Here is a 57,671-nt window from a genome sequence, read left to right on the forward strand (position 1 = left end):
GATGAAAGCGTCATCGTGTCCTCCACCGGTGCAATCGCCCTTTCCAAGGTTCCGGAAAAGCTGATCGTCGTTGGTGGTGGCGTCATCGGCCTCGAGCTTGGTTCGGTCTGGTCGCGTCTTGGCGCGAAGGTCACCGTCGTTGAATATCTCGACACTATTCTCGGCGGCATGGACAGCGAAGTCTCCAAGCAGGCTCAGCGTCTGCTCGCCAAACAGGGTCTCGATTTCAAGCTCGGTGCCAAGGTGACGGCCGTTGAAAAGACCTCTGCCGGTGCCAAGGTCGTATTCGAGCCGGTCAAGGGCGGCGCTGCTGAAACGCTGGAAGCTGATGTCGTCCTGATTTCCACCGGCCGCAAGCCCTATACCGAAGGTCTCGGCCTCGCGGAAGCCGGCGTCGTGCTGGACAGTCGCGGTCGTGTCGAAATCGACGGCCACTTCAAGACCAATGTCGATGGCATCTATGCAATCGGTGACGTGGTGAAAGGCCCGATGCTGGCACACAAGGCGGAAGATGAGGGCGTTGCTCTTGCGGAAATTCTCGCCGGCCAGCACGGCCATGTGAATTATGACGTCATTCCGGCCGTGGTCTATACGCAGCCGGAAGTCGCTTCCGTCGGCAAGACCGAAGAAGAACTGAAGGCCGCTGGCGTCGCCTACAAGGTTGGCAAGTTCCCCTTCACCGCCAATGGCCGCGCCCGCGCCATGCAGGTGACGGATGGCTTCGTGAAAATCCTTGCCGACAAGGAAACCGACCGGGTTCTCGGCGGCCATATCGTTGGTTTCGGCGCTGGTGAGATGATCCACGAAATCACCGTGCTGATGGAATTCGGCGGTTCTTCGGAAGATCTCGGCCGCACCTGCCATGCGCATCCGACCATGTCGGAAGCCGTGAAGGAAGCGGCGCTGGCGACCTTCTTCAAGCCGATCCACATCTGATCGGTTTTTGGAGCCCGTTGCTCCATCATTAAATTCCAGTCATCTGCCAAACCCCGGCTTGCCATGCAGGCCGGGGTTTTCCATACTGCGCGCCGCAGCCTGTCTAACCTTTTGATAAAAGGCAATAAAATGGCGTTTCTCAGTCAAGTTTCCTTCACTATGCCGCAGCGTATCATTCATTGGTCGATGGCGCTTCTGATCTTCTTCAACCTGTTGTTTCCCGATGGCATGGAGCACGCCTACCGGCTGATGCGGCGGGGTGAGACGTTGACACCGGATCAGATTTCTTCGGCCAATATTCATGCCTATGTCGGCTTTGCCATTCTGTTGCTTGCGGTACTGCGTCTCTGTCTTCGCTTTTTCCAAGGCGTGCCGCCGCATCCGGCTGAAGAACCGCGTGTGTCGCAGATTGCCGCCAAGGTGGCTCATTTCACCTTCTATGTCCTGTTCTTCATTCTGCCGCTTTCCGGCATCGCTGCTTATTACTTCGGTATCGCAACGGCAGGAGAGTTGCATTCCGGTCCCTTCAAGGCTGTGATGTGGGTGCTGATTGCCGGCCATGTCGCCGCCGTTCTGGTTCACCAGCTCTACTGGCGTACCAATATTCTCAAGCGCATGACACACGGTTGAGCGGCGGTTTGTCACGTTTTCGGTTCGCCGGAAAAAGACGATGGTGGCCCTTGCCGCAACGGGCGGCTGGGGGACAGAGATGCGAAACAGCGAAGACATATTGCCGGGCGCCGATTGGTGTGATCGCTTTCAGGGCGAGATGATGAAGACGGGCATAACGTCGCTCGATGTGAGCAGACTGCTTCTCGATCATCCTCCGCCGTGGATCCGCAGCCTAATGGCGCTTCGAAACCGCGTGGTAGCGCTTTTCGGATTGAGAATGGTAGAAATCGCGGCTGGCACATCGACAGGCGGTTTTCCCGTCCTGTCATCCACGCCACAGCGGACTGTGCTCGGCTTCGATGACCGCCATCTGGATTTCCGGATCGTCGTCGATCTCGAAGAGAAAGAAAACCGCCAGCTGGTGAGTGTCACCACCATCGTCAGGCGCAAGAACCTGTTCGGGCGGCTTTATCTTCTTGTCGTGGGACCGTTTCACCGCCGCATCGTGCCGGCGACGATGCGGCCGTTCTGCGCCAATGTCCGGCCCGTCAGCATCGGGAATGAGCCGGTCAATCGACCCGCGTGAGGGTGAAGCCTTCCGCGCGCAGCAATTCGACAAGACCTTCCTCGCCCGGCAGATGCAGTGCGCCAACGGCCATGAAAACATTGCCCCTGGCAAGTTCTGGTGTGGCCCGCTCCGCCATGACATGGTTGCGGTCGGTGATGATGCGCTGTTCGAAGGCGGCGTAGCCCTGTTCGCTTTCTGCCGCTGCCTTCTTGGGGTTCAGGCTTTTCAGCATGGGCATGGTCATGCCGATATCGCCGGCGACGTAGAGATCGGTCATGGTTGTCATGATGTCATCCATCCGATCGCCCAGTTCGAGCGTTTCGATCAGCGCCTGAAGATGAAATTCCATCGGCAGCTCCGACATCGCCGTCAGCTGCTCCACCATGGTCTCCAGCCCGACAAGGTGTTTTCCGTCCGCAATGGCGTCTTCCGCCAGCTTCTTGTCGAGAAAGGAAAGGCCAGTGGCCTTACGGGCGAATTCACAGGCGGGAAGGGCGACGAAGCTCGAAAGCATCCACGGCTTCATGCGTGAAACGGCGTTCAACGGAATGCCGCGTTCCTTGAGGCCCTTTTCCAGACGCGTGACATTTTCCGGTGAGAGGATATCGGTGATCGATTTGCCATCCAGAAACATGGTGAGTTCAGGCTTGCTCAGCAGCGAGGCGGCGACCTTCTTGTCATCGACGATTTCGTCCGATTCCACGATGACAGTCGCGGCCTTTTCGAAGGCCGGGCTGGCAGCGGTTGGCATTTCCAGAACACGCGGATCGGTGACATGCATGGTGCCGAGAAGATAGGACGTGGGCGTTCCGGCCTTTTCGATGCGCCAGAAATTGCCCTTGCCGTTCGGGATAGCTGTCGCTTCCTGTTCGATCTTTGCGAAGGCTTGTGGATCAGTCTTGCGCATTTCCACGAGAATGTCGCTGCCGGTGCAGGCGATCTGCTGCTGCGCGGCTTCCGCTTCACTGAGCGACAGCAGGGTCATGAGCAGGATGGCGACGGCGGTGACGTGCAGGGCGGCCAGCAGCCAGAGCAGGGTGTCGCCGGTCTTACCCATCAGGGTGGCGGTGAAGTTTTGCGGTTTTATCAGGCTATTCATCGGTTCAATCCGGTTGTCGTTCGCTTATAGAACGGCGGCTTGGATGTCTGGTTAATGGTTATGGTTAACCATTTCGTGCTTCATGCGCGCGGATGGGCGTTGTCGTAGATTTCCAGCAGCCTCGCGGTGTCGACGCCGGTATAGACTTGTGTGGTGGACAGGCTCGCATGGCCCAGCAGTTCCTGAATGGTGCGAAGGTCGCCGCCGCCGGCGAGAAGGTGCGTGGCGAAGGAGTGGCGTAGCGCATGCGGTGTGGCGTTTTCCGGCAGGCCGAAAGCACCCCGCAGCTTCTGCATTTCCCGCTGGATGATGGCGGGTTGCAGCTTGCCGCCGCGCGCGCCGAGGAAGAGGGGTTCATCCGACGAGAGGGCATAGGGGCAAAGCTTCCTGTAGGTATCGACTGCTTCCGTCACCACTGCCAGCAGGGGCACAATCCGCGTCTTGTTGCCTTTGCCGGTAATGCGCAGGCTGCGGGCGCCGGACGGGAAATCGGCCGGGGTAAGACCAAGCGCCTCGGAAATGCGCAGACCGCAGCCATAAAGCAGTGAAAGGACCGTTGCGTTGCGGGCGGCGATCCATGGTTCGTCGTTCAGTTGCGCTTCACTCGTGGTGATTTTCAGCGCCTGCCGGTCGGTCAGCGGTTTCGGTAGCGATTTGGGCTGTTTTGGCGCGCGCATGGCAGTGGCACCGGCGGCATTCACCAGGCCTTTTTTCTGCAGGTACTGAAGCAGGGAGCGCAGGCCTGCCAGATGCCGTCCGAGCGAACGTGCGCCGGCGCCTTCCTTGCGCCGGTTGGCCAGAAAGGCGCGAAGATCGACCGGGCGCAAATCCGCTATATCGGTTACGGAGGCTGGTTTGCCGATATACCCGGTCAGGAAGGTCAGGAACTGACGGGTATCGCGCTCATAGGCCTCGACGGTATTGTCGGAAAGGCGGCGTTCACCGGCAAGTGCCGTCAGCCAGGCCTCGCGCTCGGCGAGGAGATCGGGTTGGGCAAATGTCAGGATTTCGGTCACGCGGCGCTCCATTCCATGGCTCTATGCTATACGCTTATGGTCAGCATTTGGTTAAGAGGTGGACTTTGCAAGGCGCGCCCACTACATCCGGGCGGTTTCCTTTTTCCTGTCGTCGGGGCATGGTCGCCACATCATGGCAAAAGATTCGTCCGATCTGTTTGGGGCTCTGTTCGACCCGCCGTCGCCCACGCGCACGGTGCCCGTTCTCGTGCCCATGCCGGCGCCCGGGCCATACAGCTACTCTGTGCCTGAGGATATGGTGGTGGAGACGGGTTCCGTCGTGCAGGTGCCGCTCGGTCCCCGGCAGGTCTTCGGCGTGGTCTGGGACGATGCGGGCGAGAAAGGTGTCGATCCGAAGAAGCTGCGGCCCATCACCAAGAGTTTCGAGTGCCCGCCGCTGAAGGCGGAAATGCGCCGCTTCGTGGATTGGGTTGCCGCCTATACGCTGTCTCCGCCCGGCCTCGTGGCGCGCATGGCGCTGCGCGCGCCCGCTGCCTTCGATCCCGAACCGATGATCGAGGGGCTGCGGCTGACGGAGGGGCGGCCGGAGCGCCTCACCCCCGCCCGTGAGCGGGTGATGGAGCTGGCGGCCGAAGGCCAAGGCTGGACGAAGAGCGGGCTCGCCCATGCCGCCGGCGTTTCGACAAGCGTCATCGACGGTCTCGTCAAGCAGGGCGTGTTCGAGACGGTGTTTCTGCCCGCGCCGCCTGTGGTGGCTGAACCCGATCCAGACTATGTCGAGCCGCGCCTGGAAGGCCCACAGAAACAGGCGGCTTCGGAGATACTGGAAGATGTGCGCAAGGGCGGATTTCATGTTTCGCTGATCGACGGTGTCACAGGTTCTGGCAAGACCGAGGTTTATTTCGAGGCGGTGGCCGAGACGCTCCGTCAGGGCAGGCAGGTTCTCATCCTGCTGCCCGAAATCGCGTTGACGGCGGCGTTTCTGGAGCGTTTTCAGGATCGTTTCGGCGCGAAACCGGCGGAATGGCATTCGGACTTGTCGCCGCGGATGCGCGAGAAGGTCTGGCGGCAGGCCGTCACTGGTGAAGTTAAGGTGGTGGCTGGGGCACGTTCGGCGCTTTTCCTGCCGTTCGACAATCTCGGTCTCATCGTTGTCGATGAAGAGCACGACCCGGCTTACAAGCAGGAAGATCGTGTCTTTTATAATGCCCGCGACATGGCGGTGGTAAGGGCGCGGATCGCAGAATTCCCGGTGGTATTGGTGTCTGCCACACCGTCGGTCGAAAGCCAGGTTAATGGTAGTTCCGGGCGTTATAACACCATTCACCTGCATACACGTTTCGGCGATGCAGCGATGCCGGACCTGCATCTTGTCGATATGCGCCGCCACCCGCCCGAGCGGGGAGGGTTTCTCTCACCCGTCCTGCTGCGCGGCATCGGCAAGACCATCGAAAAGGGCGAGCAGGCGCTGCTCTTCCTCAATCGCCGCGGTTATGCGCCGCTCACGCTCTGCCGCGTCTGCGGTCACCGTTTCCAGTGCCCGCAATGTTCCAGCTGGCTGGTGGAGCACCGGTTTCGCAATCAATTGCAGTGCCATCAGTGCGGCCATAATGAGCCAACGCCCGATCATTGCCCGGAATGCGGCACCTTGGATCATCTGGTGGCTTGCGGCCCCGGCGTGGAGCGCATTGCCGAGGAGGTGGAGAAACATTTCCCTGAGGCCCGCACCATCGTGCTCTCCTCCGATCTCATGGGCGTCAAGCGGTTGCGGCTGGAGCTGGAGGCGATTGTTAAAGGTGAGGCGGATATCGTCATCGGCACGCAGCTGGTCGCCAAGGGACATAATTTTCCGCTGCTGACGCTTGTCGGCATCGTCGATGCCGATCTCGGCCTTGCCAATGGCGATCCGCGCGCGGCGGAGCGAACCTTCCAGCTGCTTTCACAGGTGACGGGACGCGCCGGGCGAACCGGTTTGAAGAGCCATGGCTTGCTGCAAACCTATCAGCCGCAGCATCCGGTCATGCAGGCCATCGTTTCGGGTGATGCTTCGGCTTTCTATGAAAGAGAGATCGTGGAGCGGGAAAAGGCTGTCCTGCCCCCCTTCGGACGCCTTGCCTCCGTCATCGTTTCCGCCGATACGCGTGCAGAGGCCGAAACCCATGCACGGGGTTTAAGGGCGGCCGCGCCGCAAGTTACGGGCATCGTGCTGCTCGGCCCGGCGGAAGCGCCGCTGGCTCTCATCCGCGGACGCCACCGTTTCCGCCTCCTCGTGCACGGGCGTCGCAATTCCGACATGCAGTCTTTTCTGCGAACGCTTCTGACCAATGGCCCGAAAGAGCGCGGCAGCGTGCATGTGCAGCTCGATATCGACCCGCAAAGTTTCCTTTGAAACTCGCCGACGGGGCGTTTTCCCGTTGTCATGACCGTGTCATAACACAGCAGGCAATCAAAGATGATTTGGGGAACGAGATGGAGTTTTATTTTCCCGCCGAGTTCGGCGAGCAGCTGGCCTTCGGAGCGGCAGTAGTTTCGGCCATGATGGGCCTTTTTTTTATGTTTGCACCGGGTATTACGCTGCGTGCCTTCGGGCTGCAGCCAGCGGGTGAGCGCCGCGATGGTTATACGCTCGCGCGCTCGTCGCTTGCCGGGTTCTATCTCGGTCTCGGCGCCGCCGCCCTGCTTCTCGCGCAGCCCATGGTCTATCTCGCCTTTGGTGCGGCTTTCGGCCTCAGTGTCTTTGGCGGCATTCTCTCCATACTCTCCGATGGCGGCGCAACCATGCGGAATTTCATACTTCTGGTTGTGCACTTTCTGCTCGCTGCGCTGCCGTTGAGCTACGTCTTCGGGCTGGTCTGAGGCGGGCTTTTTGGCTTTTGTGCCGCAGATGCGCCGCATCCTGAGCGAAATCGGAAAATTTAAACGCATTCCCCCTTGCCCAAACGGCGCTTTCCGCTATTACGCGTGTTGCGAGTCCCGGCGTCCTATGCTAGACGGACCGCGAAATTGGGAAAAGGCAGGGGGGAATTCCGGTCTTTTTCGGGGAAATTGAAACGATTTCAAGAATTTGATGCGGTGGAGCCCCATCGCTGATGGTCTTGGACGATTAGCAGGGAAAAAGTGCCCGTGGCAGACACCTCCCATGGAACATCCGGTGTAGCGGAAAGGTATGCGTCGTCGCTTTTCGAGCTTGCTTTGGAAGCGGGTGCGGTCGAAGCGGTTCAGGTCGAACTGGACAAGTTTGGTGCGCTTCTCGACGAAAGCGACGATTTGAAGCGTCTGGTTGCGAGCCCGGTGTTCTCCGCCGAGGATCAGTTCAAGGCAATCGCCGCTATCTGCGAAAAGGCCGGTATCTCCGGTCTCGCTCTGAATTTCCTCAAGGTTGTTGCGAATAATCGCCGTCTCTTCGCTGTTCCCGGCATGATCCGCGCCTACCGCACCATCGCTGCCGCCCATCGCGGCGAAATCACCGCCGAGGTCACCTCGGCACATGCGCTCGACGAGGCGCAGGAAACTGAACTGAAAGCGGCGCTGAAGAGCGTTACCGGCAAGGATGTGACGATTTCCGTTACCGTCGACCCGTCGATCCTCGGTGGTCTGATCGTCAAGGTCGGCTCCCGCCAGATCGATACGTCTCTTCGCACCAAACTTTCCACCCTTAAGCTTGCACTGAAAGAGGTTGGCTGATGGATATCCGCGCCGCGGAAATTTCCGCAATTCTGAAAGATCAAATCAAAAATTTCGGCAACGAGGCGGAAGTCTCGGAAGTCGGCCAAGTGCTTTCCGTCGGTGACGGTATCGCTCGCGTTTACGGTCTCGACAATGTTCAGGCCGGCGAAATGGTCGAGTTTCCGGGCGGCATCCGCGGCATGGCGCTCAACCTCGAAGCCGACAATGTCGGCGTGGTTATCTTCGGTTCCGACCGTGACATCAAGGAAGGCGACACCGTAAAGCGGACTGGCGCTATCGTTGACGTTCCCGTTGGTCCGGAACTGCTCGGCCGCGTCGTTGACGCGCTCGGCAATCCGATCGACGGTAAGGGCCCGATCAATGCCGCCAAACGTTCGCGCGTTGACGTCAAGGCTCCCGGCATCATTCCGCGCAAGTCGGTTCATGAGCCGATGTCGACCGGCCTCAAGGCCATCGACGCACTCATCCCGGTTGGTCGCGGCCAGCGCGAGCTCGTCATCGGCGACCGCCAGACCGGCAAGACCGCCATCATTCTCGACACGATCCTGAACCAGAAGGCCATTCACGACAATGGTCCTGACGGCGACAAGCTTTATTGCGTCTACGTCGCTATTGGTCAGAAGCGTTCGACCGTTGCCCAGTTCGTCAAGGTTCTGGAAGAGCGCGGCGCGCTGCAGTACTCGATCATCGTCGCCGCCACCGCTTCCGATCCGGCTCCGATGCAGTATCTGGCACCGTTTGCCGGTTGCGCCATGGGCGAGTACTTCCGTGACAACGGCAAGCATGCTCTCATCGGTTACGACGACCTTTCCAAGCAGGCTGTTGCTTACCGTCAGATGTCGCTGCTGCTGCGCCGTCCTCCGGGCCGTGAAGCTTATCCGGGCGACGTTTTCTACCTCCACTCCCGTCTTCTTGAGCGCGCTGCGAAGCTCTCCGACGAAATGGGCGCTGGCTCGCTGACGGCTCTGCCGGTCATCGAAACCCAGGGTAACGACGTTTCGGCGTTCATTCCGACCAACGTGATCTCGATCACCGACGGCCAGATCTTCCTTGAAACCGACCTGTTCTATCAGGGTATCCGCCCGGCCGTTAACGTCGGTCTGTCGGTTTCGCGCGTTGGCTCTGCCGCCCAGATCAAGGCGATGAAGCAGGTTGCCGGTTCGATCAAGGGTGAACTCGCCCAGTATCGCGAAATGGCAGCCTTCGCCCAGTTCGGTTCGGACCTCGATGCTTCGACGCAGCGCCTGCTGAACCGCGGTGCACGCCTGACCGAACTTCTGAAGCAGCCGCAGTTCTCGCCGCTCAAGACGGAAGAACAGGTTGCGGTGATCTTTGCCGGCGTCAACGGTTACCTTGACAAGGTTGCAGTCGCGCAGGTCGGCAAGTTCGAGCAGGGTCTGCTCTCCTACCTCCGGTCGGAAGGCAAGGCGATCCTCGACACCATCCGCACGGAAAAGGCTATCAGCGACGATACCAAGGGCAAGCTCAAGGGCGCTCTTGATAACTTCGCCAAGTCTTTCTCTTAAATCAGGGCTCTTTTACTCGGACGGATAACGGATGCCTTCACTAAAGGATCTGAAAAACCGCATTGCCTCCGTAAAGGCGACGCAGAAGATTACCAAGGCGATGAAAATGGTCGCCGCGGCGAAGCTTCGGCGCGCCCAGGAAGCTGCGGAGGCCGCCCGGCCTTATTCTCAGCGCATGAGCGCCGTTCTTGCCAACATCGCGAATGCGGTCGAGGCGGACGTGGCTCCGGCGCTGATGACCGGCACCGGCAAGGACGATGTGCATCTGCTCGTCGTCTGCACGGCTGAGCGTGGTCTTTGCGGCGGTTTCAACTCGCAAATCGCCCGTTTTGCCCGCGATCACGCCCGCAAGCTGATTTCGGAAGGCAAGACGGTCAAGATCATCACGGTTGGCAAAAAGGGGTACGACGCCCTGCGTCGCGAATTTGCAGCCAACGTCATCGAGCGCATCGAACTGCGCGACGTGAAGAAGGTCGGTTTTGAAAATGCCGACCAGATCGCCAAGAAGGTGATCTCGCTCTTCAACGCCGGTGAGTTCGACGTCTGCACGCTGATCTATTCGGAATTCAAGTCCGTCATCAGCCAGATCCCGACCGGCCTGCAGCTCATTCCCGCCGCAACGCCTGTTGTGGAAGAGGATGCCGCGACGCAGAGCGCCGTCTATGAATATGAGCCGGATGCGGCTTCTATTCTGGAAGACCTTATTCCGCGCAACATTTCGGTTCAGGTTTTCCGGGCTCTGCTCGAAAACGTTGCCGGTGAAATGGGCGCCAAGATGAGCGCGATGGATAACGCAACGCGCAATGCCGGTGAGATGATCAACAAGCTGACGCTTTCCTACAACCGTCAGCGTCAGGCTCAGATCACCAAGGAACTCATTGAAATCATTTCGGGCGCGGAAGCGCTCTGAGGTAAGGAAAGAGGGTAAGGATAATGGCTAAGGCAGCTACCCCCAAGAAAACCGCAGCGGTGAACGGCGCGGGCAAGGTTACCCAGGTTATCGGCGCTGTTGTCGACGTGGCGTTCGAAGGCGAACTGCCTCCGATCCTGAACGCGCTCGAAACCGAGAACAACGGCAACCGCCTGGTTCTCGAAGTCGCGCAGCACCTCGGTGAAAACGTCGTTCGCACGATCGCCATGGACTCGACCGAAGGTCTTGTTCGCGGCCAGAGCGTTTCGAACACAGGCGCTCCGATCTCGGTTCCGGTTGGTCCGGAAACACTCGGCCGCATCATGAACGTTATCGGTGAGCCGGTTGACGAAGCTGGTCCGATCGTGACCGCTTCCAAGCGCGCTATCCACCAGGACGCCCCTGCTTACGTCGAGCAGTCGACCGAAGCACAGATCCTCGTCACCGGCATCAAGGTGGTCGACCTTCTGGCTCCTTACGCCAAGGGCGGTAAGATCGGCCTGTTCGGCGGCGCCGGCGTTGGCAAGACCGTTCTCATCATGGAACTTATCAACAACGTTGCTAAGGCACACGGCGGTTATTCCGTATTCGCCGGCGTTGGTGAGCGTACCCGTGAAGGTAACGACCTCTACCACGAAATGATTGAGTCCAACGTCAACAAGCTTGGCGGCGGCGAAGGTTCCAAGGCAGCTCTCGTTTACGGCCAGATGAACGAACCGCCGGGCGCCCGCGCTCGCGTCGCTCTGACCGGTCTGACGATCGCTGAGAACTTCCGTGATGAAGGTCAGGACGTTCTGTTCTTCGTGGACAACATCTTCCGCTTCACGCAGGCTGGTTCGGAAGTGTCGGCTCTTCTCGGTCGTATTCCTTCGGCCGTTGGTTATCAGCCGACGCTCGCAACCGACATGGGTCAGATGCAGGAACGCATCACCACCACGACCAAGGGTTCGATCACCTCGGTTCAGGCTATTTACGTCCCCGCCGACGACTTGACCGATCCGGCTCCGGCCACCTCGTTCGCCCACCTGGACGCAACGACGGTTCTGTCTCGTTCGATCGCTGAAAAGGGCATCTACCCGGCCGTTGACCCGCTCGACTCCACCTCGCGCATGCTGGACCCAATGATCGTCGGCGAAGAGCACTATGAAGTGGCCCGTAAGGTTCAGTCGACCCTGCAGCGCTACAAGTCTCTTCAGGACATCATCGCCATCCTCGGCATGGATGAACTGTCGGAAGAAGACAAGCTGACGGTTGCCCGCGCCCGCAAGATCGAACGCTTCCTGTCGCAGCCGTTCTTCGTTGCTGAAGTCTTCACCGGTTCTCCGGGCAAGCTGGTTGCTCTCGAAGACACGATCAAGGGCTTCAAGGGCCTCGTCAACGGCGAATACGACAATCTGCCGGAAGCTGCCTTCTACATGGTCGGTTCGATGGAAGAAGCCATCGAAAAGGCAAAGAAGCTGGCTGGCGAAGCTGCATAATAATGAATTGGCGGGCGCGTGGTTTAACCGCGCGCCTTCCAGCCAATGACGGCGAAACCGGAACGGCTTTGCCTTTGTTGTAACAGACAAGTCTGCGACGCCCGCGTAATTGAAAAGAAGTGAATAGCCATGGCTGACAGTTTCAAATTCGATCTCGTTTCCCCGGAGCGTCTGCTCGTTTCCGAAACGGTTACGGAAGTCGTCATTCCGGCTACGCTGGGTGAAATGACGGTTCTGGCCAATCATGCGCCGACAATGACCACGATCAAGCCGGGTCTGGTGACTGTGAAGTTTGCCTCTGGCGAAACGCACAAATACGTCGTCTTCGGTGGTTTTGCCGATATTCTGCCGACCGGCTGCACGCTTCTCGCCGAATCGGCCGTCTCGGCCGATGATATGTCTCCCGACACGCTGCAGAAGCGTATCGATGCGGCCAAGGCCGAAATCGAAGAGGGTAATCATCACCACGAGCATTTGACCAAGCTTGAAAAGCATCTTTACGAACTGACGAACCTGCATGAGGTTCTCGTCGCTGCTTGAAAGCACCGGGCGGGTTCGAAAGAATGACTGCCCACAAAAAACCTAAAGCAGAAAGCGGCCGTTTCGGTCGCTTTTTTGTTTTGGCCTGTTTCCTCACCATATCAGGCAAAGCATGGCTGGCCTTGCATAGAAAACGTCAGTTGGCCTGCTCAGAGCTTCGGCATGGCCTTGGCGGGATCGCATCAGTGCCGAAAATGGATAAGGCAGGGTAGCGCCTTCAACGGGTGCATCCGGGAAATCGATTCCGATTTTCCGGGCTTTCGGTTAGATGTGATACCGGGAAGAAATGCTGCTTTGGTATCTTGAGCGAGACGAGGCGGATTTTCGTCATGGAGGAGTGATCGCGTGTCGGCAAAGGCAAGTTACCGAAGGGTTGCAAGAACCGCTTTGCGCGAAGGTGCCATAGTGGAGGGCGAAAGGGCGGTGCCCGAGGAGGTGCCGGTTGCCTTTTCCTATGGCGGCAGCACCCATGCCGTGATGATGGCCAGCCCGGCCGACCTTGTCGATTTCGCGGTCGGTTTCAGTCTTACGGAAGGCATCATATCCACAAGGGCGGAAATCCGTTCCATCGAGGTGATCGAGGCGGGGCAGGGCTTCGATGTTCAGGTGGATTTGCAGGATGCCAATGCGGATGCGTTGAGGGCAAGAAGGCGGCATATGGCAGGCCCTGTCGGCTGCGGTCTTTGTGGTATCGAATCCATAGAGCAAGCGGTTCGTGTGGTACCGGAATTGAGCGACGTGGACGTCTCCGTTGACGGTGATGACATCGTCGCCGCGGTGAAAGCGCTGAATGAAGCGCAAAACCTCAATCGCGAAACGAGAGCAGTTCACGGCGCGGGTTTCTACAATCCTAAAAAAGGGCTGCTTGCTGTGCGCGAAGATGTCGGCCGCCACAATGCGCTCGACAAGCTCGCAGGTGCGGTCGTTAATGCGGACCAATCGCCCGATAGGGGTATTGTGGTGGTCACCAGCCGACTGTCGGTGGAAATGGTCCAGAAGACAGCCATCCTTGGCAGCCCGATTCTGGCGGCGATCTCCGCGCCCACTGCGCTTGCCATTGAAACGGCGCAGAGTTCGGGTATCACACTTGTGGCGCTGGTGCGGGGTGAAGATTTTGAAATCTTCACCCGGGCGGATCGTATCATTCTATAAAGATTGAGGCCGCCGTTTCCCGGCGACCCTTGGCTTCAGAGCGGGCCTAGAATTCCGCCCATTCGGCGGCTGCGTTTCCGTGAGACCTTGGCGCGGCGGCGTATCGCGGCTGCGGTGTCGGGAGCCGGGTGACAGGGGCGGGCTTTTTGTCGGCCGGGCGGGCGGTTAGTGCCGATGCCTCATGCGATATTCTGAACTGCCGCAGCAGTTCGTGCAGGATTTCCGCCTCATTTGCGAGTCCATGGCTGGCGGCAGTGGTTTCCTCCACCATGGCGGCGTTCTTCTGGGTAGCCTGATCCATGATGTTGACGGCCTGATTGATTTCCCTGAGGCCGCTTGACTGTTCGCGGGAAGCTTCAACGATGGCCGAGACATTGGTGTCGATCTCGCTCATTTGGGACTGGATATCCCTGAGCGCGCCGCCGGTTCTGCCCACCAGATCAACGCCATTGGCGACCTGTTCGCGTGACGTGTTGATGAGAGACTTGATTTCCTTGGCCGCAACGGCGGATCGCTGCGCGAGTTCGCGGACCTCCTGCGCCACGACGGCGAAGCCTTTGCCCGCTTCGCCCGCCCGGGCGGCTTCAACGCCTGCATTCAGAGCCAGAAGATTGGTCTGGAAAGCGATGTCGTCGATGACGCCGATGATGTTGGTGATTTCGCCCGAGGAACGCGAAATCGCGTCCATGGCAGAAATTGCCTGCTGGACGATTTCTCCGGAATGTTCGGCATGTTCTCTCGTCCGCAACACCAGCTTTCCGGCCTCGCCGGCGCGCTGGCTGGCATCGGTAACGGTGGTGGTGATTTCTTCTAGCGCGGCCGCCGTCTCTTCGAGTGAAGCGGCCTGCTGTTCCGTGCGCTGCGAAAGCTGATCGGCGGCGATGCGGATTTCCCCGGAGCCTGAGGCGATTGTCGAAGCATTATGGGCGATGGTCTGCATGGTGGCCTGCAGCTTGGCGACGACTTCGTTGAAATCCGCGCGCAGCTTTTCCATGCTGGGTACGAAGCTGCTGTCGAGGCGTTGCACAAGATCGCCTTCGGCCAGCGCCCGCAGAGCATCTGCAAGCACACTAATGGCGCTCATGCGCGGCGTGACATCGGTGGCGAATTTCACCACTTTCACCACCTTACCGGCTTCGTCCATCACCGGATTATAGGCAGCCTGTATCCATATTTCCTTGCCGTTCTTTCCATAGCGGACAAATTCATCCGAGATGAACTCCCCTGCTGCCAGCCGCTGCCAGAAATTACCGTAGGCGGGTGAGGCGGCATAGTCCGGATCGCAGAACATGCGGTGGTGCCTGCCCTCGATTTCCTTGAGGTCATAATTCACCGTTGCGCAGAAATTCGGGTTTGCGGTGATGATGGTGCCATCCGGAAAAAACTCGATTGTGGCCTGCGAACGGGAGAGCGCCTCCAGTTTGCCCGCGTCGTCCACGGCCCTGATCTTCTTGGCGGTGATGTCGGTGGCGATCTTCACGACCTTATAGGGTTTGCCCGAACGGAAAACCGGGTTGTAAGAGGCCTCGATCCAGATAACCGATCCGTCCTTGCGGACACGGCGATATTCCTTTGCCTGGAACTCGCCACGGGCGAGAGAGTCCCAGAATTCCTGATAAGCCCGCGACCCGGCAAGCTCGCTGTCGCAGAAGATGCGATGATGCTTGCCGACGATCTCGGTGAGATCATAACCCAGCGCCGCGCAGAAGTTTTTATTCGCGGTGAGGATGTTACCCTTGAGATCAAATTCTATGACCGCCTGCGATCTGGATATCGCGTCGAGCATATTTCTGTTATCTGCGCTTTTCCCTAACCCCAGCATTATACGTCCCCCAAAATCGGTCCACAACGCGGCGTGGCGCACAGGACATGCGGTCCACATCGAATCATGTTGAACAATGAACAGGTTTTGCCGCCGAAGGCAGCAAGGCAGGCACTTCCGTCTTTCCGCCTCGGTCAGGTATCGGGTTCGCCTTATATGCGTAATGGCGCGACACTGATCTAGGGTCCGTAATATTAGACATCCATAATATTAAAATGTTCTTATTTGATGAAACGAGGTAAAGAAGAAAAACAAAACCGCCGGGCGGGTGCTCCGGCGGCCTGGATTTATAGATAGTCTTCGTGCGGCGAGGCCAGACGAAAAAGCCTTATTAGGCCGCGAGATCTTCCGCTTCTGTTCCCTTGAACATTTTCGCAAGATTGAGGAAGCAGATCATGCCGTGTTCGTTGGCGATGATGCCTTCCGAATAGGACTTGTCGAAAGAGGCCGAGATCTCCGGAACCGGCTGAACCTGATTTGCCGGGATCGTCAAAATGTCGGAAACGCGGTCGACGAGCATGCCGATGACCATGTTGTGCACTTCCGCCACCACAATCGCGCTTCTTTCATTGGCGACGGTGCTCTTCATACCGAGCTTGTGAGCCAGATCGATGATCGGAATGACAGACCCGCGCAGGTTCATGACGCCGATGACGTCTTTCGGCGCATGGGGAATGGGCGTGGAAGGAGCCCAGCCGCGAATTTCGCGTATGGTCGTCGTCTTCACGCAGAATTCCTGATCATGCAGGCGGAATGCGATGATCTCGAGCGTCTCACCGCCAAAATTGGTAGAGTTAATCATTGCCATCAGAATTCTTCCCAATGCTCGCTGTGGAGGCCGGCGCAAGTGCACCGACACTTGCATATGCGGATTCGGCGTTCTGCCTGGTGCCTGAACAGCCGGAAACAATATTTCCGTCTTCAATGGATGATTCGTAGCATGAGATGGTTTCGCAAACCTAAATGCGAAGCGACCCTAGAATATTTTGCGCATTGTCCGGGCGTCAAATCGTTACGCCCTCTTAGTGGAAATGCTAATACTCCTTCTCGTAAAATATGCCGGCTGCGCCTTCGCCATTGCCGCCCGCTTCTCCGCGCAGCTTCACGCCCCGCCCGACATCGAGGTTGATGATGGCTTTTGCGCCGGATTCGCCGCTTTGCTGCAGCTCGAGATACGTTCTTTCGTTGAGATATTTACCGGCGGAAACGCGGGCCTGCCCTTCGGAATCGGTCGAAATATCGAGGTCGTCGACACCGAGATTGCTTCTGAGCTTGTCAAACAGCGAAGTGGAACGTCCGCCGGCCAACTGTGCGGCTGCATCGGCCAGCCTTGCGATCTGCAAAGCCGAGAGTTTCGACATGGACTGGCCGAAGATCAGTTGCGCCATAACTTCATCCTGCGGCAAGGCGGGCGCGGAGGAGAAAGCAAAGGCCGGATCATTGGCGTTGCCGGACACCGACACAGTGACCGTGGTCGAGCCCACCGTCGAGTCTGCCTTCATATCGAGAACCGGAACGAGGCCCCCGCCGAAGGTGATATTGCCGGTCGTGAAATCGAGGCGGCGGGTGAGGATTTCCAACCGGCCGCGACGCATTTCAAAGCCGCCCGAGATGACAGGAACGGCTGCCGTACCACGGATGGTCAGACTGCCGGTCAGTTCCGCATCAATACCGCGTCCGCGCACGAAGATACCGCTCGGTGCGTTCACCTGCAAATCGAGATTGATGGTGGACGAACTGCCGCTGCCGCCCTGATCGGCTCCGAGCGCCTTGGCCTGAGCGCGTACCTTCGGGGGGGCGTTCTTGTGCTTGACATCGATTTCCGTCAGCGAGGCCGGAAGTTTTTCCGGAATGGTGATGGCGCTTCTGTCCAGTGTCAGGTTGCCGCCCAGTACGGGGGAATTCAGCAGCGGGCCTTTCAGCGTCAGCGTGCCGCTTACCACCGTTGTCACCAGCGTGCCGTCATTATAACCGGCACGATTAAGAGTAATCGATATATCGCCGGGGAAACCTGAGCCACCGGCTATGCCGACGCTGCCGGTTCCCGAGATCGTGCCGCCGCCCGCCAGCTTGCCCGTTAGTCGCGAAATAACGGCGCGGTCGCGGTCGAAGGTGATGGTGGCGCCCAGATCGTTGATGGTCAGGTTCCGCCGCACGTCTGTCAGGCGCGTGCCATCGGTGGTAATGCTGCCGGTAACGACGGGTGCGGAAGCGCTACCGGAGATCTTCACGTCGATGGCGGCCGTGCCGTTGACGTCAAGACCCTGCGCTGCCGTCTGTGCTGCGACGGCGGAGAAGGGCAGCCTGCCGGAAAACGCCATGGAAAGCGGACGATTGCCGACGATGCCGAGCGAGCCGCCGCCGGAAAGCGACATGCCGCCCTGGCCGGATACATTGGTGTCGATCTGCAAGGTGCCGCCGGCGAAACGACCGTTCGCCTTGATGCCGAGCGCAGCGAGCCCCGCCGCGCGTGTCTGCGCGACCTCGGCATTGGTCCAGTTCAGATTGTATTCGACCGCGGGGTTCGATGCTTCTCCCTTGGCCGTCACCGTGCCGGAGATGCTGCCTGCCGCATCCAGCCCGGCGGCGAAGGCATTTGCGAGACTGGCGGGCAGCGAACGGATATCGGCATTGATGTCGAGCGTCGACCCGGCGGTGCCGTTGACCTCGACGCGTCCTTCACCCGTGATGACGGTCAGATCGGAGATGCGGGCCGTGCCGTTCTGGATGGCGATGGTGCTCGGTTTTTCAAGGCGAACCGCAATGCCCTTGGGGGCGGCCGAAAAGGCGTCGACGCGCACCGTCATCGGCGATCCGCCGGTCTCGGCGCTGCCCTTCACCACCAGTGGCGCGTTGTCGTAACGGCCGTTGACGTCGAACTGCGTCGTGGTGCCGGAATGGCCGATGGTGGCATTCAGGCCTGATATAGCGGCGGTGCCGGCATTGACGCTATCGGCGCTGACCTTGCCATTGATGGCGAGAGCCTGAAGGTCATCGATGGAAATATCGGCGGCGAGCTTGGAGATCGTTGTTGTGCCCTGACGGATGCTGCCGCCATTGGCCTTGATCGTTGCGGCGATCCGGCCATTGGCGTTGCTCAGGGCGATATCGCCAGCAATATCGCCGTCCGCCTGCTGCGCGGCGAGGGCGGCGAGAAGGGCAAGGTCGGGGAAATTGAAGGAGAGATTGCCCGATGGCAGGAATTGCTGCGAGAATTGCAGCTGTCCGTTCAAGATATTCCGTCCCACTGCCACGTGCAGCTCGGGGATAGCCGTGCCGTTTTCGGTCTGCACCACATCGGCATTGGCGTCGATCTTCTGTCGGTCGAGACTGCCGCTGGCGGTGAGCTTTGCCTGAGGCGCGGCGGGATCGGCCTTGCCCGTTGCATTGACCTTCAGCGATTCGAGTGTTCGTCCGGCAAGAATTGCGCTTTCGGAACTCAGAGTGACGTTGAAATCCGGTGCTGCCAGCGCGCCGCTGGCCTCGATTGCAAAATCGGCGACGCCCTTCGCCTGTGGCGTTAGTTTTTCAAGAGCGGGAAATTTACCCGTCAGGCTGGCGCTCAATGTATCGTTTTCGAGGCCGACATTGCCGGTTGCTTCGATCGTTCCCGACTTGACGACGAGGTTTTCAAGGCTGGTGCGTCCGCCGATGGTCACGTCGACATCGCCCTGGAGGGCGATGGTGGTGTCGAACTTTTCCGCGAGAACCGGTGGAAGGGTGGCGGGCAGCGCGAAGAGCTGCACGCTGGAGGTCAGGCGATTGCTGGTGAGATCGAAACTGCCGTTCAGCGTTCCGCCGACACTGGCGCTTTCCAGCGTCGCGCCATCAAAGCCTATGGCGGAAGAGGTGAGGCCGAGCGGCGCCTTGACGGTGAGGGGCGCCCGCACCAGCCGGTCGATATCGGGGCTGACGAAGGAGGATTGCGCCACGGACAGGACCGTCGCGATCGTGCCGCTGCGGTTGGCGATGTTGAGATCGGCGCTCTCGGCCGTCAGCTTGACGTCATCGAGCCTGCCTTGCGGCAGGGAAAGGCTGCGCAACGATACCGTCGTGTTGAGATGCGCGGCGTCTGCGCCACCTTTGAGGGAAAGATCGAGGCCGTTGATGAGGGCCTGAACCTCGCCATTCTCCAGCGGCCAGCGAAAATCCACGGGGCCGGCGGTGCCGATGAGATTGGCGGCGAGATCGTTCTGACCGTTCGGATCGACCGTGCCTGACGCCGTCAACAGCAGGGTGCCGGTCTCCAGCGTGCTGCTGCCGATTTCGATGCGGCCCTGCGGGGAAAGCGCGGCGTTTGCGTCGAGCTTTGTCTCGCCGGCAAAAAGCTGGCGGAAGGCCGGAGGCAGAAGCAGATCGGGCTGACCACCGCCTGCAATTTCGATACGGCGGGTGCCATCATCAGCAAGAAGATGGCGGCCGGTGACGTTGACGACTTGGTTGCCGGCGACATTGCCGCGCAGCGTTCCTGTCCAGTTGGAAAGCGGGCCTTCGCCGTTGAGGTCTATCGCCACCGCAGGTGTTCCGGGAAGCGAAAGCAGCGTGGCGAGAAGACCGCCTTCGGGCTCCTTCATCTCCGCTTTCAGCTTCAGGACGTTTTCATTCGGAAGGAAGGCGATGTCGGCATTCACCTCCGCATCCGGCGCATTGAGCCGATGGGCGGTGAGCGATAGCCGCATATCGTCGTGCGCAGCCGTCAAACTGCCTTCCGCGTTCAGGTCGAAGGGACGGCCGAGAAGCGGCGTGCCAAGGCTGATATCGGGAAGACTGAAATTGTCTACGGCGATTTCGATCGGCAACGAGGAGTTACCGGAGCTTTTGGTCGATGTCTGCTCCGCCGCAAGCGGTTTGCGCTCGACATCGATCGATCCGGCCGAGACGCGGTCGGCATGGAAGGTGCCGGCAAGCAGCGAAAGCGGCGACCAGTCGACGGCGATCTGGTTCACGCGCGCATAGGGTCCCTGCCGGTCTGAAAGAGTGACATTGTCGAGCCGCAGGCGGCCGGTCAAAAGGCCGCTCGGGGGAGAAATATTGATTACCTGATCGGGTGTGGAAACGAGCGATGAAATCTGCTTTGCGGCAATTCTCGCGCCCATCGGCGTGAAACCGACGAACAGAACCGCAAGCAACACCAGCACCACGCCGCATAAAGCAGCGTAGCCCAGCCATTTCAGCAATCGAATCAACGTTTTCATAAAGGATAATCTACACTCTGTTGTAAGGGTGTTCGACTGCGGCGTTTAAAAAGACTGACCGATGCCAGCATAAATGCCGAAACTGTTGCCGCCGTCATATTTGTCGAGCGGCATGGCGACATCAAGACGCAGAGGCCCGAAGGGCGTCGCGTAACGCAGGCCAATACCGGCGCCAGCCCGGATATCGGAAAAATCAGGGGTCACCTCATCCGAAACCACGCCGGCGTCGATGAATGGCACGATGCCGATGGTATCGGTGACCGTGATGCGGGCCTCAACGGAGCCGACCACATAGGAACGGCCGCCGGTCGCGTCGCCAGCGGCATTATACGGCGATATTTCCTGATAGCTGTAGCCGCGCACCGATCCGCCGCCACCGGCGTAAAAGCGCCTTGTGGTGGGAATGTCCTGCAGATCGCTACCGCCGACGAGCACGCCGCCGGAAAGCTTTCCGGCCATGATCAGCCGGTCTTCGGCGCCAATCCCCTTGTAGCCCGAGATGGAGCCTTCGAACGAGGAAAAGAAGGTGCCGTTCAGCGCTTCATAGCTAGGCTTGGCGGCCAGCGAGGCACGGAAGCCTTCGGTGGGGTTGAGCTTGTCGTCGCGTGTATCACGAACGAATTCCAGCGGGATCGAGGTAGTGAGGTATTCGTTTTTGCCGAATGCGTCTTCCGTATCGGCCCATTGCACCTCAAGGCCGGCTGCGGCTGTATCGGTATCGTTGAGCTCGTAGGCGAAACCGGCTGTGCCCGTCACTGTCTTGGCGTCGTATGTATCGGGGTGTTCGGTCTTGGCAATCAGGCTGGTCTTGAAGGTGGTTCGCGGATTGAACATGCCGGGCTTGGTGAAAGTAATGCCCGCCGAATAATCCATGCCATCGACGCTCGATGCTTCGGCGATGCGCGAAACCGAACCTTCGATACGCAGCGATTCCGCCTGTCCGAACAGGTTCCGGTGGCCCCAATAACCCTGAAGGCCGATGCCTTCCGTGGTTGAGTATTGTGCGCCGACGCCGAAATAGCGGTGCTTTCCTTCAGAAACCTCGATGGTCAGCGGAATGGTGCCGTCGCGCGCCAGTGTTCCCGCTTCCTTGATCGTCAGGCTGGAAAAGACGCCGAGCTGCCGCAGCCGGTCGGCGGCCTTGCGCAGTTTTTCCGGCGAATAGGGTTCGCCGCCATTGAGGCGCGAATAACGGCGGATGAAATCGCCGTCGACGGTTTTTTCACCCGTGACGGTGACCGTGCCGAGGGGTGCCACGGGACCGCCTTCAGCCGCCATGGTAATGTCCACCGTGTTCGTCGCGTGGTTGGCGACGGCCTCGCGTTTCGTCAGCTTCGCAAGCGGACGGCCTTCGGCCTTCAGGTCATCGATCAGCTTGTTGCCGGCGCGGATGATGGCGAGAGAACCGGCGTCACCCCCGGCTATCAGGCCGTATTCCTCAAGGTTACGGCCGGTCACATCGCCTTCCAGCCGTACATTTCCAAGTTTGAAAACCGGGCCGGGCGAAACCGTGATCACCACGGGTACGGGAGCGGAATGATCGAACACAGGATTGGGCGGCAGGCTATCCACATCCTTGCCGGCGACGGTAACATTGACGATGCCGCCATAACGGGCGTTTTCATAAAGCGCCGCGATCAGCCTGTCCCTGTCGTCTCTTGCCTTTATCAGAAGTCCGAGATCGCCGGAGGTGGGCTTGTCCTTGTCAGCCAGGAGGAGCGAGCTGTTTTCCAGGCTGTTTTTCAGGGATTTATCGGCGTCCGCGGCATCAAGCGTGACGGTGAATTTGACAGGGTTTATAACCTCCACTTCCGGTTCTTCCGAACCCCAGAGGCGCATGCCAAACAGTTTGAAGGCAAATGCATCACGGGTAAACGCCGGATACAGGGCGAACGTCACGGCGACCGCAAGCGCGGTGCCAGCTTTCCGATACGCAATACCTGTCTTCGGGTTAGTTCGTGTTCTTCGCATAAGCTACTTTATGGTTGAGCCTTTATTGTCGCCCTAACCCGTTTCCTGTCCGTTAACAGTGCAATTTAATCATAAATAAACTGCTTTGAGGACCCTTGCGCTTGTGTTTTGCCTGCCATAACGCAAAAAGCCCCGGGTGACCGGGGCTTCTGTGCAACGGTATTTCGCGAAGCGATTAGCGGCAACGCGCCGTGTAACGCTGACCGTACTGGTCACGATAATAGCAATAGCCCGGTTCGGAAGCATTGCCGATGAGGGCGCCGCCCACGCCGCCGATTGCTGCGCCTACTGCCGCACCACGAACGTTGCCAGTCACGGCGCCGCCGATGACCGCACCGGAAACGGCACCGATGGAAGCACCCTTTTCGGTCTGCGTGCAGCTTGCGAGCGACAGGCCGACCAGCGCAAATATGATTGCCTTTTTCATGAAACTCTCTCCAACGTTACAATGAGCTCTTGTGGCTCGGTAGGCGTCCCATATTTATCTGCGGCGACTGCTACCTCCGACCGCCACAGATAACTAACAATTCGATGTCGTTTAGGGAAGCCTCCTCTTTGCAGGCATTCCTCCGAGCGTAAATCGATTGTGCCCCAAACAACGGCGCGGCGCAAAAAAGGTTCCAAAAATCCGCTTTTTTGATGTGAATCAATTTTGCGCTTTTCATAGGCGCCTATAAACGCTTTATTGGAATGGTTCAAAACAACGGCGAATTGACGCAGATGCGGTTAATGTGGCCCGCAAGGGTTGACGGTCCCGGCGACGAGGCAGAAAACGATCTGGTCAATTCTGGAGCATGGCATGGACTTCGAGGCATTTTTCACGACGGAACTGCAAAGCCTGCATTCCGAGGGACGCTATCGCGTTTTTGCAGATATCGAGCGCCAGCAGGGCAGTTTTCCCCGCGCCACACGGTACAACGCCAATGGCGAACGCAAGGACGTTACTGTCTGGTGCTCTAACGACTATCTCGGCATGGGCCAGAACCTCAAAGTCATCGAAGCCATGAAGGCCGCCATCGATCACTGTGGCGCGGGTGCGGGAGGCACCCGGAATATTTCTGGCACCAACCACTATCACGTCCTGCTGGAGCAGGAGCTTGCCGATCTCCACGGCAAGGAATCGGCGCTGATCTTCACGTCGGGTTATGTATCCAACTGGGCCACCCTCGGCACGCTCGGTCAGAAAATTCCAGGCCTGATCATTTTCTCGGATGCGCTCAACCATGCATCGATGATCGAAGGCATCCGTTACGGCCGCTGCGAGCGGGTGATCTGGAAGCACAACGATCTCGAAGATCTCGAAGCCAAGCTTAAGGCCGCCGATCCGAATGCGCCGAAGCTGATCGCCTTCGAATCCGTTTATTCGATGGATGGCGATATCGCGCCTATCAAGGAAATCTGCGATCTGGCAGACCGTTATGGCGCCATGACCTATCTCGATGAAGTTCACGCTGTCGGCATGTACGGCCCGCGCGGCGGCGGCATTGCCGAGCGCGAAGGCCTGATGGATCGCCTGACGATCATCGAGGGAACGCTCGGCAAGGCCTTTGGCGTAATGGGCGGTTATATTGCCGGATCCACGGCGGTCTGCGACTTCATCCGCTCCTTCGCCTCCGGCTTCATCTTCACGACGGCCCTGCCGCCGTCTCTTGCTGCCGGTGCCATTGCTTCGATCCAGCATCTGAAGGCGAGCCCCTTCGAGCGCGCCCGCCATCAGGACCGGGTGCGCAAGCTGCGTGGTCTTCTCGATGCACGCGGTATTCCGCATATGGACAACCCGAGTCACATCGTGCCTGTCATGGTTGGCGATGCCGCCAAGTGCAAATGGATTTCGGATATCCTGCTGGACAATCACGGCGTCTATGTTCAGCCGATCAATTACCCGACCGTGCCGCGCAAGACCGAACGTCTGCGCATTACCCCGACGCCGCTGCATAGCGATGCCGATATCGAGCATCTCGTCGGCGCGCTGCATCAGCTCTGGTCGCATTGTGCGCTGGCGCGTGCGGTGGCGTGAGGCCGCTGTTTAGATAAGAGTAGATCGGGGCCGCGTTTAAGCGGCCTTTTCTTTGGTGGCGATCAATTCGCGGGCGTGGCGACGGGCCTCCTTATCCGCTGCGAATACATCTTCAATCGTGGCGGCGGAGCGGCCGTCATGCATGCGGTCCATGACCGTTTCAACGATCTCGGCCATATCGAGAAAACCGATATTGCCCGCAACGAAGGCGTGAAAGGCGGCTTCTTCGGCGGCGTTCAGGGCGGCGCCCTGCAAACCGCCGCGTTCCAGCGCGGTGCGGGCCAGACGAATCGCCGGGAAACGGGCTTCATCCGGCGCTTCGAAATCGAGCCGCGCGAGTTTTGCGAAATCCAGCCGCTCAACGTTCAGATTGCCGCGTTTCGGATAGGTGAGGGCATAAGAAATAGCGGTGCGCATGTCTGGAGAGCCGAGCTGGGCGATATAGGAGCCGTCGGTGTAGCCCACCATTGAATGGATGATCGACTGCGGATGGACGATCACCTCCACCTGATCGGGCCTGAGATCGAACAGGTATTTCGCCTCGATCATTTCAAGCCCCTTGTTGAACATGGAGGCGCTGCCGATGGAGACCTTCAGCCCCATCGACCAGTTGGGATGGGCGCGGGCGATATCCGCCGTAACATTGGCCATCTCCTCGCGCGACCAGGTGCGGAACGGGCCGCCGGATGCGGTCAGCACGATGCGCTCCACGGCCTGCTTATGGTCGCCCGTCAGGCACTGGAAGATTGCGCTGTGCTCGCTGTCGACCGGGATCAGCCTGCCGCCGCCCTGCTTGACCGTGCGCAGGAAAACATCGCCAGCCGAAACCAGGCATTCCTTGTTGGCGAGCGCTATGTCTGCGCCACGTTGCGCGGCTGTAAGAGTAGGTGCAAGGCCGGGGGTTCCGGCAATCGCCGCCATCACCCAGCCGGCATCCGTCGACGCGGCCTCTTCGAGGCCGGATTTGCCCGCCGCAACCTCGATGCCGCTGCCGGCAAGGGCCGATTTCAGCGCTTCGTATTTGTCGTCTTCGGCGGTGACCGCCAGCCGCGCGCCGAATTCCCGCGCCTGTTCCGCCAGAAGCGCGACGTTGCCCGCGCCGGTCAAAGCCGTGATCTCGAACGCGTCGCGGCCACCCAGCTGGCGGACGACATCCAGCGTATTGGCGCCGATCGAACCGGTCGAACCCAATATTGTCAGCTTGCGTGGCATGTCACTGGCATTCGTCATTTTCAGTCCGTCGGTCGTTTCCGGTTCGCACCCCTTGGTGCACGTCGTTTTCCCGAAAACGCCATGCACTTTCAGGCAACATTCCTTAGCCTCTACCTGCGAAAACCGGCCATCACAAGGACAAAGCCCAGGCTATTGTTTTTGCGGAAGGCAAAGCCATATGCAAGAAAAACAATGAGAGGATATCGATGCGACGTTTTCTGGTTTCCAGCGGGTGGGTCTTTGCGGCAAGCCTTGTACTGGTTCTTGCCTTCATTCCTTTTGATCCGCGTCTTTCCGAAAGTGCGCAGGCCCTGCCGGGCGGAGTGGTTTCCTTTAACCGCGCGATTACCGATTTCGGAACCTTCCGCTGGATGCTCTATTCCACCGGCCTTCTGGCGATATTGGCCTATGTCGCCGCACGGGTTTTAAAGGCGCAGACCTACAATGGACGGCTGAGGACGGCATGGCGGCTTCTGGCTTATTTCTTCCTGACGATCGGAACGGCGAGCATTCTCGTCCATACGCTGAAATTCCTGATCGGGCGGGCAAGGCCGGAGCTTCTCCTTGAATTGGGCGCCTATAGCCTCACTCCATTTACCGGCGACAATCTCTATGAAAGTTTCCCCTCAGGCCATTCGACCGCCGCCGGTGTGTTTTTCGGCGCTTTCGCCATGTTGATGCCGCGCTTCCGCTGGGTGTTTCTCCTGCTTGCCCTTGTCATCGGTGTTTCGCGTGTCATCGTCGGCGCACATTATCCAAGCGATGTCGCCGCCGGGCTGTTGCTCGGCATGTGGACGGCCATGGCCTTCGCCTTTATCTTTGCCCGGTCCGAAATGCTGTTCCGATTCGATGCGCATGGCTGGCCGCAGCCGAAGAATGCAAACCTCCCGACGGCGGATACACGATAAGGACCTCAAGCAGGATGTAAGGGGAAGGTGATGGAGGAAGCGACAAACGCTCCGGAAAATGACGGCAAGTCCGTTCAGCATATCCGTACATCAGTCGCCGTGGCTGGCGGCGGGCCGGCGGGCTTGATGCTTGGCCTGCTGCTTGCGCGCAGCGGTATAGATGTTGTCGTCGTTGAGAAACATGGAGATTTTCTCCGCGATTTTCGCGGCGACACCATCCACCCTTCAACGCTTGAATTGATGGAGCAACTCGGTTTCATCGATGAGTTCCTGAGCCTGCCTCATACGCGCGCGCCAAGACTGAATGCGGTTATCGGCGGCGAGCGTATCACGATCGCGGATTTTTCCCGCCTGCCGGTCCGCCACCGCTTCATCGCCTTTATGCCGCAATGGGATTTTCTCAATTTCATCGTCGGCAAGGCGGGGCAATACGAAAATTTCCGATTGCTGATGAATGCGCCGGTGACCGGACTGATCGAGAGCGGCGAGCATGTCGGGGGTCTCACGGTCAGCACACCTGAAGGCATCATCGAGATCGAAGCCGATCTGGTGGTGGGGGCGGATGGGCGCAACTCCACCGTCCGTGAGGCGGCGGGGTTGGAAGTGCAGCGCTTCGGCATTCCGACGGAGGTGCTGTGGATGCGCCTTTCCAAACAGCCCGACGATCCGACGGAAACCATGGGGCATGCCGGCTCGCGGCAGGGTTTCGTCATGATCAACCGGGGTGATTACTGGCAATGCGGCTATGTGGTGCGAAAGGGATTTTTCGCCGACATAAAGCTGCAGGGAATTGAAGCCTTCAGGGACAGGGTCGCGGAAATCTGCCCTTTCCCACGCGAAAGGCTCGATGAGCTCAAGAGCTGGGACGATGTGCATCTCCTCACCGTCCGTATCGACCGGCTGAAGCGCTGGTGGAAACCGGGTCTGATCTGCATTGGTGACGCGGCCCATGCCATGTCCCCCGTCGGCGGTGTCGGCATTAATCTGGCTATTCAGGATGCGGTTGCGGCGGCCAATATATTGGTGCCGGCGCTCGTATCCGGCCGCGCCGTTACCGACGAGGATCTTGCCGCAATTGAAAAGCGGCGATCCTTCCCGACCAAGGCCACGCAATTTCTGCAGCGGATGATGCGTATCGGCCGCAAGAAGGGAAGGGCGGATGCGGAAAAACCGAAAGGACCGCCAGCTTTTGTGCTGGCCATCATGCGGTTTCCGCTCCTTTCCCATTTGACCGGCCGGCTGGTAGGGCTGGGTTTTCGCCGGGAAAAGATCGAGACGATGTGACGCCGCTCAGGCAGTGCCTTCGGCTTCTTTCTCATGTTTCAGCCCGATAACGGCGGATCCGATCAGCCCCGGCTCGATGCGGCAGATGGCGGGCACGACCAGAGGGCGGTCGAAGCGCCTCAGAATGCGGCTCCTTACCACCTCGTCCAGAGCGGCGAGAAGGGCCTTCGAATTCGAAAGCCCGCCGCCGACCGGCACTATGGTTGCGCCGGTAACGTTGATCACCATTGCCAGAGGCGAGGCGAGAATATCGATAAGGACATCGATGGTTCTTGCGGCCTTCGCATCGCCCGCCTGCCAGGCCGCAATGATGTCCTCGCTGGTCATCGCCTGCCGGTGAAGATGCGAATGCAGTTTTTCCATGCCACGGGCGCTGCCGATTGCGTCGACGCAGCCGGTAAGCCCGCAACCGCATTCGAAACGCGGCAGCGAAACCGGCGGATTTCCGGCCAATGTCGCGGCCACCGGCCCATGGCCCCATTCGCCGGCGAAACCGCCGTGGCTGTTGATGAGCTTGCCGTCGATCACCAGGCCGCCGCCGACACCCGTTCCGAGGATGACGCCGAAGACCACGCGATGACCCCGTCCGGAACCGATTTCCGATTCAGCGATCACGAAGCAATCCGCATCGTTCGATACGATGACGGGAAGGTTCAGCGCCTTTTCCAGCTCGTCCTTCAGGACCCTGCCATGGATGCTCTGAATATTGGCGACAGTGGCCTTGCCGGTATCGGGGTCGATGACGCCGGCAATCGACAGCGACACGCAGGCGGGTGTGCCGCCGCTATTGTCGATGATGGATTTCAGGCCGGCGGCGAAGTCTTCGAAACTGGTCTTGGGCGTCGGGATGCGCGGCACGGGCCGAATATCGTCGGGAGCGTAGGCAATCGCACCCTTGATGGTCGTTCCGCCTATATCGAAACAAACGATCATGATTCAGGCTCCGGAACGGGTGGCATCGTGGATTTTTTCTGCGCCGATCCATGTCGAATGCATCTGAAGGTCGGGTGTCAGCATGACGAAATCCGCATCGAATCCGGACAGGAGCTTACCCTTGCCGGAAGCGCCGACCGCCTCGGCGGGATAGGCAGACGCCATTCTCAAGGCCTCTTCCAGCGGTGTCGCCAGCTTTTCATGCATGAAACGGATGCAGGAAAGCATATCGATATCCGCCCCCGCCAGCGTGCCGTCGGCCAGCGTCAGCCGGCCGCCGTTGCGATAGACACGCCTGCCGTTCAGTTCGAAACCGTCATCATCCGTTCCGATAGTAGACATGGCGTCGGTGACGAGGAAAATGCGGCCGGGACCATTCTTGGCGCGAAGCGCAATGCCGATCGCTGCGGGATCGACATGGAAACCATCGGCGATCAGCCCGCAATCCAGCTTGCCGTTCGAAAGTGCCGCGCCCGCCAGTCCCGGCTCGCGATGGCCGAGCGGGCTCATAGCGTTGAAGAGATGTGTCACCATGGATGCGCCGGCCTCGGCATAGGCCGTCGCGACGCTGAGGCCCACATCGGTATGGCCGAGGCTGACGACGATGCCGGCTTTATGCAGCGCTGCGACCTGCGTCTCGGTTACGTTTTCCGGGGCGATGGTTGTCAGCACAAAAGGAAGCTTCGCCTTGCAGCCCGTCAGAACAGCAAGATCGGCCGTTTCCATCTTTCGGATCAGCGCCGGGTCATGGGTGCCCTTGCGTGCGACAGAAAGATGCGGCCCTTCGAAATGCAGGCCGAGAAAGCCGGGCACCCCTGCTTCGTGCGCGGCGATGCCTGCTTCGGCGGCTTTGGCTGTGATATCCGGTCTGTCTGTTATGAGGGTGACCATCAGCGCCGTAGTGCCGAATTGCGCATGGGCCGAGCAGATGCGGGCAATGCCTTCCACATCCGGCTCGTTGTTGAACATCACGCCGCCGCCGCCGTTGACCTGCAAGTCGATGAAGCCCGGCGCAATGAACAGTCCTTCCGCGTCGAAGATGTCGGCGTTTGCGGGCACGGATACGCGGTCGACGATGTCGGCAACGTGGCCATCATCGGTCACGAGCGCTTTGCCATCGTGCCACGCGACGCCATCGAAAATACTGGCGCCGACAAATGCCTTGCTGCTGCTCATTGGGTTTCCGTCACCTTTTTCAACGCCACCGGCGCATCCGGGTTGAAGCCGCGGGCACGCGACAATTGCTCGATGAAGCCGTAAAACGGTGCGATCAGCAACAGGGCGTCAGTCAGCGGATGATTGGTTTCCACGAAAGGCAGGGACTTCGCCGGGTTGCCCTTTGCGGAGGTGACAAAAACACTTGCGCCCTTGCCGGCGAGGCCGGCCGCGATATCCGTCACCGAGGTTTCGGCGCGGTCACGTGCGGCAAAGGCGATGACGGGAAATTTCGGTGCGACCAGCGAAACGGGGCCGTGCATGACTTCCGCCGACGAATAGGCCTCTGCGTGGAGCTCGCAGGTTTCCTTGCATTTCAACGCGGCTTCCGCTGCGATGGCGAGGGCGGGACCGCGGCCCAGCATATAGAGCGATTCCTCGCCCCTGACCGCTTCGCTGATCTGGCTCCAGTCGAGCGCGATGGCCTTGGCGAAATTCTGCGGCAGGGCGTTGACGGCTTTGGCGAGCAGGCTGTCTTCCGTCCATTCGGCAAGGATCGCGAGGCCGGCGACGATGGAGTTGACGAAGGATTTGGTTGCGGCCACCGCTTTTTCAGGGCCCGCCTGGATATTGATGGCGTGATTTGCCGCATCGCCGAGCGGGGAGGGCAGGGTATTGACAAGCGAAAAGGTGAGCGCGCCGCCCTTGCGGGCGCTTTCCGACAGAGCGACGATGTCAGGGCTTTTACCCGATTGCGAGACGGCGAAGGCCGCCGCCCGGTCCAGCCGCAGCTTCGTCTGGTAGATCGAGGCGAGCGAGGGGCCGAGCGACGCGACCGGTAGACCGGTCTGCAATTCGATCGCATATTTCAAAAAATGCGCGGCGTGGTCGGAGGAGCCGCGTGCAATGGTGACGATAACGGCCGGGTCACGGGCCTTCAGCCTGCCTCCGGCTTCGTGGAAGTCGGCATTGGCATTGTCCAGCAGGCGAGCGACTGCATCGGGAATCTCATCGATTTCCTGGCGCATCAGGGTTGTCATCGTTTCGTGTCCTTGATCAAGAGATTTGTCACTCGGGCCCCATCGTCAGTTCGGCGACGAGGTCATAGGCGTCGCTGCGGTACAGCGCGCGGGATATTTCCATGAGGCGCCCGCTTTCCAGATAGGCCATTCGCTGAACGGAAAGCGCTGCCGAGCCCGGCGGAACCCCAAGCAGCAATGTTTCCTCATCGGTGAGGTTACGGGCGGAGATGCGCTGAATGGCGCGCACCGGGCGAATGCCGTTTTTCTCAAGCTCCAGATAAAGCGAGTTTTCCACCAATTGCGGGTCAGGCAGAATATCGCCCGGCAGGCTTGTGACTTCGAGCGCGATAGGTTGGTCATTGGCAAGCCGCAGGCGCGTGAGCCGGGCCACCATGGCCGATTGGGAAAGGCCGAGCGTCATCATCTCGTCTCCGGTCGGGTGGAACAGGCCCCTGTCCAGCCAGCGGGTGCTTGCCGTCATGCCGCGCCGGCGCATGTCCTCGGTAAACGAGGTGAGCTTGGTCAGGGGCTGCTGCATGCGGGTGATGGGCTTGACGACGAAAGTACCCGAGCCGTGCCGGCGAACGAGAAGACCGTCGCGGACGAGATCGTCCACCGCCTTGCGCACCGTGACGCGGCTGACGCAGGCGCTTTCGGCGATATCCCGCTCCGGCGGCAAGGCGTCGCCGTGCTTCAGGCGGCCGCCATTGATGGCGTCTTCAATCGTCTGGCGCAGTTTCAGGTAAAGCGGGCCGCCGCCTGATTGCAGGTCGTCCAGATTAAGCGCTGCCCCGTTCATCCATAACCTCTGTCACGATCCATGTAGTCGGCGATATGGCCGGCTCTGGCTATATCATATGCCACGCAATCGGCAATACCAAAATAGAACCATTACTGGATTTGTACGATTAATCGGTGGTTTTTTCGATCTTTTGCCGAATAATGAGGCTTAATGCTTGATATTTTCGCATTAACCAAAAAAATTTTCCCGATAACGGAATTGCTCTGGACGATTGGCATTTTTTTGGTATTGTTTTTTGTGTCGGTGGTCGGCGGCGATCCGTTTCGCATCCGTCGCGCCGGAAAATCGGTTTCCGACTCGCGGCAGCGTTTGCGAAATCGAATTTAGCTTGACCGTTGTGAAAATTAATTTCATCGTGGCAAGAAATTATCGCAGATATCTGGACGACCAGCAGAGAAATGGTCGCGTTTGCGAAAATGAATTACGAATGAACAGGGAACAAAGTTCATGAAGGTGGGAATTATCGGACTCGGATTCCGTCTCGGTTATCTGGGCTACGTTTTTCATGAGATCGACAAGGATTTCGAGATCGTCGGTTATGTCGATCCCGCGCCGGCGGGCCTGCCGGGCCTGCAGGAAAAGGGCATTTCAGCCGGTAAGACTTACGATAGTCCCGAGGCGTTGATCGCAAACGAAAAATTCGATCTCTTGATGATCGGCTCGCCGAACCACATGCATCTGGAGCATATCCGTATCGGGCTTGAGGCCGGCTGCACCATCTTCTCGGAAAAACCCATCGTCGTCAGCATCGAGGAAAGCCTCGAGCTTGCCCGGTTACTCAACAAGCATGGTCACGAGCGGCTGCTCGTTGGTCTCGTTTTGCGTTATTCCCCGCTCTACCGCGATCTGCGCGCCGCACAGGCGGAAGGCAAGCTGGGCGATGTCGTTTCCATCGAGGCCTCGGAGCATATCCCGCCCTATCACGGCGCATTCTTCATGCGCGACTGGCGACGTTACGAAAATTACTCCGGCTCGTTCATGCTGGAAAAATGCTGCCACGACCTCGATCTCTATAATGGCGTGGTCGGTGCGCGGCCGCGTTTCGTGTCGAGCTTTGGCGGACGCAAGAGCTTCACGCCGGCAAACGCGCCGCAGAATGACGGCATCAACGATATGGAGGTCTACCATCGCAAGCCGAGCGGCTGGATGGGTTCCGACAAGGTTTTTGACAGCGACGGCGACATCATCGATTACCAGACGGCCATCGTCGAATATGAGAACGGCGCATCGCTTGCCTTCCATACCAATCTCAACGTTCCCGACGATTTCCGCCGTTTCTGCGTCATCGGCGCCAAGGGTATGGCAGAGGGCGATTTCGTGCGCGGCTTCCTGAACGTGCACAATGCCCGGACCAATGAAAAAACCGTGGCCAAGACCTATTCTGCGGCAACCGCGCTTTCACAGCATTATGGTGCGGACGAGCAGATGGCGGAGGACGTCATCGCCCATATCGTCAAGGGCGCGCCCTTGCCGGTTTCCGCGCTCGACGCGATTGAGGCCGGCATTCTGGCGCTTGCCATGGACGAAGCGCGCCATGGCCGCAAGGTGATCGATCTCAAGCCGGTATGGGAGGAGTACGATCTTGCACTGCACGGTCAGCTGAAATCCCCCGCCGCGAAATCGGCTTAAGGGGGCGGCGCGATGGATGCGAAACGCAGCGCGGTCGTCTTCGCCTGGCTTCTTCTTCTGCCGGCGCTTTTATACATCACGGTTATCGTTGCTTATCCGCTCGTCGATACCTTCATCCTGTCCTTTACCGATGCGTCGCTTAGAAAAACGACGAACTGGGTCGGTTTCATCAACTACGAGAAGATTTTCAACGCGACTTTTGCCGATGTCATCACGCGGACCTTCATCTGGACGTTCTTTTCCGTCTCGATAAAGATGATTATCGGCACATTGGGTGCGGTTTTGCTGAATTCGGCCGTGCCTGGCCGGGCGCTCTTCCGTCTCCTGACCATGCCGCCATGGATCGTGCCGATGGCTATCGGCATCTTCATGTGGGGCTGGATGTATAACGGCCAGTTCGGCATGATTTCCGGCGTGCTCCAGAACATCGGTCTGGTGGATGGGCCGGTCGCGTTCCTCGCTTACGGCAATACGGCCTTCTGGGCAACGATCATCACCGACGTCTGGATCGGTGTGCCAATGGTTACGCTCTATCTGCTGGCCGCCATTCAGGCCATCCCGCAGGATCTCTACGAGGCCGCGTGGACAGATGGGGCAAGCCGCCTCTACCGCTTCCGCCGCATCACGTTGCCACTCATGCTGCCTGCGATGATTACCATGTCGATGATCTCGCTGATTTCGACTTTCAATTCCTTCGATATCATCTGGATCCTGACGCAGGGCGGTCCGACTGGCCAGACCACGACCATGATCATCGACACGTACAAGACGGCGATCGGTTCTTACAAATACGGTGAAGGTGCTGCGCGCGCCGTGCTGATCTGCATCTTCCTGTCGATCTTTACCTATTTCTACTTCCGCATCACCAGCCGCATCTCGCAGGAGGCCAGCCGATGACTGACAAGAATGCGATGATCAACCGCTACAGGTGGTATGAAATCGTCGGGATTTATTGCGGCATCGCCGTATTCCTGACTTTCGTGCTGGCGCCCTTCGTGGAAGGATTTCTGGTTTCGCTGAAGCCGCTCAGTCTGCTTTTCTCATCGCCCTACACGTTCTGGCCGGAAAACGGTTCCTTCGAGGCCTACCGGACCATGTGGGTCAGCGTTCCCGGTTTTGCCCGCTACGTTTTCAACTCCTTCTTCATCTCCACCATTTCGACCATTATCGTCCTTATTCTGGTGGTGCCGGCCTCCTATGCTTTCGCCCGTTTCAAGTTTCGCGGACGAGGGCAATTGCTTGGCGCATTTCTCGCGATCAACATGTTCTCGGGCGCCGTGCTTCTGATCCCGCTTTTCCGGCTGATGCGCAACATGGGTGTGCTGAACACCTATCTGGCAATGATCATTCCCGGCGCGGCCTTCCTGATCCCCACCGCCATCTGGCTTTTGCGCACCTATATGCTGCGTATCCCGCGGGAACTGGAAGAAGCGGCCTATGTGGACGGTGCGAGCTATTTCTATACTTTCCGCCGGGTGATCCTGCCGCTGGCGATGCCGGGCATCGCAGTGGTCTCCATCACCACCTTCATCGGCGCCTATGCCCAGCAGTTCATCTTCGCGCTCACCTTCAATTCCAAGACCGAATATATGCCGCTGCCCATCGGCCTCTTCGCTTATTTCGGTCGTCAGGAAGTCATCTGGAATGAGTTGATGGCGGCCAGCTTCGTCGGCATTGCGCCGGCGATGGTCGTGATCTTCTTCATGCAACGATATCTCGTCAGCGGCCTTACCGCCGGCGCGGTGAAATAATCAACAACCGGAACGACCACCAAAACGGGAGACTACCTATGGCACTGAAACATTACGGATTGGCGCTCTGCGCTTTCGCATTTGCCGGTTCCACTGCCCTTACGACGGTGACGGCGCACGCCGCCGACAAGGAGATCAGCTGGATCTATTGCGGCGACAAGATGGACCCCATCCATGAGAAGTACATCAAGGAATGGGAAGGCAAAAACGAAGGCTGGAAGGTCGTGCCGGAAGTCGTCGGCTGGGCCCAGTGCCAGGATAAGGCGACCACGCTCGCCGCTGCCGGCACGCCGGTCGCCATGGCCTATGTCGGTTCGCGCACGCTGAAGCAGTTCGCGCAGAACGATCTCATCGTTCCGGTGCCGATGACGGAAGACGAAAAGAAAAGCTATTATCCCAACATCGTCGATACGGTCACTTTCGAAGACACGCAGTGGGGCGTGCCGGTCGCCTTCTCGACCAAGGCGCTCTACTGGAACAAGGACCTGTTCAAGCAGGCAGGTCTCGATCCTGAAACGCCGCCGAAGACCTGGGCCGAAGAAATCGCCTTTGCCAAGCAGATCAAGGAAAAGACCGGCGTTGCCGGTTACGGTCTGTCCGCCAAGACCTTTGACAACACCATGCACCAGTTCATGCACTGGGTTTATACCAATAATGGCAAGGTGATCGACGGCGACAAGATCACGGTCGACAGCCCGCAGGTTGTCGAGGCACTGAAAGCCTACAAGGACATCACGCCCTATTCCGTCGAAGGCCCGACGGCCTATGAGCAGAACGAAATTCGCGCCATCTTCCTCGACGGCAAGGTTGGCATGATCCAGGCAGGTTCTGGTGCGGCCACGCGCCTGCAGGAAACCAAGATCAACTGGGGCATCGCGACCTTGCCGCTCGGCCCGGAAGCCAAGGGTCCCGGCACGCTGCTCATCACGGACAGCCTTGCGATCTTCAAGGGAACGGGCGTGGAAGAAAAGGCGACCGAATTCGCCAAATTCATCACCTCGCCTGGTCCGCAGGGTGAATACGAATTGCAGGGCGGCGCCGGCCTCACCCCGCTGCGTCCGTCGCCGAAGGTCGATGAGTTCATCGCCAAGGATCCCTTCTGGAAGCCGCTGATCGACGGTATCGCCTATGGCGGTCCCGAGCCGCTCTTCACGGACTACAAGGGTTTCCAGGACACGATGATCGAGATGGTGCAGTCTGTCGTCACGGGCCAGGCAACACCGGAAGATGCCGCGAAGAAAGCGGCTTCGGCTCTCGAGCAGTATAAATAATCTTTCATGAGCACGGATGCGGGCGGGAGCCGTCCGCATCCGGCAAGTTTCGCCGAGGGAACGCCTGCGTCTTCCGGGATGCTCTTTCCCCTGTTTTTCAACGGTTCCGATCCGGTGTGGCTTTGCCCCTGTTTCGGAACATCTCTGAACGCGGCCTGATGTCGGCCGCTGACGGGAGAGGCAAGTCTTGGGTCAGCTTTATCTCAACAACGTCCGCAAGAACTATGGACACTTCGAAGTCATCAAGGGCGTTCAGCTCGACATCAGGGATGGCGAGTTCGTCGTTTTTGTCGGCCCCTCGGGATGCGGCAAATCCACATTGCTGCGCATGATCGCCGGTCTTGAGGATATTTCCGGCGGCGACGTCGTCATCAATGGCGTGAAGGTCAATGACTTGCCGCCGGTCAAGCGCGGCATCGCCATGGTGTTCCAGTCCTATGCGCTTTATCCGCACATGACGGTGTTTGAAAACATTGCTTTTCCGCTGCGCGTCGAAAAGATGGAAGAGGACAAGATCAGGCAGAAGGTCGAGGGTGTGGCCAAGATCCTCCAGCTCGACCAGCGTCTGCAGCAGCGCCCCGGCATGTTGTCCGGCGGTCAGCGCCAGCGCGTGGCGATCGGCCGCGCCATCGTTCGCGAGCCGAAAATATTCCTGTTCGACGAGCCGCTTTCCAACCTCGACGCTGCCCTTCGCGCCGACATGCGCATCGAACTTACCAATCTTCACCGGACGCTGAAGGCGACGATGATCTATGTCACCCACGACCAGGTGGAAGCCATGACCATGGCCGACCGCATCGTGGTGCTGAACGCCGGTAAAATTGCCCAAGTCGGCGCACCGCTCGAGCTTTATCACAAGCCGGCTAACCTGTTCGTGGCCGGCTTCATCGGCAACCCGAAAATGAATTTCCTGAAGGTCACCTGCAAATCCGTCAGCGCCGAGGGTGTGACTGTGGACTATGAGGGACAGACGGTCACCGTGCCGGTGGAACCCCGCGCCGGTCTTGAAGGCGCGCAGCTGACGCTCGGCATCCGCCCGGAACATACCGGTCTCGAACCGGCCGACCTCAATGTCACGGTCGCACCCAGCGTGATCGAGCGGCTCGGGGTCAATACCATTGCTTATGGTGTCGCGCCGACGGGTGAGAATTATTGCGCGTTGCTTTCCGGCTCCGCACCTGTGGTCGTGGATGAGCCCATCGTCACCGGTATCAAGGCTTCGGACTGCCATCTGTTTGATGAGAGCGGCGTTGCGCTGGAAAGGCGCGTCGATCTTTCAGTCCTCAAGCTGATCCAATAAGGCGCAGGAGCCGGGCCATGTTCTCTGTTTCCCCATGCCCGGCTGTTCCTGAGGCGATCCGTCTCCAGCAGCATTTTCCTGCTCATTCCAGACGAAAAAATAAAGCCGGGCTTTCGGCCCGGCATGCAAAGCTTGTCAAGATTTCTTCTGGATCACGGCATGGGGTTGGGCATGTAGCCGGTGAAACCGCTGATCTTCCAGCGTCCCTGATGCAGCCGGCAATAATAGAGCGTCTGCCATTTCATGACGTCGAAGCTGCCGTCGGCCTTGCGAAGCCCGCCGTCGAACTTCTTGCGCACCAGCGCGGTCTCACCTTCCACTTCGATTTCTTCCAGCGTGGTGGTCGCAAAGATAGCATCGCGCGGGTTCTCTGCGAATTGCTGGGTTTGAAAATCCTGCGCCTGCCGCAGCCACTCGTCCCGATAGGCGCCGAGCGAAGGGAAGGACAAGCGCCAATTGTCCGGGTTCGCATCCCGGTTGGCGTTGATGCCGAGAAAGCCGTCCTCGACGAAATCATCCGCGACCTTCGACCAGTCGGCGGCCAGAAAAGCGTCGATGTCACGCGTTACCAGCATCTCCCAGATGGAATGGCGGGCGATGTCTGTTTCGGGAAAAGGGTTTTTGAAGGGATCACGCATGGTTTCGGTCCGGTGTTGAAATTATTTTCAAGATTTGGAGATTTCTCTGGTGTTGATTGTTGGCATATGCTCATCTCTCAATCAACAAAGAAAATAATTTTCAAATTAAAGGTGTGCGTGGTGTCGTCAGCAAGACGAAACATCCTTGACTCATGGATCTATGCGGTTGACGGGCGCGCTTTCTTAGGGTGCATCGGAAACGGGGCCAAGCCTTAAGTTTTGGCGGAACGGAGACCGGTGAACATGGATATTTTTGCAAGAATACAGGAAGACAGGGGACAATTCTCGCAGTCTGAGCGACGGATTGCCGATATTCTGGTTTCGGACTTCGAATTCGCCGTCAATGCCTCGATCATCGAGCTGGCGGCGCGCGCGGAAGTGTCTCCGCCGACCGTGACGCGGTTCTGCCGCCGGCTGGGGTGCCAGAGCTTTTCGGATTTCAAGGTCAGCCTCGCCAAGACGGCCTATGTGGGTATCCGATATCTCACCTCCGAACCCTCCAGCACGGGACCCTCCGATGTTGCGGAAGAGGTGCTCGCCAAGGCGCAGGAAGCGCTTTTCCTGCTGCACAGGACGCTCGATCCGGCCCTTGCCGATGAAGCGGCGATCAGGATCGCCAATAGCGGCATGATCTATGCCTTCGGCGCTGGCGGCAATTCCTCGATGATCGCTTCGGAAATCCAGAACCGGCTGTTCCGCCTGGGGTTGCGCGTTTCGACCAGCGCCGATCACAGCATGCAGCTGATGATGACCGCCGCTGCGCGCAAGGAAGATGTCGTCATCGGCTCGTCCTTTTCTGGCCGTAACATGGAACTGGTGAAGTGTTTCAAGCTGGCGCGGGAAATGGGGGTCACCACCATTGCGCTCACCCAGAGCGACACGCCTGTTGCCGCGGCCGCCGACATGGTGGTGGCCGTCAATGTGCCCGAGGGGAACAATATCTTCCGCCCCACTTCATCGCGCTACGCCTATCTGGCCGCCGTCGATGTTCTGGCAACGCTTGCTGCCTATCATCAACGGCAACGATCGATGGTGACGTTACGTCACATCAAGCAGCAGTTGGTGGAGCATCGCGATCCGGACGACAAACAATTGCTCGGTGACTGAGGCGGGCTGACAAACAACATAGGCTGCTTTGCCTGAGATCCGTTCTGTGGCGGGTCGGAAAGCTTCAAGGGAGTTTCAGGAGATGAAGGACAGGAAAGACCAGCTCGCCGTCGTTACCGGCGCGGCAGGTGATATTGGCCGGGCGATTGCCGCGGCGCTCGCTGAAAGCCATGCAAAGGTCGTGTTGGTCGATATCGACCGCGGCGCCCTTTCGAGCGCGCTATCGGCGCTTTCCGATCCCCGCTTCGTTGCGAAAACCTGCGATGTCACCGACCCGCAGGACCTTGCAAGGCTGGCCGCCGAGGTTGCGGCGCTGGGCGATGTTGTAACCCTCGTCAACAATGCGGGCGCCGCAAGGGCGGTCAGCCTGCATGACACGACCGCCGATATATGGCGCAAGGACAATGCGCTCAATCTGGAAGCGCCGTTTCTCTGCTTCAGGGCTTTCGAAGAGGCGTTGAAGAAAACCCAGGGGGCGGTGGTTAATATCACCTCCGTCAATGGCATGGCGGTGTTCGGGCATCCTGCCTATAGCGCGGCAAAGGCCGGGCTGATCCATCTGACCAAGCTGATCGCCGTCGAATACGGCAAATTCGGCATTCGCGCCAACGCCGTGGCACCGGGCACCGTGCGCACGCAGGCGTGGGAAGCGCGGGCTGCAAGCAATCCTCAGGTCTTTGAGGAAGCAAAGCATTGGTATCCCCTGCAGCGCATCGTGAAACCTGAAGACGTGGCCAATGCCGTCGCCTTTCTGGCCGGCCCGCAGGCCGCCGCCATCAGCGGCGTGTGCCTGCCGGTCGATTGTGGTCTCACGGCAGGGCAGGCGCCGCTGGCCCGGACATTTTCGCAATCCGAACATTACTGACCGAAACCCGCTGACGGGTTCAATGCGCAATAAAGGGGAGCATCATGGCGCTCGCACAGTATCGTCTTGAAAATTCGTGGCATCCGCTCGCAGACTCCGCATCCGGCGGCTTCACCTTCACGCTGGTCAATCTTTCCCGCGAGCCGCTGAAGGATTTTCGCATCGTCTACACGTCGTTGACGCGGACGGTAGACAAACCTACGTGCGACAATGCCGTTTATCTGCGCCGCAATGCCAATTTCCATGAATTTGCACCGCCGCCGGGTTTTGTGCTGGAGTCCGGAAAATCCTGGTGCTTCACCGTCGATGGCCTGTTGCGGTCCGCCCGACATCGCACAGACGGCGCGAAATCTGCCTATATCAGTCTTGCCGATGGCACACATCGCGCCGTCGATGTCGGTGACCTGATGATGGATGGACGCCACAGCGAGCCGGCGCCGGTGCTGCTGCCGGAGGGCAAGCTCGATCTGCCCTTTTCGATCCAGCCATGGCCCGCTGAAATCGATGCAGAACCGGGTGAGGGTTTTCCCGTCGCGCTTTTCCCGGCGGAAGATGCGGGCGCAGAAGAAGTGCTTGCGGTGGAAACCGTGCTTTCGCTGTTCCGCCGGCTTTTTGCCGTCGGCCACGTGCCTTTCAGCCTCGCGCCGGTTCACGAGGGAAAACCGCTGCGTTTCAAGCGGCATAGCGGACTGGAAGCGGAAGGTTATCGCCTCAGCTTTTCCAAAGAAGCCGTTGTCGTAGAATATTCGGCCGCTGCCGGCCTGCAATATGGTCTGACGGTTCTGGCGCAGCTGCTGCATGGTGCGCGCATCGATCCGAAATTCCGTTTCCCGGCCTCCGGCACCATCAGCGATGCGCCGCGTTACAGTTGGCGTGGCTGCCACCTCGATGTTTCGCGGCAATTCTATCCGACAGGCGATGTCCTGCGGCTTATCGATATTCTCGCATGGCTGCGCATGAACCGCTTCCATTGGCACCTGACGGATGACGAGGCATGGCGGCTCGAAATCAAGGCCTATCCGCTGCTGACCACCGTCGGCGCCACGCGCGGCCCGGATGCGCCGCTCCTGCCGCAGCTCGGTAACGGGGCTGAGCCGGTGTCGGGCTATTACACGCAGGATGAGGTGCGCATGGTCGTCGCGCATGCGGCGGCATTGAACGTCGAAATCGTGCCGGAAGTCGATATTCCCGGCCACAGCACGGCGGCTCTCGTGGCCTATCCGGAGCTGACGGATGGGCAGGAAGCGCCGGACAGCTACCGCTCTGTGCAGGGATATCCGAACAATGCGCTCAACCCGGCCATCGAGTCGACCTATGAATTCCTCGGCAAGATATTCGACGAGATGGTGGAGCTGTTCCCATCGCGGCTGATCCATATTGGCGGCGATGAGGTTGCGGATGGGTCGTGGCTGACCTCGCCGCTTGCCAAGGCGCTGATGGAAAAGGAAGGGCTCGACGGCACCTTCGGCATTCAGTCCTATTTCATGAAGCGCATCCAGGGCATGCTGCATGAGCGCGGCCGCCAGCTTGCCGGCTGGGACGAAGTTTCCCATGGTGGTGGCGTCGATCCGGCCGGAACATTGCTGATGGCATGGCAGAAGCCGGAAGTCGGCCTTGAGCTTGCAAAGCAGGGCTACGACGTGGTGATGACCCCGGGTCAGGCCTATTATCTCGACATGGTGCAGGATGAAGCCTGGCAGGAGCCGGGGGCGAGCTGGGCCGGCACCGTTCCGCCTTCGCATACTTATGCCTATGAGGCTGTTGGCGAATTTCCCGAGGAGTTGAAGGAGCGGATGAAGGGCGTTCAGGCTTGCATCTGGTCCGAACATTTCCTCAATCGCGCCTATTTCAACCATCTGGTTTTCCCCCGTCTGCCAGCGATTGCCGAGGCGGCGTGGACGCCAAGGGCGCAAAAGGACTGGTTGCGTTTTGCGGCCATCGTCCCCTTGAGCCCGGTTTATTGAGGGGAAACCGACATGCGTATTGCCGTGGGTGGAATTCATACCGAATGCAGCACCTATTCGCCGGTGCTGATGGGCGAGCAGGATTTTCGCGTCTTTCGCGGCGCGGAACTGCTGGAGGCCGAGTATTTCAGTTTCCTCGGAGAAGGCGGGGCGGACGTGTTGCCGCTTCTGCATGCGCGGGCGGTGCCGGGTGGTCCGGTGTCACGCGTGGCCTATGACGCTTTCAAGCGGGAGTTCCTCGAACGCCTGAAGGCGTCGTTGCCGCTGGACGGGCTTTATCTCGCCATGCACGGTGCGATGAATGTCGAAGGCATGGACGATGCGGAAGGTGACTGGATTTCAAGCGCCCGCGCCGTCGTCGGGCCGGATGTCGTGGTCGCCGCGAGTTATGATCTGCATGGCAATGTCAGCCAGACGATTATCGATCAGTTGGATATCTTTGCCGGCTACCGAACCGCGCCGCATATCGATGTGCGCGAGACGATGGTGCGGGCATGGACGATGTTGCTCAAGGCTCTGAAGTCGGGAGAAAGACCCGGCGTGACCTGGGCGAAAATCCCTGTTCTGCTGCCGGGTGAAAAAACCTCCACGGAGGATGAACCCGCCAAAAGCCTCTATGCCGTGCTGCCTGATTACGATGCGCGGTCCGGCATATGGGATGCGAATTTCATGATCGGCTACGTCTGGGCGGACGAACCCCGGGCGACGGCCTGCGCCGTGGTGACGGGAACGGACAAAGCGGCCGCACAGGCGGTCGCGGCCGAGATTGCGCAATCCTACTGGAATGCCCGGCAGGATTTTCGTTTCGGGCCTGTGACGGAGCCGCTCGAGGCCATTCTGGATATCGCCGAAAACACGGCAACGCGGCCGATCATCTTGGCCGACTCCGGGGATAACCCGACCGGCGGCGGGGTTGGCGATCGCGCCGATGTTCTGGCTGCGCTGATTGCGCGCAACTGGCAGGGTGCGCTGCTGGGCGGCATCACCGACAGGCCGGCGGTCGAAGCCTGTTTTGCGGCCGGCGAAGGTGCGAGCCTTTCCCTGAAGATCGGCGGCAGTCTCGATCCGCAGAGCCAGTCCGTGACCGTCGCAGCCCGTGTTGTGAAATTGGACGACCCAGGTGCTGCTGACCAGCGTCAGGCAGTGGTCGCCATCGGCGGCGTCACGGTCATTCTGGCGGCGCGGCGCAGGCCTTATCACATGATCTCCGATTTCACCCGTCTCGGCTTTAATCCAAAGGAGGTGCGGTTACTGGTCGTCAAGTCCGGTTATCTTTCGCCGGAGCTTGCGCCTATCGCCAATCCCAACCTCATGGCGCTGACGGAAGGGGTCATCAATCAGGATATCGAAAATCTTCCCAATCGCCGCCGGGACGGCGATTTGTACCCATGGAAGCCGCATTTCGATTATACCCCTCAGCCCATCCTTTCGGCCCGCTGGCGATGACAGCGGTTCGGTAGCTTTACCCAGCGATCCGGCGGCGCCGGATCATCTCAGGCGAATATCCATGCCGTCGGCTCTTTCCATCGTCATCAACAATCCGTCGATCCGCATCGGGGCGCTCGCCATCCTGTTCTTCGGGTTTTCGAATGCGGCGACCGCCCCCTATCAGGCGGTCATCGGTATTCGCGAAATCGGGCTGAGCAACAGCGTCTATTCGCTGCTGATGCTATTTGCTGCCGTCATCAACGTCAGCGCCAGCGTGTTGATGGGTATTGTTGCAGACAGGCTGGGTGAATATCGCAAGCCAATGCTCTATATCGCGCTCTTCGGCGTCAGCGGTTATCTGCTGGTCTATCTGGCCGGCAACGCCACCGCCTTCGTCGCTGCAAAGCTGGTGCTTCTGCCGATTTTCGGAGCGATGAATTCGTTGATCTTCGCCCATGTGCGCGCAGACGCGCGCAATCTTTCGACGGGTGAGATGATCGCGGTGAATTCGATCATGCGGGCAACCATCTCGCTTTCCTGGGTGCTGGTGCCGGGCATTGTCGGTGTTTTTCTGGTGAATTCCGGCAATATGCTGATGGCGTTCCTGTTTTCGGGCATCTGCGCACTTGTCTGCTTTCTGCTCGTCGCCTTCTGCCTGCCGCGGGCCGCCACGCCTGCATCGGCAAATACCGAAGCGCGGTTCGGCCTGCGCGCGTCGCTTGCGGAAATCGGATCCCGGCGGGTGCTGCTCCGGATCATCGCCATCGCGCTCATCTGCTCGATGCTGCATCTCAACGATTCCGTGCGTTCGCTCATCATAACCGGACAGGCCAAGGGCACGGTGGCGGATATCGGCATTGTCGCGGGCATCGTCGCTGCGCTGGAAATCGTCTTCATTCTCCTGTGGGGCTGGATCGAGAAAAAGGTTCCGCAGACGCTGACACTTGCGGCGGGAGCGGGGCTCTATGCCATCTATCTCATTCTGCAGGGGCTTGCTTCAGCGCCGTGGCATATCTACGCCCAAACGGTCATCAGTGCGCTGGGCGCTGCCGCGATCATCAGCATTCCAATTACCTACCTGCAGGAGCTGATCGCGGACCGGCCGGGACTCGGAAGCTCGCTGATCGCCGTGAATATCTTCCTCGGTGCCGGTCTGGGTGCGTTGATTTTTGCCATTGGAACCCTGGTTTCCAGCTATTCGGGGACTTCCATATTGGGTGCGATGGTGGGGCTGGGCGGCGTTTATATGCTTTACGCGCTTGATGGAAAGGGCCGCCGCAGGTAACGGCCACCCAAATGAAAGAGGTTACGATGATTCTCGAAATTTGCGTGGACGATGTCGCCGGTCTGGAAGCGGCGGTCAGCGGCGGGGCCGATCGCATCGAACTTTGTGCGGCTCTTTCCGGCGGCGGTGTGACGCCCTCGGCGGGTTTCATGCAGCGTGCGGCGTCCTGCGGGTTGCCGGTGAGCGTCATGATCAGGCCGCGCGCCGGTGATTTTGTCTTCACCCGCGACGAAGCGGATGTGATGAAACGCGATATCGACGCGGCGCGTGCCGCCGGCCTTTCCGGCGTGGTGCTCGGCGCGTCGCATGGCGATGGTTCGCTCGATATCGGCTTGCTTGAAGAACTGCGTCGTCATGCCGACGGGCTGGATGTTACGCTGCACCGGGCTTTCGATGTCGTGCCTGACATGGAAGAGGCGCTGGAAGCCGCCATCGCATTGGGGTTCTCAAGAATTCTCACCTCAGGCGGGGCGCGTTCGGCGCTTGAAGGGATTGAGGCTCTGGCCCACCTGTCCGAGACGGCGGCAAGCCGCATCGTCATCATGCCCGGCGCCGGGGTGCGTCCGCAGAGCGTTCAGACATTGCTGGATCGCTTTCCGATAACGGAAATCCACGCATCCTGTTCCGCCGTTCCATCCTATGATCCGGACAGCAGGGTGGCGAAGCTCGGTTTCACCGGCGCAGGGCGCAAGATTACCGATGAGGCGGCGGTTCGCGAGTTGAAGACGATCCTCACCGCTCATCATAAAGGCGGCGCAGCGCTCTAGCTGTTCCGGCCGCGCCATCGAGATCGAGCGCGATCGTGCCGGGCGCCGGTAGGGAGAATGCCGTCTTGATGGCATCGGCCATCGCTTGCGCCGAAATATCCTTCTCCTCCAGCACATACGCCAGCCCCAGCCGCGCCAGCCGTTCGGCGCGGGCGCTCTGTTCGGTTTCGCCTCCGGCTGCGAAGGGGATCAGAAGCGAGCGGCATTTTGCCTGAAGAATATCGCAGACGGTGTTGTAGCCGGCCTGTGAAATCGAAAGCCGTGCGCCGGCGAGCAAACTTGCGAAATCCTTGCGGAAACGGAAGACGGACACATTGTCCGCCGCCTGCGCCGAGATTGCATCGAAATCCGCCTGCGGCATGTTGGGACCGGTCACGAGGCACCAGTTCTTGATGCCATCCAGTAGATGGGCAGCCTCGAGAGCAGCCCGGATGAGTTCGGCGCCAACGGCGCCTCCGCCTGCGGAAACCACGATATCGAATTTTTCCGCCGGTTCCGGCGGCGGAAGAGGAGCGACGAGGCCGGTATAGACGATGCGCTGCCTGATCTCGCCTGCGAGGGGAAAAGTGTCTTCCAGCCGGGCAAAATCCGGATCGCCATGGACGAGCACCGCATCGAAATGTTTCTTAACCAGCGACACGGTCTCTTCATCCCGTCCGGGTTTCGTCTTTTCTTGCAAGATATCGCGCAGCGACGCCATGACGAGCGGGCGCGGTTCGCTGTCTTCTATCTCATCGAGAAGCGGCAGCAATTCGAAACGCACCTGCCTGCGGCCGAACGGGAAGGCTTCAATGATAACGATATCGGGTTTGGCGCCGTGATAGGCCCCGATAAGCATGTCGGTTCTCAGCCTCTTGAAGTCGTCGTCCACCGGTTTGCCGGAACTGTCGACCAGGCCGGCAAAGCTGCCGTCGCTGACGGCGATGGGCGGCAATTCGACATGGCGGATGCCCTCGCCCGGAAAGCCCGGAACAGGCGTGCCGCCCGTGACCAGCACGACATCGAAACCGTTCGCCTGAAGGGCGTTGGCAATGCGGCTGGCGCGGGCGATATGGCCGATGCCGAGAAGGTGCTGGACGTAGAAGAAGACGCAGGGGCGTTTTTCCGTATCGGTCATGGCGTTTTTTCCCACTCTTTCTCGAACAGGGCCTTCAGCTCGATAATGCTGGTGCGATGGTCGAAGGCGGTGCGCACACGGTCTTCGGCGGCGCTGCCAAGACGCTGGCGCAATTGCGGATCGGTGATGGCCATGCGCAGCGCCTCTGCGAAAGCGGCCGGGTTTTCCGGTTCCGTCAGCAGGCCGTTTTGACCGCTGACGAAAAACTCCGGTATCCCGGAAATATTGGTGGAGATGCAGGTCAGCGCCTGGCTCGCGGCCTCGACCAGCACATTTGGCAGGCCGTCGCGGTCGCCATCGCTGGTGATGCGGCAAGCTAGAGCGAAGAGGTCCGCTTCGCGATAGTTCTCCAGCACCTGTTTCTGGTCCATGGCCCCGGTCCAGACGATCCTGTCGGCGACGCCGAGTTCGTCTGCGAGTTTCTTCAGTCCGCCCAGTTCATCGCCGCCGCCGATATGGGTGAAGCGCCAATGCATATCCTGCGGCAGCGAGGCGAGCGCACGCAGGAGAATATCGATGCCCTTTTTCTTGACCGCCCGGCCGACGCTCAAAATCCTCACCGGATCTTTGGCGTCTGAACCGTCTCTTGCCGTTCGCGACGTGTCGAAATGCGGGAAACGGGTGAGATCGAGGCCATGATAGCTCAGATGCACATTCCGCCGGGCCCCGGAAAGGGTCTGCAGATGCTGGAAGCCGCCAGCGGTGCAGGTCACCGCCCAGCGCGCGCTTTGCAGTTTGGCGGCAAGGTCGCGGTCGCTGGAGGTCCAGATGTCCTTGGCGTGGGCTGAAATCGTCCAGGGCGTGCCGGTGATGAGGTGAGTATAGGCGGCGACCGAGGCGGGGGTGTGGATGAAATGGACATGCAGCCATTCGGCATCTTCAGGCCATTCATGCGCGAGCACCGCAGCCTGTCCGAAACGGCGGAAGCGATTGCGGCTGAGATCATGCGGCAGATCGTTGAAAAAGCGGCGAAGCGCCTTGGTGAAGCCCGGCTTCCCGCGGCACGCCCAAAGCGCCTTCAAAACCCGTAGCGGCTCCTCATGCAGATATTCCGGCAAGTATGTCACGGGCGCGCGGATTTCATCGTGAACGGGGTGGCGCTTTTTATCCGTCGGACGGCGCATCGACATGAGTTCGAGCTTCAGCCCGGCCTTCTCCAGTCCCAGAAGTTCCTGGGCGATGAACGTCTCGGACAGGCGCGGATAGCCCTTGAGGAGCACCACGATTTTTTTTGTATCGGTCACGTTGCGCGTGTCTCTTTTGAAGCCGTGTTTGTCGGGGAACCGGTCACGCGGAGAGCGTAATCGGTGCCTTATCGCTTTCGGGCGGCAGCCATTCGGCTATCCGGCGCGATATGTTTTCAAGACCGTCCAGCTTCAGCCCGCACGCATTGACGGAGGGCGGCGCGCGGTGCGGCAGGGCTTTCAGAGCCGCGGCCATTTTTGCCGGGTTTTCGGCATCTTCCGGCAGAAGCATGTCGAAAAGACCAAGCTCCGAGGCGCGACTGGCGCGGATAAGCTGCTCTTCGCGCGGCACCGTGCGCGGTACAACGAGGGCGGGTTTGTCGAAGGACAATATTTCGCAGACGGTGTTGTAGCCGCCCATGGAGACAACGGCCTGGGCCCCGGCGACGAGGTCTTCCATGCGGTTGTCGAATTCGATGATCTCGATATGCGGGATATCGGCAACGCTGCTCATGAAGCGCTGGCGCTGATCCGCCGGCATATAGGGGCCGAGCACGACAAGCGCCTTATGGGTCAGTTCCGGGTCATGGCGATAGGCATTGATGACGTCATCGATCAATTCACTGCCATCGCCGCCGCCGCCGGTGGTGATGAGAAGATAATCGCCTTCCGGCCGATGCGCCACGGTTTCGGCCTGCGTTTTGGATCGTTGCAGAAAGCCCACGAAATCCATCTTGTCGCGCACGGTCTGCGGAACGTCGAGCCCTGTCAGGGGGTCGTGGAAATCGGGTGGGCCATAGACCCAGACATGGTCATAGAACTGGCCGATCTTGGTCATGACGTTGTTGCGTTTCCACTCCGCCTCAAGCAGCTGCGGCGCGTCCATGACGTCGCGCAGGCCGATGACGAGCTTGGTGCCCTGTCCCTTGAGATAGGCAAGCGTTTCCTCCACCTCGCCGCGCAGGCCCATGGGCTCCTTGTCGACGATGAAGATATCCGGCTGGAAGCTTTCGGCGGTGTGGTAGATGATGGAGCGGCGCATCTTCAACGTTTCCTGAAGATCGATATGCCTGTCCATGGACGTATATTCGCCGTTGCGCAGCTTGATGACGCTCGGGATTTTCACGAAATCGACGCGGGCGCGGTAATCGAAAGCGCCGGCAATCGTCGCGCCGGAAATGATGAGGACGTTGAGGCCGCGATAATCCTCCACCAGAGCATGCGCGATGGTGCGACACCGCCGCAGATGCCCGAGCCCGAAGGAATCGTGGCTGTACATGAGAATACGCGCGTCGTTCAAACGGGAGGTCATGGGCCACACCTCTTTTTGCCTTTCACAAAAAAGGCGATGGCGGAAGGGCAGTTTATCAAAGGGTGTTCCATTTTATCTGAAGGGATCCGCAGCATCACGTAGTCCGTCACCGAAGAAATTAAAGGCCAGAATGACGAGAACGACCGGGATCGTCGGGATGAGAAGCCATGGATATAGCGCAATGACGCTGACGCTGCGCGCCTCCGTGAGCAGAATTCCCCAACTTGTGATCGGTGGTCTGAGACCGAGGCCGAGGAAGCTCAGGGCGGTCTCGCCGAGAATCATGCCGGGTATCGTCAGAGTGGCCGATGCGATCAAGTGTGACATGAAGCCGGGAATAAGGTGTCTGCCGATAATGCGCGGCGTGCCGGCACCCATTAATTGTGCAGACAAAACATAGTCTTCTTCGCGAAGCGCCAGAAGTTTCGAGCGCACGGCGCGTGCAAGGCCCGTCCAGTCCAGCATGCCGAGAATGATGGTGATGCCGAGATAGACAAGGATCGGGCTCCAGGTCACCGGCATGATTGCGGCGAGCGCCAGCCACAGCGGAATGCTGGGAATGGATTGCAGCACTTCGATGATGCGCTGGACGATCAGGTCAAACGTGCCGCCGCGATAGCCCGCCAGACCGCCGATCACAATGCCGAGAACGAAGCTCATGGCGACGCCGAGAAGGCCGATGGTCAGCGAAATGCGCGCACCATAGATGATGCGCGACAGCACGTCACGCCCGAGACGATCCGTGCCGAGCAGGAACAATTCACCACCCTCCGCTGGGCAGACGAGATGGGTTCTGCCCTCGAACATGCCCCAGAAGCGATAGGTATCGCCTTTGCAGAAGAAACGCAGCGGCTGGATATCCGTCGGGACATCCCGATAGATCCGTCTCAGATTGTCCATGTCGAGCGTCATTTCCCGGCCGTAAACGAAGGGGCCGACAAATTTTCCATCATTGAACAGGTGAATGGCCTGCGGAGGGGCGTAGATATTTTCAATATTGCGGGTGTGGAGATTATAGGGCGCCAGAAACTCGCAGATCAGGATCGAAAGATAAAGCACCACCAGAAAGACGCCGGACCACACGGCGATCTTGTGCTGACGGAACTGCCACCACATGAGGCGCAGCTGCGAGGCCTTGCTGAAGGCGGCCATTCCAGATGTGTTGGGTTCGATCAGCGAAGGATCGAAGGGTGCGGTCGAGACGTAATGGGGCAGCGTTTCGCCGGGTTTCGGAATGGATGAAGTCATTTGACGTTACCACCTCCGAAGCGGATTCTCGGGTCGAGTATGGCAAGGGCAATATCCGACACCAGAACGCCGATCACCGTCAGGAATGCCAGGAACATCAGGAACGAACCGGCCAGATACATATCCTGGCTCTGCAACGCCCTGATGAGCATGGGGCCAGTGGTTTCGAGTGATAGGACGACAGCGGTGATTTCCGCGCCTGATATGATAGCGGGCAGGATCGAACCGATATCTGAGATGAAGAAATTCAGCGCCATGCGCAGCGGATATTTGGTCAGCACCTTGAAGGGGTGCAGCCCCTTGGCGCGGGCGGTGACCACATATTGTTTCTGCAATTCGTCGAGCAGATTGGCGCGCAGGCGGCGAATCATGCCGGCGGTGCCCGCCGTTCCGATGATGAGGACGGGAATCCAGATATGTTCGAGGATCGATTTGAACTTCGCCCAGCTCATCGCCTGGTTCAGATATTCCCGGTCCATCAGATGGCCGATGGAGATGCCGAACCAGATATTGGCGAAATACATCAGGATCAGCGCCAGCATGAAGTTGGGAATGGCGATGCCGAGCAGGCCGAGGAAGGTGAGGCCATAATCGCCCCAGCTATATTTATGCGTGGCGGAGTAGATGCCGATCGGGAAGGCGATAAGCCAGGTGACGATGATGGTGACGAAGGAGACGAGCACCGTCAGCCACAGGCGGTCTCCCACCACATCGCTGACCGGCAGCTGATATTCGAAGGAATAACCGAAATCGCCGACCAGCATTCCGGTTGCCCAGCGGAAATAACGGATCGGGGCTGGCTGGTCGAAACCGTAACGGGTGCGCAGCTCCTCGATTTCGGCAAGGTTTGCCGTTTCGCCCATGGCGCGTAGCTCGGCGACATAGCTTTCGAAATAATCGCCCGGCGGCAGCTCGATGATGGTGAAAACCAGCATCGAGATCAGGATTAGCGTGGGGATCATGACGAGGACGCGCTTTAAAATATACCGCAGCATATCAGGCGTCTCCGTCGTACCAGAAGCTATCCGGCATATAGACGCCGAGATAGGATGTGGGCTCGTAACCGAAAAGCGCTTTTTCCGGCACGTTTCGCATGCGTTTGACGTGAACGACGGGTTGCAGCGCGCCGTTGACGATGCCGATGGAAAATACCTGCTGCGTATAAATCTCCAGCATTTCCAGCCAGATGGCCTCGCGCTCTTCCTCGGTGACGCTTCTGCGCCATTTTTTCAGCAGATCGAGCAGGTGCGCCGCCTCCGGCAGATCGGGCTCCTTGCCCTCGCGGCCGCCCGAAAGATAATGCACACCCCAGACCGGCCATTGCAGCTGGTCATCGCCGGTGGGGGCGAGGCCGGAAGGCAGCATGTCTGGTGTCGGAACACCGTTGTCCATGCCCATCCAAACGGACATCAGCACTTCGCCGCCCATGGCGCGCTTGCGGAAGACATCGCGCTGGGTGGGGCGGACGGAAACCGCAATACCGATATGTCGCCAGTGATCCGTCACCAGTTCCATCACGTCGGTTTCGAGCGTGCTTTCGCCTGTCGTCTCGACGATGATGTAAGCCGGGCGGCCATCGGGCAGAAGGCGCAAGCCCGCGTCATCGCGCTTGTCGAGACCGGCTTCATCAAGCAGCCGGTTGGCGGTTGCGCGGTCAAATGCGCTCCAGGCATCGGCAAATTCCTGCCGGTAAAGCGAGCTTTCCGGGAGCACGGTATCGGCACTTTCCTTTGCCAGCCCGTAAAAGCAGACCATGTTGATTTCGTGCCGGTTGATCGCGAGCGACAGCGCCCGGCGCACGCGCACATCCTGAAAAGCGCTGCGCCAGACCGCGTCGGCGCAATTGAGATTGGGCAAAAGCGCGATGCGTGAGCCCTGAGAGCGCTTGTAGAGGTTTACCTTCAGGGGAAAGCGCTTTTCGGCATCCTTCAGGAAGGTGTAATCGGCGAAATCGAGGCCGAAATATTGCAGGTCGCTATCGCCCGATGCCGTCTTGGCCGAGATGATATCGGAGGAGGTGACGTTGAGCAGGAAACGGTCGAGATAGGGCAGCTGCAGGCCGTTTTCGTCGACCCGGTGATAATAGGGGTTGCGTTCGAACACGAACTGCTCAGAGGGCGGCGCGGTGGTGTTGCGCCAAGCATCCAGGGTCGGCAGATCGGGATTTTCGGGCCGCACCTGCCGCGACATCTTGATATGCAGCCCGCTCCAGTCATCCGTCTTGTTTTTCTTGATCAGCTTGGCGAGCTTTTCCGCCGTCTGATATTTGATGTGGAACTGTTTCATATAGGCGGCGGGCAGGAACAGCCGCGCCGGTGAGGCCGCTGCGAGTTTCGCCAGAAAATCCGGATTGGGGCCATCCCAGGTGTAGCGCACCGTCTGCCGGTCGATGACTTCGATAAGCGGCGGCTTCTCGTTGACCAGAAGTTCGATCGGCGGGCCGCCCTTGTGGATTTCCCTGTTGAGGGCGACGTCCTCCCAGAAATAGCGGAAATCCTCGGAGGTGAAATCGCTGCCGTCGGACCATTTGTGGCCCTCGCGCAGCTTGAAGGTGAAGATGCGTTCTTCCTGAACCTCGTAACTTTCGAGGATATCCGGATGCAGCTCGAATTTTTCGTCATAACCGACAAGACGGGCATAGCTGCTGATCGGCATCAGGCGAATGTCGCGCTGGCCGCCAATGAGCATACGCACCGAGCCGCCATGTTTTCCCGGCTCGCGGCCAAGCGCTTTCATGTCAATGACACGCGGGTTTTTCGGCAGGCGCTCGGCCACGTCGGGCAATTCACCCTTTTCCCGTTTTTCCTTGAAATAGCTGGGGTCGGTGTAGGCGGCCCGCGCATAGGCCGGCAGGAAGACGGAAGCCAAGAGGGCAAGGGTGGTGCGACGCGTGATCAAGGGCGAAGCTCCCGGATATCGGCATTGCCGTTTGCAAGGACGAAATGGCCTTCGCCGAGATCGGCGGAAATCATGTCGCCATCACCCTCGTCACGAAACTGTTTACCCCAGTCGAATTTGCCCGTCGCGCTGATCTTGCCGATGGTGCGGAAATCGAGCGGGCGGTCGAGATCGGGGAAAGGCACGGCCGCCAGCAGGGATTTGGTATAGGGATGAACCGGAGAGCGCATCAGGATTTCGCGCGGCGCCAGTTCCACGATACGGCCTTCGCACATCACGGCCACGCGGTCGGCCATATAGTCCACCACCGCGAGATTGTGCGAAATGAAGAGATAGGTCAGCCCGAGATCCTGCTGCAAATCCTTAAGAAGATTGAGGATTTGCGCCTGTACGGAGACATCGAGGGCGGAAACGGGTTCGTCGCAGATGAGAAGTTCGGGGCCGAGCGCCAATGCCCTGGCGATGCCGATACGCTGCCTCTGTCCGCCCGAGAAACTGTGGGGATAACGGTTGAGTGCACTTTCTCCAAGCCCGATGGCCCTGACGAGACCGCGAACTTTCTCCGCGCGGTATTTCGCGTCACCCCGCCCATGGATTTCCAGGGGTTCGCTCAGGATGTTGCCCACGGTCATGCGCGGAGACAGCGAGGATATCGGGTCCTGAAAGACCATCTGTATCTTCGACCGCAGCTCTTTCAGGTCTCCATCCCTGGCATTGAGGACATCGATGTCGCCTTCAGGCCGGTGAAAGGTCACCGAACCCTCATCCGGGCGTACGGCGCGCATGAGGATTTTGCTGACTGTGGTTTTGCCGCTGCCGCTTTCGCCGACCAGTCCGAGGCATTCGCCACGTCGGATTTCGAAGCTGACGCTGTCGACAGCCTTGGTGGCGTTGGCGGCGCCTTTGCTGAACCAGCTCGATTTCCGGGTAGTGAAGGTCTTGCTGATATTGTTCACGGTAAGGAGGGGGCCGGGAGTTTTATTGAACGCGGCCGTCTTCTTGCCGACGAGGCTTTCGTGGTCGATGTTGATTTCGCGCAGCGCCTTCAGCCTTTCGCCGGGCTTCATGTCGAAATGCGGTACGGCGGCCATCAGCCCCTTGAGATAGGGGTGGGCCGGCGCCTTGAAAATGTCATCGACGGTGCCGGCTTCCATGATCTCGCCCTGATAGATCACGGCGACCTCGTCGGCGATGTTGGCGACTACACCAAGATCGTGGGTGATGAGCAGCATGCTCATGTTCAGCCGGCTCTGGAGATCGCGCAGCAGCTTGAGGATTTGTGCCTGTATCGTCACATCCAGCGCCGTTGTCGGCTCGTCGGCGATCAGAAGTGCGGGACGACAGATCAGCGCCATGGCGATCATGGCGCGCTGGCGCATGCCGCCCGACAGCTCGAAGGGATACATGTTCACGACCTTCTTGGGGTTGGAAAACCCCACAAGGTCGAGCGTTTCATGCATTTTTTCCGCGCGTTCGGCCGGTGACAGGATGCTGTGAATCCTGAGCGCCTCGTCGATCTGGTTGCCGATGGTGTGCAGCGGCGAAAAAGATGTCATCGGCTCCTGAAAGATCAGGCCGATGCGATTTCCGCGTATCGAACGGATTTCTCGGCCGTCCTTCGGCAGTTGCAGCAGATCGACAGGGCCGGCCGCGGCATTTTCCGGATCGGTGAATAGCACGCGTCCATTCACACGCGCCGTCTTGGGATGGATGCCCATGATGGTCTGGCCGATGACGGATTTTCCCGAACCGGACTCGCCGACGAGCGCTGTGACTTTCCCCGGAAGAATGCGAAGGCTTGTGCCCCTGACGGCATTGATGGTGCCGCCCATGAGAGAAAACGAGACCTGCAGATTTTCAATACGGAGCAAATCTGCGCCTGCGCTCATGCCAAAGGGTTCCTTGCCGTCTCTTTATCGTTGCGTTGTGACAATTTGCTTAGGAGGGCTTAAATCAACGTTATCGCAGGGTTTGTTGTCTGTCTATGCCTCTGAAACATCGAATTGTTTAGCAAATTCGAAGCCGGCTTCCGAAACACGACGGCTTGCCTGACGCCTTTTGTTTGGCGATATGTTAACGTGCGTTTCTGGATGAGGGTCCATGTCCGACAAGAAATATTACGACGCCCAGCTGGATAAAGCCCGGCAGTTGCAAAATGGCGGCCAGTATGTAGAAGCCAATGCGCTTCTCTTATCACTGGTTGCAGCAAAGGACAGCCACCTGATGGGTGAGCGGACGGTGCTCGGCCTGCCGCGCCGCTTGCATGCGGCGAGGCTGCGCCTCGCCAAAGCCGAGGGCGATGTGATCGCCAAGATCGGTTATCAATATACGCTGGTTCCACCGCCGCAGGTGCTGGAGAAATATGTGCGGTTTTCCACGCAAGACCGTCGCGCGATCAGTGTCAAAAGCCGTGAAGATGTGCCAAGGCTCATCCACCAGATATGGATCGGGGAGAAAGCTCCGCCAGTGTCGGTTGAGGCATGGGCCGCCCACGCTTCGAACCACGGTTACGGCTATCGGCTCTGGCGGGAGGCCGATCTTGAGCGGCAAGGCGTGTTTTCCAACGGCGTCTTCAAAATCATGCTGGAAAAGGGCGATTATCCGGGCGCGGTGGATGTGGCCCGTTATATGCTGCTGGAGCGGTTTGGCGGAATCTATCTCGATTGCGACTGGTATCCGGCACGGGACGACGCGAGTTTCGATACATTCCTGCCTCTGACGGGGCTGACGGCGTTTGACGAAAAAACCCCGCGGGACACGGGGCAGGGTAGCATGCTGCTTGCCAATTCCTTCATAGCAGCGCCTGCCGGACATCCTGTTTTCAGCAGGATGCTGGAAGCCTTCCCCGGAATTATCGAAGACCTGCCGCGCGCGCCCGCCTGGTGGTCGACCGGCCCCTTGATCTTCACCGTCATCGCCCGGGCAGGGAGCATCAGCCTCGCGCCGGCGGGGTTCGTTGCCGCGTCCCTTCCCGATCGCGCGCCTTTTGAGGCGGTGGAAGCGGTCAGGCGGGAACTTTCTACCGAGGCGAGCGGGTTGCTGATTGCCTGGAAATCATGGTGAGATTTCGTCGATGAGGTCTCTTGAAGAGCGCCAGCGGGCGGCGGGATGATCGGTGGTCACCTTGAAAAACCGTCTCAGAAAGCGCCAGACATTGTCATCATGGACGAGATGGTGGGTGAGGATGCCGGTCGTGCCGCCGTTTTCGGCGGTCATCAGGATGCGGGCGGCGGTTTCCGCAAAGAGCACGTCGTCGTCGCGGCCACCGCGGCTGCCGTGCCAGTCGATCACATCGACATGGGTGTTCAGGCAGGGCGGCAAGGTGCTTTTCTCCGGCCCGAAAACGGATAGGGCGCGATATCCGAGGCCCGCGAGTGCCTTCACGATACCGGGATCTATGCGGTTCCACGGCGGCACGAGCATCGGCACCAAACGCCCGCCATGCAGGTCGTGGAGTTTATCCAGGCCGGATTGCAATTCATCGAGAACGACAGCGGGATCGCGATGCGATCCGAGTTCCTGTTTCTTTTCCTTCTCGCTGGCATAATTCGTATGGGACCAGCCATGCACGGCGACCTGGGCAATGTCCGACACATCCAGATGCCGTGCGAGCTTATCGGTCGTCATCTCGGGGATGACCGCGAGCGTGACCGGAGCGGAAAAGCCGCCGCAAAGATCGAGCAACGTGTCGAGCGCAGGCGTCGGCTCCACCGCATCGTCGTCGCGGAGCCAGAGATCGGCGGATATGCCGCGCCGCCCGCATTCGTCGAGTGCCGCAACGAGTTTTTCCAGACTCATGATGTTCGCGCCTTTGCTTGCAGCAGTATATGGTTCAGTTCTTTTGCGGCGGTTTCCAGAGACCGTTCATTCCTGACGAACTGCCGGGCCGCCTGCGCCAGTTCTTTGCGCTGTGTGTCGTCGCCGAGCAGGGTTTTAATCGCGTCGGCATAGGCGGCTCTATCATTTTCTGGTGTCAGTAATCCTGTGGCGCCGGATTTTACCACTTCGGGGACGCCAGCCACTTCTTCGGCCACAACGGGCAGGCCGGCAGCCTGCGCCTCGAGATAGGCGAGACCATAGGCCTCGCCATGGCCCGGCCAG

The 57,671-nt window shown here is 59.3% G+C and carries 49 protein-coding genes (2 of these 49 cut by a window edge); 27 read left to right on the forward strand and 22 right to left on the reverse strand.

The genetic code is table 11. The annotated features are described in order from the left end of the window. The 3 genes from lpdA to BS627_RS23325 all read left to right on the forward strand — a co-directional run. Positions 1-936, forward strand: the 3' portion of a protein-coding gene (gene lpdA / locus BS627_RS23315; RefSeq protein WP_077985514.1) for a dihydrolipoyl dehydrogenase. Its footprint begins 471 nt before the window's first position; the window shows 936 of its 1,407 coding nt (coding positions 472-1,407); its start codon lies beyond the left edge, outside the window; the stop codon is at positions 934-936. 129 nt (positions 937-1,065) lie between these two features. Then, entirely contained in the window at positions 1,066-1,566 is a 501-nt protein-coding gene (locus BS627_RS23320; protein WP_077985590.1) for a cytochrome b, read from the forward strand. A 79-nt stretch (positions 1,567-1,645) separates the two neighbouring features. Further along, entirely contained in the window at positions 1,646-2,134 is a 489-nt protein-coding gene (locus BS627_RS23325) for a DUF2867 domain-containing protein (RefSeq protein WP_165691382.1), read from the forward strand. Here the strand turns inward: BS627_RS23325 and BS627_RS23330 are convergent. Then, on the reverse strand, positions 2,118-3,215 hold the full coding sequence (locus tag BS627_RS23330; RefSeq protein WP_077985516.1) for a TraB/GumN family protein: 1,098 nt from the start codon (positions 3,213-3,215) through the stop codon (positions 2,118-2,120). The genes BS627_RS23325 and BS627_RS23330 overlap by 17 nt on opposite strands. 80 nt (positions 3,216-3,295) lie before the next feature. After that, positions 3,296-4,243 carry a tyrosine recombinase XerC gene (locus BS627_RS23335; RefSeq protein WP_077985517.1) on the reverse strand — a complete coding sequence of 316 codons (948 nt, stop codon included), beginning with the start codon at positions 4,241-4,243 and terminating at the stop codon, positions 3,296-3,298. A 121-nt stretch (positions 4,244-4,364) separates the two neighbouring features. Here BS627_RS23335 and BS627_RS23340 point away from each other — a divergent pair, with 121 nt between their 5' ends. The 8 genes from BS627_RS23340 to fdhD all read left to right on the forward strand — a co-directional run bounded on the left by BS627_RS23340 (position 4,365) and on the right by fdhD (position 13,485). Continuing rightward, a complete protein-coding gene (locus BS627_RS23340; RefSeq protein WP_077985518.1) occupies positions 4,365-6,581 on the forward strand; it encodes a primosomal protein N' in 2,217 nt (738 codons plus the stop codon). Positions 6,582-6,661: 80 nt separating this feature from the next. Further along, positions 6,662-7,048, forward strand: coding sequence for an AGROH133_08824 family phage infection protein (locus BS627_RS23345; RefSeq protein ID WP_077985519.1), 387 nt, complete (start codon positions 6,662-6,664; stop codon positions 7,046-7,048). 261 nt (positions 7,049-7,309) lie between these two features. Further along, on the forward strand, positions 7,310-7,876 hold the full coding sequence (locus tag BS627_RS23350; protein WP_193600493.1) for a F0F1 ATP synthase subunit delta: 567 nt from the start codon (positions 7,310-7,312) through the stop codon (positions 7,874-7,876). Then, positions 7,876-9,405: a F0F1 ATP synthase subunit alpha gene (gene atpA / locus BS627_RS23355; RefSeq protein WP_077985521.1), complete on the forward strand. Its 1,530-nt coding sequence runs from the start codon at positions 7,876-7,878 to the stop codon at positions 9,403-9,405. The genes BS627_RS23350 and atpA overlap by 1 nt, the downstream gene beginning before the upstream one ends. A gap of 31 nt (positions 9,406-9,436) precedes the next feature. Further along, positions 9,437-10,315 (forward strand): F0F1 ATP synthase subunit gamma, encoded by an 879-nt coding sequence (locus BS627_RS23360; RefSeq protein WP_077985522.1) that lies wholly within the window; start codon positions 9,437-9,439, stop codon positions 10,313-10,315. Positions 10,316-10,338: 23 nt separating this feature from the next. After that, a complete protein-coding gene (atpD, locus tag BS627_RS23365) occupies positions 10,339-11,793 on the forward strand; it encodes a F0F1 ATP synthase subunit beta (protein ID WP_063948353.1) in 1,455 nt (484 codons plus the stop codon). A gap of 129 nt (positions 11,794-11,922) precedes the next feature. After that, the gene (locus BS627_RS23370) at positions 11,923-12,333 is read left to right on the forward strand and encodes a F0F1 ATP synthase subunit epsilon (protein ID WP_003492358.1); all 411 of its coding nucleotides are present in this window, start codon (positions 11,923-11,925) and stop codon (positions 12,331-12,333) included. A gap of 345 nt (positions 12,334-12,678) precedes the next feature. Further along, entirely contained in the window at positions 12,679-13,485 is an 807-nt protein-coding gene (gene fdhD / locus BS627_RS23375; RefSeq protein WP_077985523.1) for a formate dehydrogenase accessory sulfurtransferase FdhD, read from the forward strand. A gap of 46 nt (positions 13,486-13,531) precedes the next feature. Here fdhD and BS627_RS23380 read toward each other — a convergent pair whose 3' ends face one another. From BS627_RS23380 to BS627_RS23400, 5 genes are all read right to left on the reverse strand, one after another. Beyond that, complete coding sequence (locus BS627_RS23380; RefSeq protein WP_077985524.1) at positions 13,532-15,307, reverse strand: methyl-accepting chemotaxis protein; 1,776 nt, start codon at positions 15,305-15,307, stop codon at positions 13,532-13,534. A gap of 331 nt (positions 15,308-15,638) precedes the next feature. Further along, positions 15,639-16,115: a chemotaxis protein CheW gene (locus BS627_RS23385; RefSeq protein ID WP_003504949.1), complete on the reverse strand. Its 477-nt coding sequence runs from the start codon at positions 16,113-16,115 to the stop codon at positions 15,639-15,641. A 226-nt stretch (positions 16,116-16,341) separates the two neighbouring features. Continuing rightward, positions 16,342-20,502 (reverse strand): translocation/assembly module TamB domain-containing protein, encoded by a 4,161-nt coding sequence (locus tag BS627_RS23390; RefSeq protein WP_077985525.1) that lies wholly within the window; start codon positions 20,500-20,502, stop codon positions 16,342-16,344. Positions 20,503-20,547: 45 nt separating this feature from the next. Next, positions 20,548-22,473 carry an autotransporter assembly complex protein TamA gene (locus BS627_RS23395; protein ID WP_077985526.1) on the reverse strand — a complete coding sequence of 642 codons (1,926 nt, stop codon included), beginning with the start codon at positions 22,471-22,473 and terminating at the stop codon, positions 20,548-20,550. Between the two features lie 175 nt (positions 22,474-22,648). Then, positions 22,649-22,900: a YMGG-like glycine zipper-containing protein gene (locus tag BS627_RS23400; RefSeq protein ID WP_004443753.1), complete on the reverse strand. Its 252-nt coding sequence runs from the start codon at positions 22,898-22,900 to the stop codon at positions 22,649-22,651. A 372-nt stretch (positions 22,901-23,272) separates the two neighbouring features. On the opposite strand from BS627_RS23400, the gene hemA reads away from it, so the two are divergent. After that, complete coding sequence (hemA, locus tag BS627_RS23405) at positions 23,273-24,490, forward strand: 5-aminolevulinate synthase (RefSeq protein WP_077985591.1); 1,218 nt, start codon at positions 23,273-23,275, stop codon at positions 24,488-24,490. A gap of 36 nt (positions 24,491-24,526) precedes the next feature. Here the strand turns inward: hemA and dxr are convergent, their stop codons facing one another. Next, on the reverse strand, positions 24,527-25,720 hold the full coding sequence (gene dxr / locus BS627_RS23410; RefSeq protein WP_077985592.1) for a 1-deoxy-D-xylulose-5-phosphate reductoisomerase: 1,194 nt from the start codon (positions 25,718-25,720) through the stop codon (positions 24,527-24,529). 188 nt (positions 25,721-25,908) lie between these two features. Between dxr and BS627_RS23415 the strand changes: the two genes are divergently transcribed. Together BS627_RS23415 and BS627_RS23420 are read left to right on the forward strand one after the other, a co-directional pair. Beyond that, complete coding sequence (locus tag BS627_RS23415) at positions 25,909-26,610, forward strand: phosphatase PAP2 family protein (RefSeq protein ID WP_077985527.1); 702 nt, start codon at positions 25,909-25,911, stop codon at positions 26,608-26,610. A 30-nt stretch (positions 26,611-26,640) separates the two neighbouring features. Next, positions 26,641-27,894, forward strand: coding sequence for an FAD-dependent oxidoreductase (locus BS627_RS23420; RefSeq protein ID WP_077985528.1), 1,254 nt, complete (start codon positions 26,641-26,643; stop codon positions 27,892-27,894). Positions 27,895-27,900: 6 nt separating this feature from the next. Here BS627_RS23420 and BS627_RS23425 read toward each other — a convergent pair whose 3' ends face one another. From BS627_RS23425 to BS627_RS23440, 4 genes are read right to left on the reverse strand one after another with little or no spacing between them, the layout of a single operon-like run. Then, on the reverse strand, positions 27,901-28,827 hold the full coding sequence (locus BS627_RS23425) for an ROK family protein (protein WP_077985529.1): 927 nt from the start codon (positions 28,825-28,827) through the stop codon (positions 27,901-27,903). A 3-nt stretch (positions 28,828-28,830) separates the two neighbouring features. Beyond that, a complete protein-coding gene (gene nagA / locus BS627_RS23430; RefSeq protein ID WP_077985530.1) occupies positions 28,831-30,003 on the reverse strand; it encodes an N-acetylglucosamine-6-phosphate deacetylase in 1,173 nt (390 codons plus the stop codon). Further along, positions 30,000-31,022: an SIS domain-containing protein gene (locus BS627_RS23435; protein WP_077985531.1), complete on the reverse strand. Its 1,023-nt coding sequence runs from the start codon at positions 31,020-31,022 to the stop codon at positions 30,000-30,002. The genes nagA and BS627_RS23435 overlap by 4 nt, the downstream gene beginning before the upstream one ends. Positions 31,023-31,050: 28 nt before the next feature. Continuing rightward, positions 31,051-31,803, reverse strand: coding sequence for a GntR family transcriptional regulator (locus BS627_RS23440; protein WP_077985532.1), 753 nt, complete (start codon positions 31,801-31,803; stop codon positions 31,051-31,053). A 153-nt stretch (positions 31,804-31,956) separates the two neighbouring features. Between BS627_RS23440 and BS627_RS24315 the strand changes: the two genes are divergently transcribed. The 6 genes from BS627_RS24315 (at position 31,957) to BS627_RS23465 (ending at position 37,757) form a co-directional block, all read left to right on the forward strand. Beyond that, positions 31,957-32,133, forward strand: a complete 177-nt coding sequence (locus BS627_RS24315; protein ID WP_244634960.1) for a hypothetical protein — start codon at positions 31,957-31,959, stop codon at positions 32,131-32,133. A gap of 120 nt (positions 32,134-32,253) precedes the next feature. Further along, on the forward strand, positions 32,254-33,435 hold the full coding sequence (locus BS627_RS23445) for a Gfo/Idh/MocA family protein (RefSeq protein ID WP_077985533.1): 1,182 nt from the start codon (positions 32,254-32,256) through the stop codon (positions 33,433-33,435). A 12-nt stretch (positions 33,436-33,447) separates the two neighbouring features. Continuing rightward, positions 33,448-34,332 carry a carbohydrate ABC transporter permease gene (locus tag BS627_RS23450; RefSeq protein ID WP_077985534.1) on the forward strand — a complete coding sequence of 295 codons (885 nt, stop codon included), beginning with the start codon at positions 33,448-33,450 and terminating at the stop codon, positions 34,330-34,332. Then, positions 34,329-35,186 carry a carbohydrate ABC transporter permease gene (locus BS627_RS23455; RefSeq protein ID WP_077985535.1) on the forward strand — a complete coding sequence of 286 codons (858 nt, stop codon included), beginning with the start codon at positions 34,329-34,331 and terminating at the stop codon, positions 35,184-35,186. Before BS627_RS23450 ends, BS627_RS23455 begins: the two co-directional genes overlap by 4 nt. A 38-nt stretch (positions 35,187-35,224) precedes the next feature. Then, the gene (locus BS627_RS23460) at positions 35,225-36,457 is read left to right on the forward strand and encodes an ABC transporter substrate-binding protein (RefSeq protein ID WP_077985536.1); all 1,233 of its coding nucleotides are present in this window, start codon (positions 35,225-35,227) and stop codon (positions 36,455-36,457) included. Between the two features lie 187 nt (positions 36,458-36,644). Then, positions 36,645-37,757 (forward strand): ABC transporter ATP-binding protein, encoded by a 1,113-nt coding sequence (locus tag BS627_RS23465; protein ID WP_077985537.1) that lies wholly within the window; start codon positions 36,645-36,647, stop codon positions 37,755-37,757. Positions 37,758-37,909: 152 nt separating this feature from the next. Here the strand turns inward: BS627_RS23465 and BS627_RS23470 are convergent, their stop codons facing one another. Next, a complete protein-coding gene (locus BS627_RS23470) occupies positions 37,910-38,395 on the reverse strand; it encodes a hypothetical protein (RefSeq protein WP_077985538.1) in 486 nt (161 codons plus the stop codon). A gap of 243 nt (positions 38,396-38,638) precedes the next feature. Here BS627_RS23470 and BS627_RS23475 point away from each other — a divergent pair, with 243 nt between their 5' ends. From BS627_RS23475 to BS627_RS23500, 6 genes are all read left to right on the forward strand, one after another. Further along, entirely contained in the window at positions 38,639-39,502 is an 864-nt protein-coding gene (locus BS627_RS23475; protein ID WP_077985539.1) for a MurR/RpiR family transcriptional regulator, read from the forward strand. Between the two features lie 82 nt (positions 39,503-39,584). Further along, on the forward strand, positions 39,585-40,367 hold the full coding sequence (locus BS627_RS23480; protein ID WP_077985540.1) for an SDR family oxidoreductase: 783 nt from the start codon (positions 39,585-39,587) through the stop codon (positions 40,365-40,367). Positions 40,368-40,411: 44 nt separating this feature from the next. Then, positions 40,412-42,331, forward strand: coding sequence for a beta-N-acetylhexosaminidase (locus tag BS627_RS23485; protein WP_077985541.1), 1,920 nt, complete (start codon positions 40,412-40,414; stop codon positions 42,329-42,331). Positions 42,332-42,343: 12 nt separating this feature from the next. Then, entirely contained in the window at positions 42,344-43,777 is a 1,434-nt protein-coding gene (locus tag BS627_RS23490) for a M81 family metallopeptidase (protein WP_077985542.1), read from the forward strand. Positions 43,778-43,838: 61 nt separating this feature from the next. Beyond that, entirely contained in the window at positions 43,839-45,044 is a 1,206-nt protein-coding gene (locus tag BS627_RS23495) for an MFS transporter (RefSeq protein ID WP_077985543.1), read from the forward strand. A 26-nt stretch (positions 45,045-45,070) separates the two neighbouring features. Then, the gene (locus BS627_RS23500; RefSeq protein WP_077985594.1) at positions 45,071-45,811 is read left to right on the forward strand and encodes a copper homeostasis protein CutC; all 741 of its coding nucleotides are present in this window, start codon (positions 45,071-45,073) and stop codon (positions 45,809-45,811) included. On the opposite strand, the gene BS627_RS23505 is transcribed toward BS627_RS23500, so the two are convergent. The 7 genes from BS627_RS23505 to BS627_RS23535 all read right to left on the reverse strand — a co-directional run bounded on the left by BS627_RS23505 (position 45,777) and on the right by BS627_RS23535 (position 55,459). Next, positions 45,777-46,928, reverse strand: coding sequence for a glycosyltransferase family protein (locus BS627_RS23505; RefSeq protein WP_077985544.1), 1,152 nt, complete (start codon positions 46,926-46,928; stop codon positions 45,777-45,779). The genes BS627_RS23500 and BS627_RS23505 overlap by 35 nt on opposite strands. Beyond that, entirely contained in the window at positions 46,925-48,172 is a 1,248-nt protein-coding gene (locus BS627_RS23510) for a glycosyltransferase (protein ID WP_165691374.1), read from the reverse strand. Before BS627_RS23510 ends, BS627_RS23505 begins: the two co-directional genes overlap by 4 nt. A 43-nt stretch (positions 48,173-48,215) precedes the next feature. Further along, on the reverse strand, positions 48,216-49,424 hold the full coding sequence (locus BS627_RS23515; RefSeq protein ID WP_077985545.1) for a glycosyltransferase family protein: 1,209 nt from the start codon (positions 49,422-49,424) through the stop codon (positions 48,216-48,218). A 72-nt stretch (positions 49,425-49,496) separates the two neighbouring features. Further along, on the reverse strand, positions 49,497-50,672 hold the full coding sequence (locus BS627_RS23520) for an ABC transporter permease (protein ID WP_077985546.1): 1,176 nt from the start codon (positions 50,670-50,672) through the stop codon (positions 49,497-49,499). Beyond that, complete coding sequence (locus BS627_RS23525; RefSeq protein WP_077985547.1) at positions 50,669-51,667, reverse strand: ABC transporter permease; 999 nt, start codon at positions 51,665-51,667, stop codon at positions 50,669-50,671. The genes BS627_RS23520 and BS627_RS23525 overlap by 4 nt, the downstream gene beginning before the upstream one ends. 1 nt (position 51,668) lies before the next feature. Beyond that, positions 51,669-53,570 carry an ABC transporter substrate-binding protein gene (locus tag BS627_RS23530; protein WP_077985548.1) on the reverse strand — a complete coding sequence of 634 codons (1,902 nt, stop codon included), beginning with the start codon at positions 53,568-53,570 and terminating at the stop codon, positions 51,669-51,671. Continuing rightward, positions 53,567-55,459, reverse strand: a complete 1,893-nt coding sequence (locus tag BS627_RS23535; protein ID WP_077985549.1) for an ABC transporter ATP-binding protein — start codon at positions 55,457-55,459, stop codon at positions 53,567-53,569. The genes BS627_RS23530 and BS627_RS23535 overlap by 4 nt, the downstream gene beginning before the upstream one ends. 211 nt (positions 55,460-55,670) lie before the next feature. Between BS627_RS23535 and BS627_RS23540 the strand changes: the two genes are divergently transcribed. Further along, a complete protein-coding gene (locus BS627_RS23540; protein ID WP_165691375.1) occupies positions 55,671-56,633 on the forward strand; it encodes a glycosyltransferase family 32 protein in 963 nt (320 codons plus the stop codon). Here BS627_RS23540 and BS627_RS23545 read toward each other — a convergent pair. Both BS627_RS23545 and BS627_RS23550 read right to left on the reverse strand, forming a co-directional pair. Continuing rightward, a complete protein-coding gene (locus BS627_RS23545) occupies positions 56,625-57,368 on the reverse strand; it encodes a polysaccharide deacetylase family protein (RefSeq protein WP_077985550.1) in 744 nt (247 codons plus the stop codon). The genes BS627_RS23540 and BS627_RS23545 overlap by 9 nt on opposite strands. After that, positions 57,365-57,671: the 3' portion of a glycosyltransferase family 4 protein gene (locus BS627_RS23550; protein WP_077985551.1), read on the reverse strand. 791 nt of this gene lie beyond the right edge of the window; only the last 307 of its 1,098 coding nucleotides appear in the window; its start codon lies off the right edge, out of view — the gene reads right to left on this strand; the stop codon is at positions 57,365-57,367. The genes BS627_RS23545 and BS627_RS23550 overlap by 4 nt, the downstream gene beginning before the upstream one ends.

The sequence above is a fragment of the Agrobacterium salinitolerans genome (genome assembly GCF_002008225.1).
GTDB classification, from domain to species: Bacteria; Pseudomonadota; Alphaproteobacteria; order Rhizobiales; family Rhizobiaceae; genus Agrobacterium; species Agrobacterium salinitolerans.

What these genes read in the sequence shown, in the direction of transcription:
- BS627_RS23320 (WP_077985590.1), top strand. Translation starts at nt 1,066, where the DNA reads ATGGCGTTTCTCAGTCAAGTTTCCTTCACTATGCCGCAGCGTATCATT.
- BS627_RS23325 (WP_165691382.1), top strand. Translation starts at nt 1,646, where the DNA reads ATGCGAAACAGCGAAGACATATTGCCGGGCGCCGATTGGTGTGATCGC.
- BS627_RS23330 (WP_077985516.1), bottom strand. Translation starts at nt 3,215, where the DNA reads ATGAATAGCCTGATAAAACCGCAAAACTTCACCGCCACCCTGATGGGT.
- BS627_RS23335 (WP_077985517.1), bottom strand. Translation starts at nt 4,243, where the DNA reads ATGGAGCGCCGCGTGACCGAAATCCTGACATTTGCCCAACCCGATCTC.
- BS627_RS23340 (WP_077985518.1), top strand. Translation starts at nt 4,365, where the DNA reads ATGGCAAAAGATTCGTCCGATCTGTTTGGGGCTCTGTTCGACCCGCCG.
- BS627_RS23345 (WP_077985519.1), top strand. Translation starts at nt 6,662, where the DNA reads ATGGAGTTTTATTTTCCCGCCGAGTTCGGCGAGCAGCTGGCCTTCGGA.
- atpA (WP_077985521.1), top strand. Translation starts at nt 7,876, where the DNA reads ATGGATATCCGCGCCGCGGAAATTTCCGCAATTCTGAAAGATCAAATC.
- BS627_RS23360 (WP_077985522.1), top strand. Translation starts at nt 9,437, where the DNA reads ATGCCTTCACTAAAGGATCTGAAAAACCGCATTGCCTCCGTAAAGGCG.
- atpD (WP_063948353.1), top strand. Translation starts at nt 10,339, where the DNA reads ATGGCTAAGGCAGCTACCCCCAAGAAAACCGCAGCGGTGAACGGCGCG.
- BS627_RS23370 (WP_003492358.1), top strand. Translation starts at nt 11,923, where the DNA reads ATGGCTGACAGTTTCAAATTCGATCTCGTTTCCCCGGAGCGTCTGCTC.
- BS627_RS23380 (WP_077985524.1), bottom strand. Translation starts at nt 15,307, where the DNA reads ATGCTGGGGTTAGGGAAAAGCGCAGATAACAGAAATATGCTCGACGCG.
- BS627_RS23385 (WP_003504949.1), bottom strand. Translation starts at nt 16,115, where the DNA reads ATGGCAATGATTAACTCTACCAATTTTGGCGGTGAGACGCTCGAGATC.
- BS627_RS23390 (WP_077985525.1), bottom strand. Translation starts at nt 20,502, where the DNA reads ATGAAAACGTTGATTCGATTGCTGAAATGGCTGGGCTACGCTGCTTTA.
- BS627_RS23395 (WP_077985526.1), bottom strand. Translation starts at nt 22,473, where the DNA reads ATGCGAAGAACACGAACTAACCCGAAGACAGGTATTGCGTATCGGAAA.
- BS627_RS23400 (WP_004443753.1), bottom strand. Translation starts at nt 22,900, where the DNA reads ATGAAAAAGGCAATCATATTTGCGCTGGTCGGCCTGTCGCTCGCAAGC.
- hemA (WP_077985591.1), top strand. Translation starts at nt 23,273, where the DNA reads ATGGACTTCGAGGCATTTTTCACGACGGAACTGCAAAGCCTGCATTCC.
- dxr (WP_077985592.1), bottom strand. Translation starts at nt 25,720, where the DNA reads ATGACGAATGCCAGTGACATGCCACGCAAGCTGACAATATTGGGTTCG.
- BS627_RS23415 (WP_077985527.1), top strand. Translation starts at nt 25,909, where the DNA reads ATGCGACGTTTTCTGGTTTCCAGCGGGTGGGTCTTTGCGGCAAGCCTT.
- BS627_RS23420 (WP_077985528.1), top strand. Translation starts at nt 26,641, where the DNA reads ATGGAGGAAGCGACAAACGCTCCGGAAAATGACGGCAAGTCCGTTCAG.
- BS627_RS23425 (WP_077985529.1), bottom strand. Translation starts at nt 28,827, where the DNA reads ATGATCGTTTGTTTCGATATAGGCGGAACGACCATCAAGGGTGCGATT.
- nagA (WP_077985530.1), bottom strand. Translation starts at nt 30,003, where the DNA reads ATGAGCAGCAGCAAGGCATTTGTCGGCGCCAGTATTTTCGATGGCGTC.
- BS627_RS23435 (WP_077985531.1), bottom strand. Translation starts at nt 31,022, where the DNA reads ATGACAACCCTGATGCGCCAGGAAATCGATGAGATTCCCGATGCAGTC.
- BS627_RS23440 (WP_077985532.1), bottom strand. Translation starts at nt 31,803, where the DNA reads ATGAACGGGGCAGCGCTTAATCTGGACGACCTGCAATCAGGCGGCGGC.
- BS627_RS24315 (WP_244634960.1), top strand. Translation starts at nt 31,957, where the DNA reads ATGCTTGATATTTTCGCATTAACCAAAAAAATTTTCCCGATAACGGAA.
- BS627_RS23445 (WP_077985533.1), top strand. Translation starts at nt 32,254, where the DNA reads ATGAAGGTGGGAATTATCGGACTCGGATTCCGTCTCGGTTATCTGGGC.
- BS627_RS23450 (WP_077985534.1), top strand. Translation starts at nt 33,448, where the DNA reads ATGGATGCGAAACGCAGCGCGGTCGTCTTCGCCTGGCTTCTTCTTCTG.
- BS627_RS23455 (WP_077985535.1), top strand. Translation starts at nt 34,329, where the DNA reads ATGACTGACAAGAATGCGATGATCAACCGCTACAGGTGGTATGAAATC.
- BS627_RS23460 (WP_077985536.1), top strand. Translation starts at nt 35,225, where the DNA reads ATGGCACTGAAACATTACGGATTGGCGCTCTGCGCTTTCGCATTTGCC.
- BS627_RS23470 (WP_077985538.1), bottom strand. Translation starts at nt 38,395, where the DNA reads ATGCGTGATCCCTTCAAAAACCCTTTTCCCGAAACAGACATCGCCCGC.
- BS627_RS23475 (WP_077985539.1), top strand. Translation starts at nt 38,639, where the DNA reads ATGGATATTTTTGCAAGAATACAGGAAGACAGGGGACAATTCTCGCAG.
- BS627_RS23480 (WP_077985540.1), top strand. Translation starts at nt 39,585, where the DNA reads ATGAAGGACAGGAAAGACCAGCTCGCCGTCGTTACCGGCGCGGCAGGT.
- BS627_RS23485 (WP_077985541.1), top strand. Translation starts at nt 40,412, where the DNA reads ATGGCGCTCGCACAGTATCGTCTTGAAAATTCGTGGCATCCGCTCGCA.
- BS627_RS23490 (WP_077985542.1), top strand. Translation starts at nt 42,344, where the DNA reads ATGCGTATTGCCGTGGGTGGAATTCATACCGAATGCAGCACCTATTCG.
- BS627_RS23495 (WP_077985543.1), top strand. Translation starts at nt 43,839, where the DNA reads ATGCCGTCGGCTCTTTCCATCGTCATCAACAATCCGTCGATCCGCATC.
- BS627_RS23500 (WP_077985594.1), top strand. Translation starts at nt 45,071, where the DNA reads ATGATTCTCGAAATTTGCGTGGACGATGTCGCCGGTCTGGAAGCGGCG.
- BS627_RS23505 (WP_077985544.1), bottom strand. Translation starts at nt 46,928, where the DNA reads ATGACCGATACGGAAAAACGCCCCTGCGTCTTCTTCTACGTCCAGCAC.
- BS627_RS23515 (WP_077985545.1), bottom strand. Translation starts at nt 49,424, where the DNA reads ATGACCTCCCGTTTGAACGACGCGCGTATTCTCATGTACAGCCACGAT.
- BS627_RS23520 (WP_077985546.1), bottom strand. Translation starts at nt 50,672, where the DNA reads ATGACTTCATCCATTCCGAAACCCGGCGAAACGCTGCCCCATTACGTC.
- BS627_RS23525 (WP_077985547.1), bottom strand. Translation starts at nt 51,667, where the DNA reads ATGCTGCGGTATATTTTAAAGCGCGTCCTCGTCATGATCCCCACGCTA.
- BS627_RS23535 (WP_077985549.1), bottom strand. Translation starts at nt 55,459, where the DNA reads ATGAGCGCAGGCGCAGATTTGCTCCGTATTGAAAATCTGCAGGTCTCG.
- BS627_RS23540 (WP_165691375.1), top strand. Translation starts at nt 55,671, where the DNA reads ATGTCCGACAAGAAATATTACGACGCCCAGCTGGATAAAGCCCGGCAG.
- BS627_RS23545 (WP_077985550.1), bottom strand. Translation starts at nt 57,368, where the DNA reads ATGAGTCTGGAAAAACTCGTTGCGGCACTCGACGAATGCGGGCGGCGC.